59 protein-coding genes, 5 tRNA genes and 1 pseudogene are annotated in these 53102 nt (G+C 34.1%); 40 read left to right on the top strand and 25 right to left on the bottom strand.

Going from position 1 to position 53102, the window contains the following annotated elements:
* Positions 1–153: 153 nt before the first annotated feature.
* The 5 genes from OEM44_09835 (at position 154) to OEM44_09815 (ending at position 5269) form a co-directional block, all read left to right on the top strand.
* A complete protein-coding gene (locus OEM44_09835) occupies positions 154–681 on the top strand; it encodes a hypothetical protein (protein ID MDH3517091.1) in 528 nt (175 codons plus the stop codon).
* A 67-nt stretch (positions 682–748) separates the two neighbouring features.
* Positions 749–970: a hypothetical protein gene (locus OEM44_09830; protein MDH3517090.1), complete on the top strand. Its 222-nt coding sequence runs from the start codon at positions 749–751 to the stop codon at positions 968–970.
* A 57-nt stretch (positions 971–1027) separates the two neighbouring features.
* Complete coding sequence (locus OEM44_09825) at positions 1028–2437, top strand: rhodanese-like domain-containing protein (protein MDH3517089.1); 1410 nt, start codon at positions 1028–1030, stop codon at positions 2435–2437.
* 10 nt (positions 2438–2447) lie between these two features.
* The gene (locus tag OEM44_09820) at positions 2448–3335 is read left to right on the top strand and encodes a sulfite exporter TauE/SafE family protein (GenBank protein MDH3517088.1); all 888 of its coding nucleotides are present in this window, start codon (positions 2448–2450) and stop codon (positions 3333–3335) included.
* Between the two features lie 515 nt (positions 3336–3850).
* Positions 3851–5269, top strand: a complete 1419-nt coding sequence (locus tag OEM44_09815) for a DASS family sodium-coupled anion symporter (protein MDH3517087.1) — start codon at positions 3851–3853, stop codon at positions 5267–5269.
* Positions 5270–5314: 45 nt separating this feature from the next.
* Here OEM44_09815 and OEM44_09810 read toward each other — a convergent pair whose 3' ends face one another.
* From OEM44_09810 to OEM44_09795, 4 genes are all read right to left on the bottom strand, one after another.
* Positions 5315–5683, bottom strand: coding sequence for a hypothetical protein (locus tag OEM44_09810; GenBank protein ID MDH3517086.1), 369 nt, complete (start codon positions 5681–5683; stop codon positions 5315–5317).
* A 1-nt stretch (position 5684) separates the two neighbouring features.
* Positions 5685–6275 (bottom strand): hypothetical protein, encoded by a 591-nt coding sequence (locus tag OEM44_09805; GenBank protein MDH3517085.1) that lies wholly within the window; start codon positions 6273–6275, stop codon positions 5685–5687.
* Between the two features lie 116 nt (positions 6276–6391).
* Entirely contained in the window at positions 6392–6730 is a 339-nt protein-coding gene (locus OEM44_09800; protein ID MDH3517084.1) for a hypothetical protein, read from the bottom strand.
* Between the two features lie 53 nt (positions 6731–6783).
* Positions 6784–7281 (bottom strand): pyridoxamine 5'-phosphate oxidase family protein, encoded by a 498-nt coding sequence (locus tag OEM44_09795; GenBank protein ID MDH3517083.1) that lies wholly within the window; start codon positions 7279–7281, stop codon positions 6784–6786.
* A gap of 193 nt (positions 7282–7474) precedes the next feature.
* Here OEM44_09795 and OEM44_09790 point away from each other — a divergent pair, with 193 nt between their 5' ends.
* Complete coding sequence (locus OEM44_09790) at positions 7475–7813, top strand: ArsR family transcriptional regulator (protein MDH3517082.1); 339 nt, start codon at positions 7475–7477, stop codon at positions 7811–7813.
* Here OEM44_09790 and OEM44_09785 read toward each other — a convergent pair.
* The 4 genes and pseudogenes from OEM44_09785 to OEM44_09770 all read right to left on the bottom strand — a co-directional run bounded on the left by OEM44_09785 (position 7796) and on the right by OEM44_09770 (position 10671).
* Entirely contained in the window at positions 7796–8413 is a 618-nt protein-coding gene (locus OEM44_09785; protein ID MDH3517081.1) for a hypothetical protein, read from the bottom strand. The genes OEM44_09790 and OEM44_09785 overlap by 18 nt on opposite strands.
* Positions 8414–8566: 153 nt before the next feature.
* Positions 8567–9028, bottom strand: a pseudogene (locus OEM44_09780) (methyltransferase domain-containing protein).
* Between the two features lie 21 nt (positions 9029–9049).
* Positions 9050–9580 carry an OsmC family protein gene (locus OEM44_09775; protein ID MDH3517080.1) on the bottom strand — a complete coding sequence of 177 codons (531 nt, stop codon included), beginning with the start codon at positions 9578–9580 and terminating at the stop codon, positions 9050–9052.
* A 140-nt stretch (positions 9581–9720) separates the two neighbouring features.
* A complete protein-coding gene (locus tag OEM44_09770; protein MDH3517079.1) occupies positions 9721–10671 on the bottom strand; it encodes a replication factor C small subunit in 951 nt (316 codons plus the stop codon).
* A 193-nt stretch (positions 10672–10864) separates the two neighbouring features.
* Between OEM44_09770 and OEM44_09765 the strand changes: the two genes are divergently transcribed.
* Genes OEM44_09765 through OEM44_09745 form a run of 5 tightly spaced genes read left to right on the top strand, consistent with a single transcriptional unit; the run spans position 10865 to position 16806 of the window.
* Positions 10865–11383: a DNA replication complex GINS family protein gene (locus OEM44_09765; protein ID MDH3517078.1), complete on the top strand. Its 519-nt coding sequence runs from the start codon at positions 10865–10867 to the stop codon at positions 11381–11383.
* On the top strand, positions 11376–13463 hold the full coding sequence (locus OEM44_09760; protein MDH3517077.1) for a minichromosome maintenance protein MCM: 2088 nt from the start codon (positions 11376–11378) through the stop codon (positions 13461–13463). Before OEM44_09765 ends, OEM44_09760 begins: the two co-directional genes overlap by 8 nt.
* The gene (locus OEM44_09755) at positions 13460–15586 is read left to right on the top strand and encodes a DEAD/DEAH box helicase (GenBank protein MDH3517076.1); all 2127 of its coding nucleotides are present in this window, start codon (positions 13460–13462) and stop codon (positions 15584–15586) included. The genes OEM44_09760 and OEM44_09755 overlap by 4 nt, the downstream gene beginning before the upstream one ends.
* Positions 15587–16579 carry a UDP-N-acetylglucosamine-1-phosphate transferase gene (locus tag OEM44_09750; GenBank protein ID MDH3517075.1) on the top strand — a complete coding sequence of 331 codons (993 nt, stop codon included), beginning with the start codon at positions 15587–15589 and terminating at the stop codon, positions 16577–16579.
* On the top strand, positions 16576–16806 hold the full coding sequence (locus tag OEM44_09745; protein MDH3517074.1) for a hypothetical protein: 231 nt from the start codon (positions 16576–16578) through the stop codon (positions 16804–16806). The genes OEM44_09750 and OEM44_09745 overlap by 4 nt, the downstream gene beginning before the upstream one ends.
* Here OEM44_09745 and OEM44_09740 read toward each other — a convergent pair.
* The 6 genes from OEM44_09740 to OEM44_09715 all read right to left on the bottom strand — a co-directional run bounded on the left by OEM44_09740 (position 16803) and on the right by OEM44_09715 (position 20998).
* Positions 16803–17279, bottom strand: a complete 477-nt coding sequence (locus OEM44_09740; GenBank protein ID MDH3517073.1) for an N-acetyltransferase — start codon at positions 17277–17279, stop codon at positions 16803–16805. The two genes, OEM44_09745 and OEM44_09740, sit on opposite strands and share 4 nt — an antisense overlap.
* A gap of 4 nt (positions 17280–17283) precedes the next feature.
* On the bottom strand, positions 17284–17553 hold the full coding sequence (locus tag OEM44_09735) for a Trm112 family protein (GenBank protein ID MDH3517072.1): 270 nt from the start codon (positions 17551–17553) through the stop codon (positions 17284–17286).
* Positions 17550–18485, bottom strand: a complete 936-nt coding sequence (locus OEM44_09730; protein MDH3517071.1) for a Gfo/Idh/MocA family oxidoreductase — start codon at positions 18483–18485, stop codon at positions 17550–17552. Before OEM44_09730 ends, OEM44_09735 begins: the two co-directional genes overlap by 4 nt.
* Complete coding sequence (locus OEM44_09725; GenBank protein MDH3517070.1) at positions 18486–19403, bottom strand: branched-chain amino acid transaminase; 918 nt, start codon at positions 19401–19403, stop codon at positions 18486–18488.
* A gap of 38 nt (positions 19404–19441) precedes the next feature.
* Positions 19442–20083, bottom strand: a complete 642-nt coding sequence (locus OEM44_09720) for a hypothetical protein (GenBank protein MDH3517069.1) — start codon at positions 20081–20083, stop codon at positions 19442–19444.
* Between the two features lie 69 nt (positions 20084–20152).
* Positions 20153–20998: a ferredoxin--NADP reductase gene (locus OEM44_09715; protein MDH3517068.1), complete on the bottom strand. Its 846-nt coding sequence runs from the start codon at positions 20996–20998 to the stop codon at positions 20153–20155.
* Between the two features lie 125 nt (positions 20999–21123).
* On the opposite strand from OEM44_09715, the gene OEM44_09710 reads away from it, so the two are divergent.
* Positions 21124–21197 (top strand) — tRNA-Ala (locus OEM44_09710).
* Here OEM44_09710 and OEM44_09705 read toward each other — a convergent pair.
* A complete protein-coding gene (locus OEM44_09705) occupies positions 21179–21733 on the bottom strand; it encodes a HEAT repeat domain-containing protein (protein ID MDH3517067.1) in 555 nt (184 codons plus the stop codon). The genes OEM44_09710 and OEM44_09705 overlap by 19 nt on opposite strands.
* A gap of 115 nt (positions 21734–21848) precedes the next feature.
* Between OEM44_09705 and OEM44_09700 the strand changes: the two genes are divergently transcribed.
* Entirely contained in the window at positions 21849–22136 is a 288-nt protein-coding gene (locus OEM44_09700; protein ID MDH3517066.1) for a DNA-binding protein, read from the top strand.
* Between the two features lie 26 nt (positions 22137–22162).
* Here OEM44_09700 and OEM44_09695 read toward each other — a convergent pair whose 3' ends face one another.
* Positions 22163–23029: an isocitrate lyase/PEP mutase family protein gene (locus OEM44_09695; protein MDH3517065.1), complete on the bottom strand. Its 867-nt coding sequence runs from the start codon at positions 23027–23029 to the stop codon at positions 22163–22165.
* Positions 23030–24040: 1011 nt separating this feature from the next.
* Positions 24041–24550 (bottom strand): PadR family transcriptional regulator, encoded by a 510-nt coding sequence (locus OEM44_09690; protein MDH3517064.1) that lies wholly within the window; start codon positions 24548–24550, stop codon positions 24041–24043.
* A 94-nt stretch (positions 24551–24644) separates the two neighbouring features.
* Here OEM44_09690 and OEM44_09685 point away from each other — a divergent pair, with 94 nt between their 5' ends.
* From OEM44_09685 to OEM44_09670, 4 genes are read left to right on the top strand one after another with little or no spacing between them, the layout of a single operon-like run.
* A complete protein-coding gene (locus OEM44_09685) occupies positions 24645–26357 on the top strand; it encodes a succinate dehydrogenase/fumarate reductase flavoprotein subunit (GenBank protein ID MDH3517063.1) in 1713 nt (570 codons plus the stop codon).
* The gene (locus tag OEM44_09680) at positions 26358–26789 is read left to right on the top strand and encodes a succinate dehydrogenase (GenBank protein MDH3517062.1); all 432 of its coding nucleotides are present in this window, start codon (positions 26358–26360) and stop codon (positions 26787–26789) included.
* 1 nt (position 26790) lies between these two features.
* A complete protein-coding gene (locus OEM44_09675; GenBank protein MDH3517061.1) occupies positions 26791–27135 on the top strand; it encodes a succinate dehydrogenase in 345 nt (114 codons plus the stop codon).
* Position 27136: 1 nt separating this feature from the next.
* Positions 27137–27904, top strand: coding sequence for a succinate dehydrogenase/fumarate reductase iron-sulfur subunit (locus OEM44_09670; GenBank protein MDH3517060.1), 768 nt, complete (start codon positions 27137–27139; stop codon positions 27902–27904).
* Between the two features lies 1 nt (position 27905).
* Here OEM44_09670 and OEM44_09665 read toward each other — a convergent pair whose 3' ends face one another.
* The gene (locus tag OEM44_09665; protein ID MDH3517059.1) at positions 27906–28223 is read right to left on the bottom strand and encodes an iron-sulfur cluster assembly protein; all 318 of its coding nucleotides are present in this window, start codon (positions 28221–28223) and stop codon (positions 27906–27908) included.
* Positions 28224–28272: 49 nt separating this feature from the next.
* On the opposite strand from OEM44_09665, the gene argH reads away from it, so the two are divergent.
* Positions 28273–29733, top strand: a complete 1461-nt coding sequence (argH, locus tag OEM44_09660; protein MDH3517058.1) for an argininosuccinate lyase — start codon at positions 28273–28275, stop codon at positions 29731–29733.
* 7 nt (positions 29734–29740) lie between these two features.
* Here argH and OEM44_09655 read toward each other — a convergent pair.
* Positions 29741–29814 (bottom strand) — tRNA-Lys (locus tag OEM44_09655).
* 95 nt (positions 29815–29909) lie between these two features.
* Here OEM44_09655 and OEM44_09650 point away from each other — a divergent pair.
* From OEM44_09650 to OEM44_09640, 3 genes are all read left to right on the top strand, one after another.
* Positions 29910–29987: transfer RNA gene (locus OEM44_09650), tRNA-Asp, on the top strand.
* A gap of 124 nt (positions 29988–30111) precedes the next feature.
* Positions 30112–30843: a hypothetical protein gene (locus OEM44_09645; GenBank protein ID MDH3517057.1), complete on the top strand. Its 732-nt coding sequence runs from the start codon at positions 30112–30114 to the stop codon at positions 30841–30843.
* A 12-nt stretch (positions 30844–30855) separates the two neighbouring features.
* Positions 30856–31932 (top strand): glutamyl-tRNA reductase, encoded by a 1077-nt coding sequence (locus OEM44_09640; protein ID MDH3517056.1) that lies wholly within the window; start codon positions 30856–30858, stop codon positions 31930–31932.
* Positions 31933–31937: 5 nt separating this feature from the next.
* Here OEM44_09640 and OEM44_09635 read toward each other — a convergent pair whose 3' ends face one another.
* From OEM44_09635 to OEM44_09625, 3 genes are all read right to left on the bottom strand, one after another.
* Entirely contained in the window at positions 31938–32105 is a 168-nt protein-coding gene (locus OEM44_09635) for a DUF1059 domain-containing protein (protein ID MDH3517055.1), read from the bottom strand.
* 109 nt (positions 32106–32214) lie between these two features.
* Positions 32215–33057, bottom strand: a complete 843-nt coding sequence (locus OEM44_09630; protein MDH3517054.1) for an FAD-binding oxidoreductase — start codon at positions 33055–33057, stop codon at positions 32215–32217.
* A gap of 111 nt (positions 33058–33168) precedes the next feature.
* The gene (locus tag OEM44_09625; protein MDH3517053.1) at positions 33169–33990 is read right to left on the bottom strand and encodes a fructose 1,6-bisphosphatase; all 822 of its coding nucleotides are present in this window, start codon (positions 33988–33990) and stop codon (positions 33169–33171) included.
* 83 nt (positions 33991–34073) lie between these two features.
* Here OEM44_09625 and OEM44_09620 point away from each other — a divergent pair, with 83 nt between their 5' ends.
* The 6 genes from OEM44_09620 to OEM44_09595 all read left to right on the top strand — a co-directional run bounded on the left by OEM44_09620 (position 34074) and on the right by OEM44_09595 (position 40329).
* Positions 34074–35189 (top strand): hypothetical protein, encoded by a 1116-nt coding sequence (locus OEM44_09620; GenBank protein ID MDH3517052.1) that lies wholly within the window; start codon positions 34074–34076, stop codon positions 35187–35189.
* A gap of 8 nt (positions 35190–35197) precedes the next feature.
* Positions 35198–36355 (top strand): AAA family ATPase, encoded by a 1158-nt coding sequence (locus tag OEM44_09615; protein MDH3517051.1) that lies wholly within the window; start codon positions 35198–35200, stop codon positions 36353–36355.
* Positions 36352–36663: a hypothetical protein gene (locus OEM44_09610; GenBank protein MDH3517050.1), complete on the top strand. Its 312-nt coding sequence runs from the start codon at positions 36352–36354 to the stop codon at positions 36661–36663. The genes OEM44_09615 and OEM44_09610 overlap by 4 nt, the downstream gene beginning before the upstream one ends.
* Before the next feature lie 104 nt (positions 36664–36767).
* On the top strand, positions 36768–38315 hold the full coding sequence (locus OEM44_09605) for an acyl-CoA carboxylase subunit beta (protein ID MDH3517049.1): 1548 nt from the start codon (positions 36768–36770) through the stop codon (positions 38313–38315).
* Positions 38316–38321: 6 nt separating this feature from the next.
* Positions 38322–39809, top strand: a complete 1488-nt coding sequence (locus tag OEM44_09600) for an acetyl-CoA carboxylase biotin carboxylase subunit (protein MDH3517048.1) — start codon at positions 38322–38324, stop codon at positions 39807–39809.
* Positions 39769–40329: an acetyl-CoA carboxylase biotin carboxyl carrier protein subunit gene (locus OEM44_09595; GenBank protein ID MDH3517047.1), complete on the top strand. Its 561-nt coding sequence runs from the start codon at positions 39769–39771 to the stop codon at positions 40327–40329. Before OEM44_09600 ends, OEM44_09595 begins: the two co-directional genes overlap by 41 nt.
* Positions 40330–40342: 13 nt before the next feature.
* Here the strand turns inward: OEM44_09595 and OEM44_09590 are convergent, their stop codons facing one another.
* Positions 40343–40807, bottom strand: a complete 465-nt coding sequence (locus tag OEM44_09590) for a peroxiredoxin (protein ID MDH3517046.1) — start codon at positions 40805–40807, stop codon at positions 40343–40345.
* 112 nt (positions 40808–40919) lie between these two features.
* On the opposite strand from OEM44_09590, the gene OEM44_09585 reads away from it, so the two are divergent.
* From OEM44_09585 to OEM44_09535, 11 genes are read left to right on the top strand one after another with little or no spacing between them, the layout of a single operon-like run.
* Positions 40920–41294: an NADH-quinone oxidoreductase subunit A gene (locus tag OEM44_09585; GenBank protein MDH3517045.1), complete on the top strand. Its 375-nt coding sequence runs from the start codon at positions 40920–40922 to the stop codon at positions 41292–41294.
* A gap of 40 nt (positions 41295–41334) precedes the next feature.
* Positions 41335–41859 carry an NADH-quinone oxidoreductase subunit NuoB gene (gene nuoB, locus OEM44_09580; GenBank protein ID MDH3517044.1) on the top strand — a complete coding sequence of 175 codons (525 nt, stop codon included), beginning with the start codon at positions 41335–41337 and terminating at the stop codon, positions 41857–41859.
* Positions 41859–42440 (top strand): NADH-quinone oxidoreductase subunit C, encoded by a 582-nt coding sequence (locus tag OEM44_09575; GenBank protein MDH3517043.1) that lies wholly within the window; start codon positions 41859–41861, stop codon positions 42438–42440. The genes nuoB and OEM44_09575 overlap by 1 nt, the downstream gene beginning before the upstream one ends.
* Before the next feature lie 2 nt (positions 42441–42442).
* Positions 42443–43579 carry an NADH-quinone oxidoreductase subunit D gene (locus tag OEM44_09570; GenBank protein MDH3517042.1) on the top strand — a complete coding sequence of 379 codons (1137 nt, stop codon included), beginning with the start codon at positions 42443–42445 and terminating at the stop codon, positions 43577–43579.
* A complete protein-coding gene (gene nuoH, locus OEM44_09565; protein MDH3517041.1) occupies positions 43580–44878 on the top strand; it encodes an NADH-quinone oxidoreductase subunit NuoH in 1299 nt (432 codons plus the stop codon).
* Positions 44878–45375 (top strand): NADH-quinone oxidoreductase subunit I, encoded by a 498-nt coding sequence (locus OEM44_09560; GenBank protein MDH3517040.1) that lies wholly within the window; start codon positions 44878–44880, stop codon positions 45373–45375. Before nuoH ends, OEM44_09560 begins: the two co-directional genes overlap by 1 nt.
* Positions 45368–45880: an NADH-quinone oxidoreductase subunit J gene (locus tag OEM44_09555; GenBank protein MDH3517039.1), complete on the top strand. Its 513-nt coding sequence runs from the start codon at positions 45368–45370 to the stop codon at positions 45878–45880. Before OEM44_09560 ends, OEM44_09555 begins: the two co-directional genes overlap by 8 nt.
* Positions 45861–46166 (top strand): NADH-quinone oxidoreductase subunit NuoK, encoded by a 306-nt coding sequence (nuoK, locus tag OEM44_09550; GenBank protein MDH3517038.1) that lies wholly within the window; start codon positions 45861–45863, stop codon positions 46164–46166. The genes OEM44_09555 and nuoK overlap by 20 nt, the downstream gene beginning before the upstream one ends.
* Positions 46166–47719, top strand: a complete 1554-nt coding sequence (locus OEM44_09545) for an NADH-quinone oxidoreductase subunit M (protein ID MDH3517037.1) — start codon at positions 46166–46168, stop codon at positions 47717–47719. The genes nuoK and OEM44_09545 overlap by 1 nt, the downstream gene beginning before the upstream one ends.
* A 3-nt stretch (positions 47720–47722) precedes the next feature.
* Complete coding sequence (locus tag OEM44_09540) at positions 47723–49801, top strand: NADH-quinone oxidoreductase subunit L (protein MDH3517036.1); 2079 nt, start codon at positions 47723–47725, stop codon at positions 49799–49801.
* Positions 49802–49813: 12 nt separating this feature from the next.
* Positions 49814–51298, top strand: coding sequence for an NADH-quinone oxidoreductase subunit N (locus OEM44_09535; GenBank protein ID MDH3517035.1), 1485 nt, complete (start codon positions 49814–49816; stop codon positions 51296–51298).
* Here OEM44_09535 and OEM44_09530 read toward each other — a convergent pair.
* Together OEM44_09530 and OEM44_09525 are read right to left on the bottom strand one after the other, a co-directional pair.
* A complete protein-coding gene (locus tag OEM44_09530; GenBank protein MDH3517034.1) occupies positions 51288–52139 on the bottom strand; it encodes a polyprenyl synthetase family protein in 852 nt (283 codons plus the stop codon). The two genes, OEM44_09535 and OEM44_09530, sit on opposite strands and share 11 nt — an antisense overlap.
* A 41-nt stretch (positions 52140–52180) precedes the next feature.
* Positions 52181–52274, bottom strand: a tRNA-Glu gene (locus tag OEM44_09525).
* Positions 52275–52354: 80 nt separating this feature from the next.
* Between OEM44_09525 and OEM44_09520 the strand changes: the two genes are divergently transcribed.
* Positions 52355–52987: an iron-containing redox enzyme family protein gene (locus tag OEM44_09520; protein MDH3517033.1), complete on the top strand. Its 633-nt coding sequence runs from the start codon at positions 52355–52357 to the stop codon at positions 52985–52987.
* A gap of 41 nt (positions 52988–53028) precedes the next feature.
* Positions 53029–53102 (top strand) — tRNA-Ile (locus OEM44_09515).

Raw genomic sequence — 53102 nt, 5'->3', positions numbered from 1 at the left:
GATTGCAGCCATGATATTGGCAGTTGCAATAATATCTGTAATTGCAGTTTCTGCAAGGTCAAGACTTAGCATCATGCCAAGAATCTAGACAAATCATTTCTTTTTTTCTTTTTAATACTTAATTTAATACTCAATCTTACCAAAATTATACAAATGAACAAAAAGAAAACATCCACAATCACATTTAGGATAGATGAAGACAACAGTAAGAAATTAAGAAACATTGCTGAAGACAAAAATGTCAGCCTCAATACATTGGCAAACCAAATCCTGGGAAATTATGTCCAACTTGAACGATATATGGAAAAATTCGGGGTTTTGATGATGAGTCATGATGCCTTTTCATCCATTATCGATGTTCTTGACGAGAAGCAACTGATACAGTTGGCATCAGGTATAGGCTCAAAGGAACCCAAGGAATTCATTCTTTTCAAATGGAAGGACATGAATTCTGAGATTGTATCTGATTTTATCAAAATGTATTTTGAGCATTGCGGATATGGAACTTGTGATTTGGAAAAAACTGAAAGCAGCATAGCAATTAGCATTCACCATCAACTAGGAAAAAAAGGTACGATTTTTCTAAAGACATTTTTGGAGTCATTAATTCGATCCACATTGGAAAAATCCTGTAAAACAATAACTGCTGAAGATTCAGTTACCATCAGGTTTTCTCAATAAGTCAAGTGCTTGCAAATGGTTGCAAATAATACATATCGGTTAAATACAATTTTGAGAATATTGAATTATGAATAAGAATCAACACGCAAAACAAAATTCCATGAATATTGATACTTTAAAGCAAAAAATCGGTACAATTAAACACATTAAAGAAAACAACACAACCTACAAAGCCCATTGGTGGAGAGCCATGTCAATGAGTGTGGCATTGTTTATTCATGCTTGGATACCTTCTTTGTTTCCAACCTATGCTTCTGATAAGATGAATCATAATCAAGATTCTAGATGAACAATATGAAACAACATGTTAAAAATATACAAATAATTAATTGGGAGGAAATTAGTCATGGCCGAACTACATTCTAAGGAATTTGAAATAACTGCTGATGAATTGTATGATTCGCTACAAAATAAAGAACCATTACTTTTGTTTGATTTGAGGTTGCAAGATACTTACAAAGATGGACACATTAGTGGTTCTGTTCATGCCGTTTGTGATACTAGAACTAAAGAAACTTTGATGCCTAAAATTCCAAAGAATGTAAAGCTTGTTTTAATTGATGGTGATGGGGAGATGGCTGAAGAAACTACCATGATGATGCGTTCATTTGGATTAAATGCTAATTATTTGAAAGGTGGAATGAAAAACTGGACCAAGGAATTGATAAGGGGCAGTCCTCCCACAGCAATTAATCCAAACAATCTTTCAAAGAGATTACATGATTCTAATTTGTACATGTTGGATGTTAGAGATTCTGATGAATTTTCTGATTATAATATTCCAGGTAGTAAAAACATTCCACTATCAGACCTGTTCAAGCCTGAAAATATGTCAAAAATTCCACAAGACAAGGAAATCGTCACAATTTGCCCTCATGGCAACATGGCAACGATTGCAACTTTTGCTCTTGCAAGAAATGGGATTAAATCCCGGGTTCTAGAAGATGGTCTTGCTGGATGGAGTCAAGTTCTCAATTCAGTAAATGCAGAAAAAAATCCAACTGTAATTCAGGTGGAAAAAGTGGGTAAAGGATGTCTTTCTCATATTGTAATATCCCAAAAGTCTGCAATAGTAATTGATCCACTTTATCCTGCTGAAAAATATCTGGAAATAGTAAAACTAGAAGGGGCAAAAATCACTCACATAATTGATACACACCAACATGCCGATCATGTCTCTGCTGCCCAACAACTAGCAAATCTTACTGGTTCCCCAATGTATGAAAGTAAACTCGAGGTGTGGGATAGATCAGCTAATTTTCTTGATGATGGTCAAGAGATAATGTTTGGCAACTCTAAACTTCGTGTCATTCATACTCCTGGTCATACTCCTGGAAGTCTATCATATGTAGTAGATGAAAAATATGTGTTCACTGGAGACATATTATTCATTGAAAGTATTGGTAGACCTGATCTCAGAGATAAGGCAGAAGAGTTTGCAGCACAACTTTATGATTCACTACACAATAAACTATTGAAACTTCCTTTAGATACGATAGTATTCCCAACTCATCATGGATCATCTGTAACTTCAACAAATGGAGTATTTTCAACTACCATAGCAAAGACAAAAGAACATGACATTTTGAATCTGTCTGAAGCAGATTTCATAAAACAAGTAGTTGGTGTTACAGTGCCAAGACCCATGAATTATCAGAAAATTATTCAGATAAACAAAGGAAGCATTCCTTTGAATCCCTCCGATGTCCCTGATTTGGAATTGGGTCCAAACAGGTGCAGCATAGCGGGAGTATAGATTTCTTCTTTTGGTTTTTACACTTTTAGATACTGTAAGTTTGGTTTCAACAAGTGTATTGTCCAATCCTGATGAATTGGTATCAGATCCTACATTTGCAATAGGATTGATTTTGATTGGGTTGATGGTAGGTATTGCAATTGGTCTTTCAGGTCTAGGCGGAGCACCATTATTACTTCCATCACTTGTACTAATTGGTATACCGCCACAGATAGTTATTGGTGCTGATTTGGCTTTTATTTTTGGAACAAAACTTTTTGCTTCAATTTTACATGGAAAAGAACGAAACATCAACTGGAAAGCATTAGTTTTCTTACTCATTCCAGTTGTACCTGTAATGCTTTTTGCAAGTTGGGTTTGGACTGGAATAAAAGAAAATTATGGTTCTGATATTTTAGATACTGTAATTTTATTATTGTTGGGAACTATTCTCATAGGAATTAGTTTGTACATGATCAAAAATAATGTTTTAAAAAAGAACAATCTCAATGTCATCTCAGAACATCCCACCACCCGTAAATTCACAAGAGGTGAAAAAACAACCTTTCTTGGAGCTTCAAGTATAATCAGTTTCATCACGCAGATTACTGCAACGGGAGCAGGGGCTATGACTTTACCACTGCTTATAAAAAAATGCCATTGCCCTCCAAAGCATGTCGCTGGAACATCTGTTCTTTTTGGTGTTGCAATATCTGCAGTAGGTACAATATTGCACTATAACATGGGAAATGTTCCCTTTCTTTTGGTATTGTTTTTGTTAATTGGTTCTATTCCTGGCGTATTTTTAGGAGTAAAATTAACCTCAAAAATTTCCCCTAGAAAACTAATTGCCACATTTAGCATAATTATACTAATTGCAGCAATATTTTTACTAAATCGTGGCTTTGGAATAATTTAAGAGTTATTTTATTTTTTAGTTATTTTCTAAAAAGCATCCAAATTCTAGAACCGACAAAAATTCCAACTGCGGACACAATCAAAACAATCATTACTATTTGTCCTATATTTTCGTCCATTTCCATCTCCAAAATAGTATTGGAGTTCTTATTAGTTGAACCTGCAATCTTCGAACCAAAAAGCCAGCAATTAAAAAAGAAAAAGTCAATATTTTTCATGTTAAATTATGGTTTTAAGATATTTTGAATAATTCGGTTCCACGTGGGTCCAGTATCATCATCATTAACTATATCCCACACATGTTGTACTGGGGTTATAGTTTAGCGGTATAATAAAAGACCCACGTGGAACAAAATTCTTTTTGACTGAGACAAAAATTCAGTGTAGAAATATTTAGATTTGATATAATGCAATAATTTCTATTTTATCTAGTCAGAATTTTATAATTCTGGTTTTATGAATTAGTCTTGAATGGTTTTAGTAGAATTTAATTTAAGATTATGAAAAAATTAAATTATGTTCAAAGTCAAAAAAACTTTTTTAGGATTAGTATTAGGCCCTACTTTGTTTTTACTAGTCATTTTATCTCCTATTGAAGGCTTATCTGATGAGCCTAAATTTGTTCTTGGAATTGCCTTGTGGATGGCAAGCTGGTGGATACTAGGAACAATTCCTCTTTATGCTACATCCCTAATTCCACTTGTTTTGTTTCCAGCATTAGGAATCATAGATATTGCAAAAATACCATTATACTATGTTGATAAAATTGTGTTATTATTTCTAGGTGGATTCTTGCTTGCAAAAGCTATTGAAACATCGGCACTTCACAAACGATTTGCTCTAAACATGCTCAAAACTTTTGGCACCAAGCCTCGATATATCATAGGTGCTTTTATCATAATTACTGCATCCCTTAGTGCATGGATGACAAATACTGCATCTACACTATTGATTCTTCCGATAGCTATTGCAGTAATTTCTCAAATAAAAAATTCTCAGGAAAGATCAAGATTTGGCACATGCCTTATGCTTTGTGTTGCATATTCTGCAAGCATTGGTGGTGTGGCAACATTAATCGGAACTCCACCAAATGCTTTGTTTGCATCATTATCACAACCGCTTGCAGGAATTGATATCAATTTTGGACAGTGGATGATGATCGGTGTTCCAGTTAGTGCAATCTCTCTTGTTATTTTATGGCTCTATATGGTAAATATGTCAAAATTAGGTAATACTCCTATTGCAGGTACAAGACAGATGGTGCAATTAGAACTTGAAAAGATTGGAAAAATGATCAAGGATGAAAAAATAGTGATGATTGTTTTTGCTGGAACAGCTATCGGATGGATTTCTAGAGGTTTAATTTGGAAGGATTATTTTCCTTTCATAGAAGATTATACTATAGTACTTGTTGCAGTGATAATTTTACTTGCTATTCCGTCTGCAAAGACCAATAAACGACTTTTAGATCTGAATTCAGCTAGAAAAATTCCTTGGGGGGTTTTAGTATTGATTGGAGGTGGATTGGCATTGGCCGGTGGATTCACAGTAACAGGATTAGATTCATGGATTGCAGATCAATTGATATTTGTATCCGGAATGGAGTTATTTGTAGTACTTTTAGTCATTGTGACTATAACCATTTTTTCAGGTGAATTAATGAGTAATACTGCAGGTGCTGCATTGCTATTGCCTGTAATGGCATCACTTGCCACTATATTAGATATGAATCCAATCTGGTTAATGGCACCAGTTGCCATTGCTACAAGCTATGGATTTATCATGCCAATAGCAACACCACCAAATGCAATTGTTTTTGGCAGCGGATATGTTACTGCTAGCAAAATGGCAAGATTTGGGCTTCCATTAAATATAATCAGCATTTTAGTGGTTACAATTATGATGACCATTTTAATTCCTTTGATATGGGGATGACTTAATTTTAAAATTCATTTATTGGCAATCTAAAATAATCAAAAATTAGGTTTGATTTGTAATCAGATGAACAAATGGCGTCCAGACTAACAAGATTGCAATACCCACCCCAATCATAAAAACAATTGTATAGTATGAAAGTTTGACATCTCTGTTCCTTAAAACATAATGTAGGATAATCCAACTAACTCCCCATCCTATCAGCATGATTGTTTCTTTTCCACTGTATGGGCCGATTGCTTCTGCTCCTGGAATCCACGCCTTTCCAATTTCATGAATCATCATTTTTGATTCCTGGGAGAGTACACTTAGTGTATGAGATATGGATAATGATAACACTCCTATCATTGATGAGATCATAGCAGCAGCAGCAATGCCATTTTTCATTTTGGATTTTTTATTTTCTTGAGTCATATCATACCGCCATAAGTTTTGTTATTGCCGCTCCAAGAACAAATGTTATCATCAGGACGGTCCAGGCCGTAGCTATCATCACCCCTAATGCGTTTCGTAATCTTTCATCAAAAGGTATTGCATCCTTGTACTTCCAAAGGATAAAGGTAGCAGCTATAGCGATAGGAAGTGGAAAAAGTGAAATGTGTTCTTTGAATTCAAAAAAAACTTCATGAATTTCCGGAAATGTAGACATGAAAAACTCTCGCGGTCCCCCAGGGCCTCGATAAGCTGTATAGATCCAATTACCTGTAACTATGGCAAGTACTGCTAAAACAGATGAAATTGTAGATAAGATCCTGAGATCTCTATAAGCTCTCAAATGCCCTAACAATAAACGCCATCCTAGATATCCTGCAGCAGAACCAAATATTACTCCCAAAGTTGCAAAAATTCCATGAATTGTGGCAAGGGATGAAAATGGACTGTCTCCCATCAGTTCTTGCCAAGGAGCTGAAAACCCCAAAACAAACCCCAAAAAGACAGTTAAGATAACCCATGCAGCTATAACGCTATTTTTTAAAAGATTTTTTTTATGAGTAGGTATTGACACAAAATAAATGCCAGTGGAAGGAAATTAAATCTACTTATTTTTTTCACATTTGATTTTCAAAATTCTATTTCTTATAAAATTGAAAAAGATTTACATCATTTTTGAAGTGAATCCCTTCAAACTATGTGAATATTGTCATTCTTTGACAAATCAATCTCTTCGAGTACCTTGAAAAGATGAGATTTACAATCTTCTGGCACTATGATGTAAAAAGGTACATCCACACCGTGAGATTTTCCTCCTGTCATGATTCTATTTGAAAATTCCAAGAATTGATCTTTGGTGTGCTGGCTGTCAAGATTGTCACACGTTTTTGCCTCTCCAATGTAATGCAAACCAGTATTATTGTCAAATGCCCGGATATCAGGCTCAAAACTCTTTGTCTTTTCACAATTTACATATCCTGAACACGCGCATGTGACTATCAGACCCATATCATCTTCAAAATGTTCCATCAGTTTTCTTACAAGCCTTTGATGTTCATCTTTTGCCAGACTGAGGGACATATTCAGTAGTCTAGCATTGAAAACTCTTCAAGTTTCTGTAGCTTGTCTAGATCCACATCTGATTCCAGCAAGCCAGGTGCTTTTTCAAAGTCTGCAGGATTCAACGAGTATAACACAAGTGGTTTGAATTGGATTATCTTGGTATCGTTATTCAGGATTAATTTCCTAACTTTTTCTTCATGGTTTTTTGGGAGATTCTCTGAGAGCCTGGTGTCAGCATGAAAATATTCTTTCTTGTCAGTGACTATCTTTGTATGTCCTTTTAACTGATATCCTGAAAATTCATTATAATCAACTACTGACACACTCACCCAATTGTTTTTTGTAAAGTTTTGATAGGATTTGTGCATGAAAATTTCATACCAGTAAATTACATCATTGTCAACATAAAATGAACTTCTTGGTGAAACGTTAGGAATTTTTTGATCATTGACAGTGCCAATTAGAATTACATGTTGTGAGTTCATCATTCTTTTTACATCTGGTGTTATGGCTACCATGATTGTGTAACTGGAGGATTTTCTTATAAAATCAGTTTAAATTCTCATCAATGGTAATTGTTCATCAATGCACCCTCATCATCTTGGATTTTCATATTTCCCTCAATTGATAAAAATAACACTAATTTCACTTGCACTCCATGTAAGACAGTGTATACTCAGTGGTTATATCAAAAATAGTCATAATTACAATATGCAAACATTACAACAACAATCACAAGCCTTCAAAATTGAAGAAACAGAAAGAAAAGACTACCTGCTAGAAATTTTATCAGACAAGTACTGCCGATCTATCCTTGAATCCATCATGTACAAGCCAAAATCCGTAATTGAAATAACTTCTGACACCAACATCCCAATGAGTACGGTGTACAGGAGAGTTCAGAACCTTCATGACAATAAACTTCTGCACATATCTGGAACAATCACTGATGAAGGAAAAAGACTGTTTATGTACAAAAGCAAAATCAAGGGAATGAAAAGTACATTTGATAATGGTCAGATAGAAGTTGAGTTAATTCTCAACAATTGATTTCTTTTTTTCCTGATAATCATGCTCATCAAAGTCTGAACCCAACGCTATGGTAATAATCACCGTGGAATCGGTGGTCTGGCATTTGATATTCTTTTCTGGCAAAAACTCGTGAAATATCTCCTTTAGCAGTTGTTCTGTAAACAAGGACCAGTTCTTTCCCAATCCATGCTGTACGATAAAGTGGTGCAGCGATCCTTCTATTCTGTGGTCTGAATTCATCCCTGTTGCCTGCATGTAATCCTCAAGTGTCTCTATGCATCTTTTCAGATCGTATTTACCTTTCATGAACATGACGCTGTCTTTGATGATTGGCTTTACTGATTCGACTATCAGGTCAATGTCTGTTGCGGTCATGTCGTGTCCCATCATCTGCAGAATATTTTTAGGGATTGGAATCATTGCAATTCCCTCAGAAAATCTATCCCATTGTAAGTATTTCTGGATGATTTGCTTTACTAGTACGTTTTGTGATGTGTTTTGCTGCATGGCCTGAGTTTCCAGTTCGTCAATCATTTTAGCAGGAAGTCGATATGTGATCGTCTTTGTCTTTTCTTTTGTAGTAGAATGCTGCTTTCTTTTTACAACGGAAAGATACAAAAATCCTCCCCATCCTTCTAAGTAAGATGTGTCATCAAAATATTTTTCAATCGATTTCCATCCATGGCGTTCCAAGTATTCTTTTTTAGCTTCAAAAGGGCTAGTGAAAAAAATCAATATTGGTGCAAAGATTCTTGCAGGACCTTGTGACATTTTAAAATCCAATAATACAAATTTTTTACCAGGTTTTAATGCATCATAACCTCGCTTGATTATTTTATCATACTCTGGAGAATATTGAAGTGCGCCACCTGCAAAAATTCCATCTACTTCTTTTGGAAACCCATAATCGGTAAAATCACTTTGTATCAATTCAACATTATTCCATCCATTTTCTTTGACTCTTTTCCTAGCTTGATCAAGCATTTTGTCAACTAGATCAACACCAATTAATTTTCCCTCAGGACCAATTTTTTCTAAAACTAGAGAAAAATTCAAACCAGTTCCACAGCCAAGCTCTACAACTGTATCTCCTTTTGAAAGCTTAAGTGCGTCTATTGTCATTTTTCTATATTTTCCAATTTTGATTCCTAACAGAGGATAAAGTTTTACAGCAAAATCATATTTGTCTGCATATTTTCTATATGCATTGATTATTTGAGATGTAGTAACCATCTGAATCCATTTAGTTTCAAATTATACTATCTTTGCATCGACATTGATATTGTGAGACATACTGTACATGGCAGGACATCGCTCTTTGGCCATGCCTAATAGTTCTTGAAGTTTTGCTTTGTCTGCATTTTCACTTTCAGCCTCTACATGGAAATTAATTCCCTCAGTAATTGGTTCATCAGCCAAATCAAATGTTTTTGCGAAATTTACTTGGCATTCTGTATTCACCTTTAATTTAGTTAATTTTATTTCCTGTTGAGCTGCAATTCCTACAAAGGTTCCAATAAAACATGATGTGATTCCTGCAACACAATAAGCCATAGGACCCAATCTATTTCCTTGACCTCCAAGAAACGATGGAGAATCAACTTCGATGACTTGCTTTCCCTTCTCAAAACCCAATTCTGTTCTGAATTGATATCCTTGATTTGAATCTAAAACCCATTCTCCTTCGAGTTTAACTGGTTTTTTAAGAGATGATTTTTCTTCTTTTCCTTTTTCCAATGTTTGAGAAACCTTCTCTAAATCTACATTGTTAAAAATATTTACCATATTTTTCTACACATAACTTTACATAAAGATGTTGTCCGTATTGAAAAAATGAAAATAGACCGGATGGAGTCCATTAGATATCATTTCTCCGTTTTCATTCATTGTGGGTTACCAAAAACCTTATAGGCACTCTCTGCGTTTCAACTTTCTATTTTTGCAAGTTCTGCAAGCAATGCTGAAAGCTGAATCTCAGAATTTGCCCCAACTAATATTCTATAATCATACTTTGCAATCACTTCTAAAATATCTGCCAATTTATCATGTTTTGATTTGAATACCGATGCGTTGATATATTTTAGAAAATCTGATTCAGACATTCCATAAACTTTGATTAATTCAATCATTTTCTCTCTGGCTTCTAGAACTTTTCCAGATAATGCAATTTTTAAAACCACATCAACATCGCTGATTTTTGTCAGCCCTGCGGATGCCTTTACATTCTCTTCGGTAATTCCACCTAGACTCGCAGTTGCTTGTAATAGATTAATGGCATGCCTTAAATCTCCTTCAGTATAATCATAAATTGTCTTTAGACCCTTTTTGTCAGCCTTTACCTTTTCTTTTTTTGCAATCTCTTCCAATCTATTGATTATATCTTCTTCAGGTATTGATGTGAATTTGAAGGTAGCACATCTGCTCTGAATAGGATCAATAATTTTTGAAATATTATTTGCAATGAAAATAAATCGACATATTTTTGCAGTATCTTCTATTATTCTTCTGAGTGCTGTCTGGGCATCTGCAGTCATTTCATCTGATTCATCTAAAATAATGATCTTAAATGGAACTTCTACCATTCCTGCAAATCTTGAAAACTTTTTTACCTTTTCTCTGACCATGCCAATTCCTCTTTCGTCAGATGCGTTTAGCTCAAGTGTATAGTCTTTAGCATTTTCCCCTAAAATTTGTCTTGCAATACATAATGCTGCAGTGGTCTTTCCAACTCCGGCAGATCCTGAAAACATTAAGTGAGGCATATCTGTTGGATCTTTGATTAGAGCCTCCAAACTGTTAATAATTTCTGTCTGGTTTACGATTTCAGAAAGTTTTGTTGGTCGATATTTTTCTACCCACATACCTGTTGTAGACATGAGTATCAAAGGATTAATCCCCATTAATAAATCCGAATTGGTTATTGTGTAATACTACACCTTAAAATCAAAATATGCTCTATTCTATAAGCGATCAGCCTGAGATTAATTAGGATCAATTGATCTAACTAAATTGTTAAGAGAATTGATCGATCCGATACTTGAGGATCTTAATGACCATAAGTGATCTTATATGGAAATAGATAAAATAGAAAAAGTGCATTCGATTGGATACCGCCTAAAGGATGCTAAGTTTACCGTTAATCAGGATTTCAAATTTAATGTGGCAGGAGTAAAGATTGAGGGAACACAAGGTGACACTAATAACATGCCTCAATGGGTAGGAAAGATTCTATCTGATAATAATTTAGGTATAATGCATTCACCTGACATGATTACTGAACTAAAACAAGCTCTGTCAAAAGAAAAAATGGTTGGAGAATATCAACTATCTACCTTGGATCCTCACTTTTACATAAAATTAAAGGAATCTATGAAAGTACTAAATCGCGATGATTTTGATAAAGTTGAAAGTATGAAGTTGGAATTATTTAGAATGAGAAGGGGAAAACTTGTAAAGATGGCAGACTCTATCAAACTAAATTCTGAGTTATACAATAAACTAACTGTTGAGGAAACCGTTTTCTACAAAACTATCTATGATAACAGCATAGAATTTGAACGACAAATAACAGGTGTTACAAATGAGTAACGTGCAATCTAGTACATTTACTCCTTCTGCATTGTCAGATAGAGTAAAAGAATTTCTAACTAGATTTAAAGACATACAAGGGAATTACAAGTATGTAAATGCAATCGATGAAATGATGCCCAAAAATGCAAAATTCATCATCGTTGATTACAATGATTTGGTAATAGAACCTGAAATTGAAGTTATCTTTTCTAAAAATCCTGATATGATATTTGATGCATTTTCTAGAGCTATCAAAGAAGCATTACAAACAAGATTTCCTGATTATGCTGAAAAAATTAAGGATGAAGTTCGTGTAAGATTAATTAATTTTCCACTTGAAAGAAGTCTAAGACAAATTAATGCAGAAACAATTGGACATATTACCAGTGTTTCGGGAATGGTTGTTAGAGCCTCAGAGGTGAAACCTCTTGCAAAAGAACTAATTTTTGTATGTCCTGATGAACACCAAACCAAAATAATTCAGCTCAAAGGAATGGATGTAAAACTTCCAGTAGTCTGTGATAACCCAAGTTGTAAACACAGAGATTTTGAACTTAAACCAGAAGCAAGTAAATTCATAGATTTTCAAATTTTGAGATTACAGGAACTTCCTGAGGATTTACCTCCCGGACAGCTTCCACACTATATTGACGTCACAATCAGACAGGATTTGGTAGATAATTCAAGACCAGGTGATAGAATTATTCTTACTGGAGTGGTGAGGGTAGAACAAGAATCAGTAGCAGGAGTTCAAAGAGGACATAGTGGCTTATACCGATTGAGAATTGAGGGAAATAATATTGAATTTTTGAGTGGCCGTGGTTCAAAAACTGACAGAAAAATAGGAAGAGAAGAGATCTCCCCTGAAGAAGAAAAAAGGATCATTGCACTTAGTCAGGGCTCTGATGTATATCAAAGACTAATTGATTCATTTGCTCCACATATTCAAGGTCAATCATTAATTAAAGAGGCTATTTTGTTGCTCCTTGTAGGATCTAATCAAAAATTACTTGGTGATGGAAGTAAAATTAGAGGAGACATTAACGTATTTCTGGTTGGAGATCCTGGTACTGCAAAATCTGAGATGCTAAAATTCTGTGCAAGAATTGCACCAAGAGGTCTATATACTTCAGGTAGAGGATCAACAGCTGCAGGACTTACAGCTGCTGTAGTTCGAGATAAAACTGGTATTATGATGTTAGAGGCTGGTGCTGTAGTACTTGGTGATCAAGGTATTGTAAGTATAGATGAATTTGATAAGATGAAACCTGAGGACCGAAGTGCATTACATGAAGTTATGGAACAGCAATCAGCCAGTATTGCAAAAGGTGGTATTGTAGCAACACTAAATGCCAGAACTTCAATTTTAGCTGCAGCAAACCCGATGTATGGAAAATATGATCCATTCAAAAATATCACAGAAAATGTAAATTTACCTATTCCATTACTTACTAGATTTGATTTGATCTTTGTTGTTAGAGATATTCCTACTAAGGAACGAGATGAAAAGATTGCAAGACACATTATTCAAAGAAACACCACACAGGGAACAGACAAAAAATCTGTCATTGAAGTTGACTTGCTGACAAAATATCTTTCCTATGCAAAACGTGGAGTTCCTGACATGACAAAAGAAGCAGAAGAAAAAATTTTAGCCTATTATCTTCAGATGAGAAATGTAGAATCTGAAGAAATGATTACTGTAACCCCTAGACAACTTGAGGGAATAATACGACTTTCAACTGCAAGAGCAAGATTGCTCATGAAAGACAAGGTTGAAGAGGAAGATGCAATACGTGCAATATTTCTGATTGAGAGTATGCTTCAAGATGCAGGAGTTGATGTCAATACTGGTAAGGTTGATCTTGGAGTATTGCAAGGAAAACCAAGAAGTGAAGTTTCAAAGATGCAATTATTCATGGATGTTCTCAAAAGTCTTGAAGGAGACAATAAAGTTCCAGTAGATGAAAAAACATTTGTCAAAGAGCTTGAAAAGAGTGAAAAGTTCACAGAAGAAGAAGCAAGAAACTATATACGAAGAATGCTTAGAGAAGCATCTATTTATGAATCAAAACCAGGTCACTATAACCGAGTATGAAAATAGAAAAATTAGAACTCCCTGATCCTGTAATTGATTTTTTGAAATCACAAGGTTTTGAAAAACTATATCCTCCACAAGCTGATAGTGTAAAATCTGGATTACTTGACGGAAAAAGTATCCTAGTTTCAGCTCCTACTGCAAGTGGAAAGACACTGATTGCTATGCTTGCAATACTTAATTATCTTTCAAAAAATACTGGTAAGGTCGTTTATCTTAGTCCATTGCGTGCTTTAGCTGCTGAAAAATTTTTAGAGTTTAAAAAATTAGAAAAAATTTCTCTAGGTAAAAAAATTAAAATTGGTATATCAACTGGTGACTTTGAAAATATTGAGAAGAATTTAGAGACTAGTAATGTCTTGATTTTAACAAATGAAAAAATGGATTCTATTATTCGACATGGTGTAGAATGGGTTGAAGAAATTGGCTTAGTTATTTCTGATGAAGTGCATCTAATTGGTGATGAAAGTAGAGGCCCAACACTTGAAATGATTCTTACTCAGATTAAATTATTGGATACAAAACCTCAGATTGTAGGTCTTAGTGCAACAATAACAAATTCTAATGAGATTGCCGATTGGCTTGGCTGTACGCTTGTAAAAAATAACTGGAGACCAGTTCCTCTTTCTGAAGGTGTATGTGATGGCGGTGAGGTTACCATGAATGATGGTAAAACCTTTGAAATTGAACGTAGTTTACGTGGAACTCCAATAGATCTAGGTGTACAATCAGTACAACAAGGAGGTCAATCACTTGTTTTTGCAGAAACTAGAACTCGCTCAAAATCACTTGCAACAAAGGCTGCAGATATAATTTCTCAAAATTTAAAAAAAAACGAACTAGCTGAATTAGAAAAAATATCTAAAAAAATTCTTTCTGAAAATGAACATACGGAATTAGTAAAAACATTAGCTTCACTTGTAAAAAAAGGAGTTGCATTTCATCATGCTGGATTGAATCAAAAATGTAGAGAAATCATAGAAACCGAATTTCGTAATGGAACTATCAAACTTATCTCATCTACTCCTACTTTAGCTGCTGGGGTTAATCTTCCTGCAAGAAGAGTTGTAATTTCAAATATTAATAGATATAATGCTAAAGTTGGAGCAAATAGGCCAATCAGTATTTTAGAATACAAACAACTTTGTGGAAGAGCTGGTAGACCTCAATATGATGATTATGGTGAATCAATAATTGTTGGAAATGGAAACGCTGAGGAATTAATTGAATATTACATTAATGGTGAACCTGAACCAATAATTTCGAAAATTACTGATGATAAATCTTTGAGAACCCATATTCTTAGTGTTATAGTAACTCATCCTGGAATTAAAAAAGAAGAGATCTTAGAATTCTTTTTGGAAACGTTAGGTGGACTACAATCAAGAAAATCCACATTAAAATTTGCAATTGATATTTCGCTCCGTTTTCTTTCTAGCCAATATTTGATTATTAAAAAAGGCGAAAGATATGCATCTACTGAATTTGGAAAAAAGACATCGATGTTATACATTGATCCTCTAACTGCAACATATTTTCGAGATGCTATTGAAAATATATCTCAAAAAAGAAAACACACATTTGGATTTTTACATTTAATTACAAATTGTGAAGAATTCTTTCCAAAATTTTCACTCCGACAAAAAGACTATGAATCAGCTAGTCTGATGATTGAAAATAATTCTTCAGAACTGTTGGAACCAATATCAGAATATGATTGCTCAAGAAGTCTTTTGGCCTTGCAGGCATGGATTACTGAATCTAGTGAATTATCTCTTTCTGATAGTCTTGGAATAGAGTCTGGAGATATGCACCGAATGACTGAAAATGCTGATTGGCTTGTATACTGCCTCAGAGAAATATCAAAACATGTTAAGAGGGCAGATTTACTTGAAGAATTAGGTGATCTAAGAAACCGAATAGCTTATGGAATAAGAGAGGAGCTACTTGATTTAGTTCAAATTAAAGGAATAGGAAGAGTTAGATCCAGAATTCTTTACAAACATGGAGTAAAGAATCTAGATGATTTGAGAAAAATCCCTGTAAGTAAATTAGCAAAAATTGATAAAATTGGTTTAACCCTTGCAGATAACATAAAAACAGAATTACGAAAGGTTAGATAATTGATTGAATTAATACTTCCTGCTATACTATCTTGCATTATTGCCTTCTTTGTAGTATTTGCAATGACTCCACCACTAATCAAATTACTTGAAAAAAGAAATCTTGCTGTGAAGGACATGAATAAAAAAGAAGATGTAATGGTACCTAGACCTGGTGGCCCTTCAATAATTATTGGAATAATTGCATCAGAAATTACACTTTATGCATTTTTACAGATGAATGAAATTCTTGTAATAATCATCACAACTGCAGCTGCTTTTGTAATAGGTTATGTTGATGACAGAAAAGTAATGGGAGGTTGGTTTAAACCTGTGGCACTTGCGCTTGCAGCAATTCCAATTATAATATTTGGTACCTATGATTCAGATCTTGCGTTTCCACTTTTTGGAACAGTGCAAATCCCTGTATTGTACATTGCATTGATAATTTTAATGATAACTATAACTGGAAACACAATCAACTCCATTGATGTTCTTAATGGTGCTGCTAGTGGTTTTATGATGATTGCAAGCTTTTCCTTATCAATCTGCTTGTTTATCGTGCAACATTATGAAATTGCAATAGTTAGTTTACCGCTTGGGTTTGTTTCATTAGCATTTTACAAGTATCATAAAATTCCAAGTAAAATTTTCCCTGGTGATTCAGGAGCGTTAACATTAGGTGCAATGTATGGTGCAATTGCCATTGTAGGTGATGTAGAAATTATTGCGGCAGTTGCACTATTACCTGCTATAATCAACTCATTTTTGTTCTTATCAAGCGTAAAGCGAATTGTAGAACATAGACAAATCAAAGGAAAGCCTGTAGAACATACTAATGATTTTAGACTAAAAGCTACTGATGATAAAACTGCTCCTGTAACTTTAGTAAGACTAATTCTTGCCGGAGGTCCATTATCTGAACTACAGGTAGTATATGCAATTTTCAGACTGGCTATTTTTTCAGGAATCTTGGCTATAATTACTGCATTTCTAATGGAGATATCATTTTGAAATATAGTTTATTTGGATTTTTGTTTACAATGTGGGTTTTGATTCTTGCCGGAGGTGGAATCGTTGTTACTCTTTTAGGACCGATATCTATTTCTGGATTTGGTGATCTTGATTGGTTTATTGCATCTGTTATAAAAGCAATAATTGCCATTGTTTTAGTTGTGGTTTGGATTTTAATTCTATCAAAATTAAAAAATATGATTTTCAGAAAAGAAATTAAATCCTAACTTTCTTTCCACTGCCTTTGTTTTTTGTCATACTCATCCCTGCTGTATCTTATAGTTGCAGGAGAACCAACAACAACTGAATTCTCAGGAACATCTCTTGTTACAACTGCACCCATTGCAACAACACTATTTCTTCCCACAATTACACCTGCTTTGATAACTGCACGTGCACCAATTATCACATTATCTTCAATTGTAACACCTATCATTTTGTTACACATAGGGTAAGGATCATTTGTTAATACTGCTGCAGGACCGATGAATACATTTTTCCCAATTCTTGATAGTGGTGGAATGTATGCTTGACCTTCAATTTTTGTATCTGCACCAATTTTTACATTGTAATCAATATGCGCAAGAGAGCCAATTTTGACACCGTCCCCAATTTCTGTATCATCACCAACATATGAAAAATGCCAAATCTGCACATTTTTACCAATTTTGGCTTTTTCAGAAATAAAATTTGTAACCATTTTCTCACAAATGCCATGGATTTGCCTTTGTAATAATTTTTTCAGGCAGCATGTTTTTATTGTTTTTTAAAAATTCCATCTCTTGTTTTTTGTCTCGTAATTCATCAGGTAGCATGATTGGAATTTCTTCTATTATTGGATAAAATCTGGAACATTTTGTACAGAATAATGCTCCTTCTGATACAACATTCCCTTTTTCATTAATTTCAAATAATTCTAAAGGATAATTTTTGTCAATTGGACATGCTAAAATATTCATCATTGTTTTGTTCATTTTAGATCCAGATAGATTGGTATCCCTTTTTGGCTAGATAAAAGTGCAGCTTCAGCTATTTTTGTAACGTTTACTGCTTCTTGTGACTTAACAACCTGCTCGTTTTTCCCTTCGATAGCCCCTAAGAAACTTTGAATTTCTAACAATAGTGGTTCTTGTTTTTTATTTTGAACTGTTTGAGTTTCATCGTCTTTTTCTACGATAATTTCTTGGGTGATAAAATCTGAAGAAATTATTGCATCTGTACAAACTGCATTAAATTTTCTAAGTTTTTTTGGTGTGACCCAGTTAGATGAAATAATTGCAACTTTGTCATCTTTATATCCCAACATTATACTTGCAAAATCCTCATGTTCATGTTTTATTTTTCCTGCTCTTGCAAATACTACATGAGGCATATCATCGAACAACCAATTTGCAGTATCAATATCATGAACAGATGTATCATAAATAATCCCAACATCTTTGATATGTAGGGGCATTCTATTTTCACGATGAAATTCTAACATTACCAGATCTCCAAATTTCTTTTCTTTAACCATTTTTTTTACAACATCTACTGCTGGGTTGAATCGTTCGATATACCCACATGTAAGAATCACCTTGTTTTTTTTTGCAAGCCTTGTAAGTTTTTCACCTTCTTGTGATGTGTATGTCATTGGTTTTTCAACAAATACATGTTTTTTTGCCTCTAGCAATTTTTCTGTAATCTCTGTATGTGTTGATGTAGGTGTAACAACAAAGGCACCCTCAAAATCCTCAGAATTTAGTAATTCATCTAATGTCTCATAATGGTTTACAGAATATTTTTCTCCGTACTCTTTACTTTTTTCAGAATTTGCATCGCATATTCCAACTAAAACTCCTAGTTGAGATAAAATCCTAATGTGGTTTTTACCCCATCCGCCAGTTCCAATTTGAACAATTTTCACCTAATACACCTTAGTTAACCAATAAGAATAGTTATCATTTTTGTTCATTATTATGTCTGTATATTCTTGCATCATCTTTATTGTGATATCGCCAGGCTTTCTATTTCCAATCGTTTTTGAATCAATTTCTACTACTGGAGTAATTTCAGCTGCAGTTCCTGTCAGGAAAACCTCATCTGATATAATTAACTCACTTCTTGTAATGTTTCTTTCTATGACATCAATATCCAAATCTTTTGCAATTTTGATAATTGCATCTCGTGTAATCCCTTCAAGTGCTGATGAAGCAAGTGATGGTGTTAATAATTGACCTTCTCTTACAATGAAGATATTTTCACCTGGTGCTTCACTAACATTTCCATTATGATCTAGCAAAATTGCTTCATCAACACCATTTCTTTTTGCTTCTTGTGTTGCAATTATGGAATTTAGATAATTCCCTCCCATTTTTGCTTGTGGTGGTGTAGATATATCTGAGAATTTTCTCCATGATACAACTCCTGCAGTTATCCCATTCTTGTTAAACAAATCCCCAAAAGGAAATGTAAATATCGCAACATTTGTTGGAGCCTTTTCAGTTACATGTAGATTAATTCCGTAATCTCCTACAAAATAAAATGGTCTTATGTAGCATGATTTTTTTATTTTATTTTTCTTACAAACTCCTATTATTGCATCCGTAATTTCGTTATCTGAGAAATTTAATGAAATATTGTAAAATTGACCTGATCTTCTAAATCGTTTAACATGTTCATCTAATCTAAACACATACAGATTTTTTCCATTCCAATATGCTCTAATCCCTTCAAAGATTGATGTCCCGTAATGAATTGCATGAGTTGTTATTGGCACAGTGGCTTTTTCCGTTAAAACATACTTTCCATCAAACCATACATATTTTGAAAGCGGAAGTTTCATAGGAAACTTTTACACGGTGTGTATTAATCTATTTTCAATTATATCTTAGGTTTACTTCCAGGATGGATATTGAGTGTTTTTTGACTATACCCTTCTTTAGGAAATTTCATCCCTGCTACTCTTCTAGTCATATCTTCTGAATTAGCAAATTTCTGTACTGTTTTCCATTCTTCTTCAATTATTTTTGCTATGCTTTCTGGAACATCTTTTTTCCATGATGATTCTTTTCCTAGTGCTGCATCAAACAATTTTTCTTTAACTAATGAGGCTGAAAGTCTCTTTCTTGCTCTTATTCTTGGTTTTAGTCCATAAAATTTTAACATGTAACCTTCAACCTTATCTCCTGTATATGAAAAAAATCCTCCTTTAACCCCACGAAGAACTTGCTTTCGCAATTGCCATGATTTAGGAGTCAATAATGGAGGCAAGTATTTTTTGAATGGAGCAAAAAATGCATAATCATCACTAATCTGAATTGAGTCCCCAAAAATAGACATTAGCATTTTTTTTCTGGTTTCAAAATTAAATGGAAAACTCTTACTATTGATCTCTCTTTCACCATCTTTGAAAACTACAGGCATAACTTTTACAATGTCTGCTTCTTTTTTTAGCTCTGAAATTATCTCCACATGAGCATTAGTTACTGGATTTAAGTGAGCAAGATATAATGCAGTAATCAATTTCTATATCCTGATCAAGTCTCATATTTCAATGATTGATTTGTAAACCAATCATCTTTTTTAAAATTTTTATCCGTATGATTCGTATTTGACTTCAAAGCTACCATCTTCTCGTTTGTCATGTTCTGTGGCAAAACCTTTTGGTTTTAAGAAATCCATAACACCATCAATTGTTCCTTGCCAACCACAAACATAGAACATTGTATTTTCTTTAGTAATTTTATCTCCAACTAATTCTTCAAGTGGAGATATTCCGTTCTCTTTAGGTCTTAGGAAAGTCTCAACTCGTCCAACTTGACCCGACCATGATCTATTAAACCATTCCTGTGGTCTACTTATTGCAGCTCTATATTTAAAGTTCCATTCACTCTTACCCTTTTTTTCACTTTCATATTCTAAATTAGTTAGAAGATCTTTGTAACTTAATTCATCGACATAACTTGCACCATGCAAAACAATTATCTCTCTTTTATCTCCAGAATCATGAAGGTGTTGAGCAAAGCTTACAAATGGAGCAAGACCTGTACCTCCACCAATACAAACAATTCTTCTATTATCTTTTTCACCACTTGATAGTTCTTCATTAATCAATAAAGCTCTACCTGTAGGCTTTAGCCAAAGAATTTCATCTCCTTCTTTTGCATTAAATATTTGTGTAGTTAATCTACCTGGAAGAGGTTTTCTTACCCATCTTATTACTAACTCAATGTATTCCTTATTTTCAGGATGAGATGCAATTGAATAAGCACGTCTAACAATTTTACCTCCCTCTGAAGGATTTGGTAACCCTAATGTGATGAATTGACCTGCTTTATAATCTGGAACAGGACCCTCTTTTGGAACTATTCTGAGAATTACAAGATCTTCTTTTAATAATTGAACATAAGTGATAGTTGCTTTGTTATCTACTACCATAACGATTGAATCAACATTCACACGGTTAAATATATTGTGTTATCTTGATATCTTGATTTTATTTTATACCGCTAAACGTTAATAACCAATTTGAAAAACGTATTTCGATCAGAATTCTGATATTTGGGCCGGTCGTCTAGTCTGGTAGGATAGGTGCATGGCATGCATCGGATCAAGGGTTCAAATCCCTTCCGGTCCACTTTTTCTTAATTTAGAAATCATTTTCTCAATTTCATGATCTTTTTCTTTAAGAATTTGCTTGATTTGTTCTTCTGAAATTAAAATATTTAACTCAATAATTGCTTGAAGTGCACTTTTTCTTACTTCTATATTTGAATCAAAAAGTGAATTCAGAAAAATCTTTTTCGCTTCCTGAGATTTAAGATGTCCTAGTGCACCAAGTGCACATGATCTGACTATAGGATGTTCATCTTTTACAAGTTTCATTATTTCGGGAATTGATGATGTCTCATTTCTATTTGCTAGCACTAATGACGTATAACCTCTAATGTTTTCACTTGCAGAATTCAAATTTTTAATTAAAAACTTCAAAATATTGTTTTTATTTAATAGGAGTGCACTAAATGCCTCTCCTCTAACTTGAATACTCTCATCATTTAACTTTGAGATTATTTTTTCTAAAATTGTTGGATTGTCTGTTTGTTCTAAGGTTTCCAGAATTTTGATTTTTTCTATATTTTTGCCTGACTCTAAAATTTTTAAAATATTTTCCAAGTTATGAAGAAACTCATTTTTTCAGGTTAATATTAGTTCAAATCTTTCAAATTCTTTTTATTAAATTCATTAAAACCCTCCTAGCTTTAAATTATCGTTAAATAGGAAATACGACATGTCAAATGAAACCCGAGACACCGTATTCATTGGTAAGAAACCATTGATGGCATATGTAACATCAGCGCTAATTCAATTGGCAAACTTACCTTCCGTCAGTATAAAAGCTAGAGGACTAAGCATAGGTCGTGCTGTGGATGTAGCTCAAATCATTGCAAGAAAAACAGAAAATGCAGGCTACTCTATAGGAGAAATTAAAATTGGCTCAGAATCATTAGAGTCTCAAGACGGTAGAACTAGAAATGTTTCAACAATAGAAATTGAAGTAAAGAGAGTTACATCTTAACCGTACTTTGCTTGAAATTTTTTATTTTATTCACGTTTTGAAAACCCATACCGTTTTTCCATTTCTTTAAACTTTGGTAATTCTACCAAATCATTAAACTGATCAAAATTAACAATTTTCTGTTTGAATTTTGCAGTAGTTCCAGTCTTCTTTAATTCTTTTAGAATGCTCATCGTAGCAAATGTGTTTGCAAATAACACTGAAAGTGGATATAGTATTATATTAAATCCAATTTTGTTTAATATTTCAGAAGAATTCAATGGTGTGGCTCCACCTTCTATCATATTTGCAACAAGAGGTGCTTTGATTGATTTTCCAATTGTTTTCATTTCATCTATTGATCTTGGTGCCTCGATGAATATGGCATCTGCACCTGTTTTTTTATTTTTGATTCCTCGTTCAATTGCAGCATCCAATCCTTCTGTAGCTCTTGCGTCGGTTCTAGCAACAATAATAAAATTTTTATTTTCTCGTGCATCAATTGCTGCCCCTAGTTTTTCTGTGTACTCTTCTTGTGAAATTACTTCTTTTCCTTGCATATGTCCGCATCTTTTAGGCCATTTCTGATCTTCTAGAAAAATACCAGAAGCTCCTGCAGACTCGATCTCTTTTACTAATTTCCAAACACTTAGAGCATTCCCATAACCTGTATCTGAATCAACAATAACTGGCACTGAAACTGCTCTGCATATTCTTCTTGCATTATCTACTGTTTCAGTTGCACCGATGAATCCATAATCTGGCATTCCAAATAAAGTTGCAGAAGTTCCATAACCTGTTTGAAACATTGTATCAAAACCAACTTTTTCTGCAATTTTTGCACCAATGGCGTCATATACTCCAGGAATAACAAGAGGTTTACCTGACTTTAACATACTACGTAAATTTTTCATGAATCTATTTTTTCTATGAATTATTTATGATTTTAAAAAAATATCATAATTTAATCTACGTAAAACTTGTTTCTGGATTGATCCTCGAATCAATTAACATGATCACTAGACTCATATTATGTTCATTCTAAGTTAAACTGAAATTAATTCTATGTCTTTGATGGTATTGTCACTGCACTTTGAGGTATACATGCACCAAAAATTAATCAGTCATTATACATAAAACCATTTGTAATGTTTCCAAATTCCGTCAAAAACCTTTCAGACAAAATGCACGGATTGGTCCAAAATCTGTAGTTTCAAGAATAATCATAATTACCGTTTATACTATAATCTCATATATCGATTTGGCAATAGTATAACCGATAGACTGTTGGAACTGTAAATATCACTATTGAAAAAATGCGATTGTTTTCTTTTTTCTAATTTTTTTTGACTATGATAGCCTGTAAAGAATTGATAAAACAAAGATGTTCACATAATCATTAATGCTAAAACTTTAGATTTCTTAATTTTCACATAATTTTGTAAAAATATTGTATAAAATTCAATTAATGTATAATATGTATACATGAACCTGTCAAAAAAATCAAAAAGAAAAAGAATCATTTCTTCCACCTTTTCTTGAAAGAAGTTTTTTTAATGGTGATTTTTCAGTTTTCTTTTGTTTTACAAGCCATACTTGTGATTCATTCTAAATCTGAGAAATAATACAACAAGTCCAGAAATTATTCCTATAAAGAACATTATTCATCACCAAAATTTTCAAAAATAAACTATCAAATGGTTGTATAATTAATGCAATGATATAAGCTGCAAATGTAACTAAAAGTGAAAACGTAGATTCTCTACACAAAAAATATCTTGCTAATTAATCGGATGACTAATAACAAAACTAGATCATAACCATCAAGTTATCCATCAAACCATGATCCAAAAACTATGGATTTTTATTATTTGGTAGTGATCCGTGATAATTCTAAATTAGATTAATTTCTACTTTTCAAAAAATTATTCTATTTTAATCTCTTTTCCTTTTTTCTTTGAATTATTTTCATCTATTTTCTTTAGTTCATCTTGAAGAAATTTTCTATATTTTTCAGTTTCCTCATCTGTCATGTTTGATATATTTGAGCTTAGTATAGCTCCAATGCTCGAGATTTTATCTAATAAATCCAATGCAACAAATCTACCCACATTCCCTAATCTGAAAAGAACATCTAATTGTTTTTTTACAATATCATTAACTTTGTCAACATCTTGTGCAGTTTCAATTCCTTTTTTTGTCAATTGATATCTACCATCTTTTGTTTCTTCAATCAATCCCCCATCAAGTAATCTTCCAAGTAACGGATAGATCAACCCTGGAGAAGGTTTCCATATTCCATTACTCTGCTCTGATGCATAATTGATAATTTCTGTACCTGTGTGAGGTTTCTTTTGTAGTAGCTCTAAAATGAAATATCGTGAAAAACCTCTTGGAACTGAACTTCCTACTCTTTGAAACCATTCTGAAATCATCACTAGTGATATTACTAGTGATATATTTCAATTTTTCGGTTTTTCACTAACCATTACTACATATTTAACTCACTTGCAGCAAAATCTGACTATCATGGTAGAATCATTGGAATTTGATTTGATAATTTGTGGATCTGGTCTTGCTGGATTGAGAGCAGCAATAGCGGCTGCAAAAAAAGGACCTCATCTCAAAATTGGTGTAGTCTCAAAAGTGCAAGTAATGCGATCTCATTCTGTTTCAGCAGAGGGAGGAACAGCAGCAGTACTTTTTGAGGAGGAAGGTGATACAATCGAATCTCATGTTTATGATACTGTAAAAGGAAGTGATTTTCTTGCTGACCAAGATGTTGCTGAAAGACTCTGTGTTGAAATGCCTCAAGAAATTCATCAGTTAGATCATTGGGGTATGCCATGGTCTAGAAGACCAAACGGAAGAATAGATCAACGAAATTTCGGAGGTTATAGTTTTCCTAGAGCAACATATGCATCAGACAAAGTAGGTTTCTTTGAAATGCAAACTTTGTATGATACATGTCAAAAATTTGAAAACATTGAATATCTTAACGAATGGTTTGTAACATCAATTATTCATGATGGGAAAAAATTCATGGGTGTTACTGCAATAGAACTATCATCTGGTACGTTTTACTCTATCAAAGGAAAATCCCTCATCATTGCAACTGGCGGTGCAGGACGACTGTACAGCTTTTCAACTTATGCCCTTTCATCAACTCCTGATGGTTTGGATATGGGATTACGTGCTGGTATGGCGTTAAAGGATATGGAATTTGTACAATTTCATCCAACAGGAATTTTACCATCTGGAATTTTGATTACAGAAGGTGCAAGAGGAGAAGGTGGTTATCTTCTTAATAATAAAGACGAACGATTTATGAAAACATATGCTGCTGGGAAAATGGAGTTAGCTCCTCGTGACATAGTATCCAGATCAATTATGACTGAAATTCAAGAAGGCCGTGGATTCAAACATGAGACCGGTGTTGATTGTATGAAGCTTGATCTGAGACATCTTGGAGATGAAAAAATCAAGGAAAAATTGGGTGGTATTAGAGAAATATCTATAAAATTTTCTGGTATTGATCCTGCTGAGGATTTACTTGACATTAGACCTGTTTGTCATTATATGATGGGTGGACTTCATACAGATATTGATGGTGCAACTGAAATTCAAGGAGTTTGGGCTGCAGGTGAGGCTGCATGTAATAGTGTTCATGGATCAAACCGTCTAGGTGCAAATTCCACCTCTGAATGTATTGTTTGGGGTAAAATCACAGGTGAGTTGGCAGCAGAATATGCTATCAATAATACTTCTTCAAATCCTTGGCCCCATCACTTGGTTGCAGCAGAAGAAAAGAGAATCTATGATGGAATATTTCGAGGTAATGGCGATGTCAATCCATATGAAATTAGGCAGGAACTAACTGATACTATGAATGAGAAGGCATATGTCTATAGAAATGAAACTAATCTTATTGAAGGTCTTAAGAAAATTCGTGAATTAAAAAAACAGACTTGGAAACACGTTGATGATAAATCAAAAGAGTACAATACCAACTTTTCAAATGTAATGGAACTTGATTCTATGTTCAGAGTAGCAGAAATTGTATTGATGGGCGCAATTAATAGAAAGGAATCCCGTGGAGCACACGCAAGAACTGATTACACTAAACGTGATGACGCAAACTTTTTACATCACACACTAGCTTACTATGATCCAAACGAGCCAATAATGAAAACATATCCAGTAACCATTACGAAATATCAACCAGTGGAGAGGAAATACTAGATGACTCAAGACGAACACAAAGAAGGAATTAAAGGCATGGCAAATCCTCGCCGATATGGAATCGAACGTGTTGCATATTGGTTAATGCGATTAACTGGATTGGGATTGTTAGCATATTTCATTGGTCATATTTATGAAACAAGCAATATTTTAAGAGGACAAGTAGGATGGGATGAATTTCTTGAATTAACTCAAACTACTGAGGGACATGCAATTTTGGCAATTGTGATTGCAATGTGTGTATTTCATACTGTTAATGGTATTAGAGTGATGTTGGGACATGGAGGAATTGGTGTAGGAAAACCTGCAAGACCTGATTATCCATATGATCCTGCATCACAAAATTACAGACATAAAATAGGAATTTACTCAGCGATAGTTCTTGCAGGAATTGCAATGTTGTATGGTCTAGCGGTAATGTTTGGTGAATAATATGAGAGAAAGTACAATTATGAAAATTCATTATGGTACTGCCTTAGCTGCAGTAGCATTAGTAGCAGTTCATATTTTGATGCGTCTCACACAAGGATTTGCAGAATCCTTAGAATATGAAAATGTCCTTGCCAACTATAAATTCATTCCATATGCTGGGATGCTCGAACTTATTCTCATTTTGCTTTCAGTTCATGGATTTAATGGACTTCGAGTTATTTTATTAGAATTAAAACAAGGAAGAATTTATGAAAAAGCTGTTTCTTATGGGTCCCTTACTGCAATGATTGTATTAATAGCCTATGGTTCAAGAACAATTATTATGACCAATATGGGGATGGTATAGAATGGCTCAAGTTTCTGGAATTGCAGATGAAAAAACATCAACACCATTATCTTCTTCCAATACAATTATTCTGAGGATTTCAAGATTTAATCCTACACATGATGATTCCAGTCAATTTATGGAGTTTACAGTTCCTTATGAGAGATGGACTACCGTTTTAGAGGCAATCCTTGATGTGAAAAAACATTTTGATCATTCTGTAGCAGTTCGTTATTCTTGTAGACAAGCTACGTGTGGTTCATGTGGTATGATGATTAATGGAAAACCAAAGCTGGCATGTTTTACAAAAATTAGTGAATTAAACTCCAATGTTGTTACAGTTGAGCCTATGAATAATTTTCCGATTATTCGTGACTTGGCAGTAAAATTTGAAAGATTATTTGACACTCATCAAAAAATTAAACCATATCTAATACGAGATGATTCGGAGCTAGAATCTGACGAAAGAGAATTTCTACAGTCTCCTGAAGAAGTAGAACAATACATCCAATTTGCTAATTGTATTAAATGTGGTTTATGTAATTCTGCATGTCCTACGATGGCAACTGACTCTTCTTTTGTTGGACCTCAAGCATTGGCACAAGCATATCGATACGTTGCAGATAGTAGAGATAAAGGAAAAGATTCTAGACTAAAAATAATTGATGACTCTCACGGAATCTGGAGATGTCACTTTGCTGGTTCTTGTAGTCAAGTATGTCCAAAAGGAGTTGATCCTGCAATGGGAATTCAACTACTTCGTGGATACCTACTTGGTTTTAGAAGTTAATCTAATTTTTTGGTTTTGGGCTATTATTTACTTGATTGTTAATTTGTTCAGCCATAAAGTGGTTTGAAACATTAACTTTAACGTCATTTACACCATCAACCTTCAAAAGGTTATCGTGGATGTCTTGACAAATCTTAAAACCAAACACTGCTGGACAGAATGGACTGGTAAGATGCAAATCAACTTTAACATTGTTGTCGTTGATATCCACCTCATCAATTAATTCTAGTTCAACAATTGATGTATTGATTTCAGGATCTACAATCTTTGATAGTTCATCAAATAATTTCACTCGAAGCTGTTTGATATCTTGGCTCATGTCGGCAAAAGCGTCGATGCTATATATAACCATTTTAGAATCTTAGATAATGTATCGTTCACGACTTGGTACGGATTTGAGTGATCTTACTTTAGATTACGTTTCATCCATTAATGATGATTTTGATATTGTGTTTTATGATATTATTGGAAGTCAAGCTCACACTTTGATGTTATTTCAAAATGATATCATCACAAAAAATGATACAAAAAAAATACTATCAGCCTTGGAGACTCTGAAAAGTGAAAAACTTGACTCAGCATCTGGAGCAGAAGATATTCATGAATTAATTGAATCTCTGGTTATCGAAAAGGCTGGGATGGAAAGTGGAGGAAAAATGCATACTGCAAGATCTCGCAATGACCAAGTTGCTTTGGATATTCGCATGAAGATTAGAGATGATATCAACATTATCTGTAATTGTCTTTTAGATACTATTGAATCTCTAGTCTCTGTGGCTAAAAATCATCAAAAAACAATCATGCCACTTTACACTCATCTTCAGCAAGCTCAAGCTGGTCTTTTCTCTCATTATCTTTTGGCACATGCAGATGTTTTGTTTAGGGATTTTCAAAGATTATTTGGAACGTTTGAACGAGTAAATCAAAGTCCACTTGGCGCAGGGCCTGTTGGTGGAACAAGTATTCCAATTGATAGACATTTCACTGCAAAGATGTTGGGTTTTGATGATCTTGTCGAAAATTCTATTGATGCAACAAGCACACGAGACTTTGTAGCAGAATATGTTGCAATGGTTTCAATTTTAATGACTAATCTAAGTAAAATTTCTGAAGATCTTATAATTTGGTCCTCATCGGAATTTTCTTTTATTGAGTTATCTGACGAGTTTACATCGCCTTCAAGTGTTATGCCTCAAAAAAAGAATCCTGATCTTTTAGAATTAACAAGAGGGAAAACTGCTGAAGTTATAGGAAATCTTACTGCAGTTCTAACTACCGTTAAAGGTCTAGCATCCGGATACGGCCGTGACTTGCAACAAATTAAATCTTCTATTTGGTCTACATCAAAAATATCTATCAGCGCATTGGTAATTTTAAAATCAGTATTTCTTACAATGAAAGTAAATCAAAAACAAATGAAAAAAGTTACTGAATCAAGTAATCTAATTGCATTAGATATTGCTGAAAAATTAGTTTTGGAAGGGATACCATTTCGTGTAACCCATAAAATTGCAGGAGTTTTGGTTCAATTATCTTACCAATCAAAAAAACCTATTTCAAAATTAACTTTAGATCAAATAAAAAAATCTGTACTTGATACTAAAGTTGATCCAAAAATTGTTTTACAAATTATCTCTACTACAACTGTTGTTTCTTCTCTTAAGGACAGAAAATCATTTGGCTCCTCAGGATATGAAGAACAAAAAAGAATGATTGCTGATAGAATAAGCAAGATTAATCAATATAGGATCACTGTTGCTAAAAGAGAAAATAAAATTAATTCTTCTATTGAAATATTATCAAAACAAATAGATGAACTTATAAAATAAAAAATAGCGGGTCTAAAGGGATTCGGACCCTTGACAACCGGATTAAAAGTCCGGTGCGCTACCTGGCTGCGCCATAGACCCTGACAAAAATGTTTATCGTGTATAATTTAGTCTTTTACAAAAAATTTTATTCTGACAGAAACTTTTAATCTGGCAATTTGACTCATTCAACTTGTGCCCTTGTAGTATAGCCCGGTCTAGAATTCGGCCCTGTCACGGCTGAGACGCGTGTTCAAATCCCGCCGAGGGCGCCATTATTTCTTAATTATAAAAATCTGCTCCTATCAATTAGACTTTTCATGATTGTTATTAAAAAAATATGTTATATTATAATCGCCTACAAGAATATTAAAATTCAGGCAATTTTAGTAAAATGTGATGTCTGAAGAGAAAAAAGAATCTAAAGTAGATCAAAAATCTACTGAAGATTCATCTTCTGAAAAGACATCAGTTGAAGAATCTCCTAAAATTGATACTAAAGCAGCTGATGAAGCAAAAGCAGCTGATGAAGCAAAAGCAGCTGATGAAGCAATCGCGAAATCAGATGCAGCTGAAAAAGCAGCAGAAGCCGCAGAAGCTGCTGCAAAAGTAGCTTTAGCAAAAGCTCAAGCTGCTAAAGCTGCAGCAGAAGCAGCAGCTGAAGAAGAATATAAGGCAATAGCAGCTGAAGTTAAAGCTGATGCTGCCAAGAAACCCGATTTCACCTTTAAGCGACAAGGTGAAGAAATATTTAGACGGGAGATGGGTGAACCTGAATTTTTCTTAGATAAAAAAGATAGATTCCCAAGGCCAATACTTTCACAAGAACAACAAGAATCATTAACAAGACATGCAGAAACCCCCAAAGATCAAACTCCTGCTTATATCCCTCAGCATGTACTTAGTCCAGAATTTGGTGGTGTTTCAAATTATGAGCGAGGTGTTGATTCATTTTTAGAAGAGACAAAATTAAAACTTGAAAAATTAAAAAATGATCCAGAGGCATCGAAAAAAGAAATACAAGATATTGAAAATGAAATTATTTATTTAGAATCTTTACATGAAAATTTCTATATTGGAATGAATGTTTTTAGAACAGCTAAGGGTGGAAGGGACAAGATTAAGGCGTAATAGGTGAATGATTTGAGTCAAATATCTTTTGATGTAGTTAACGCGAGAGTAACTTTCAAAAATGTCCCTATACATACATTATCAAAATTTACTTTCAAAGACGTCAATGCAGCTTGTGCAGAATTTAAAAAAATTCCTGGTGTTGCAGAATGTGTAATAATTCAATCTGGAACTAGAGTTGAAATATTTACAGTTAGTAATGTTGAAACTAGTGATTCTCCAGATGCAAGAAGAGCAGAAGGTAAAACACTTGTGTTGAATCAAATCAAAGATACTTGGATGTCTTTATCATCATTAGAGCAAATTGATATTGATCATTTTGATCAAACTCTAGAAGTTTACAAGGGTGATGATGTGTATCTTAATCTTTTAAGATTAGCTTCTGGATTAGATTCTTTAGTTGTTGGATGGCAAAATGTTTTTGATGATGTTGTTCAATCTATTACAACTGCAAAAAGTGCAGGAACATCTGGTCCAATTCTAAATAAATTATTTGAAAGTGTAATTAGATTATCTGCTAGAATGAGAAATACAACTGGAATCTCAAAAGATGTTGTTTCACTTGGTGATGTTGCTGTAAAACTCGTGGATGAAAAAGCAGGATTAGATTCTAAGAAAAAGGTATTGATAATTGGAACTGGTGAGTCTGCTGCAACACTTGTAAAAGCTTTGGATAAAAAGAATATCCCATTTAATGTCACAAGTAGAACTCTTGAACGTGCTACTGGTTTTACCACTATTCTTGGTGGAACTCCTGTGGATTTTAACGATGTCTTAATAGGGTTTGATAAATATGATATTATTTTCGTTGCCACCACATCTGATTATTTCTTAATTACCTATGATAGAATTAGATTAGTAATGGAAGAAAAGACTAAGGGTACATTAATTTTGGATTTGTCTGATCCTAGAGCTGTTGATGAAGGAATAACTGTTCTTCCTGGAATCAAATTATTATTCAGAGATCAAATAGCAGAAATTTATGAAGAAAGTGTGAGAACTCGAATCGGTATTGTTCCTGCAGTTGAAAAAATTATTGAAAGTGAACTTCCTGTTTTATCTGCTAGAATGAAAAGACTAGATACTTAATTTTGTTATAATCCTTCTTTTCTTAAGAGAAATTGCATGATGGCTTCTTTAGAATAATCTATTCCATGCTCTTCATCAGTATGGTTTCTAAACTTATCAATCACACTTTCCATTTCCCCTTCTGCCACAAAATCACATTCAAACCCATAATCATTACACTTGAGTTTTGCCATACTTTGTAGAAAAATAATCAGTATAAAAATCCACAGGTATGAATTAACTAATACTAAATTCCTTTTTATTCCCAAAAATGGGAATCTATCATTGTTGTAATAAAAATTGCTATCCGTATGACTCGTATTTAATACCAAAACTTCCATCTGGTTTTTTCTCATGTTCTGTAACAAATCCTTTTGGACCTAGATACTCAATCACACCGTCAATTGTTCCCTGATATCCACAAATGTAGACGATTGTATTTTCTGGAGTTAGTTTTTCTCCCACCATTTCCTCTACTGGTGATAAACCCGTTTTTTTATTAGTTGCAAAAAATGATTCTACTCTACCAACATGACCATTCCATGATCTATTGAAATATTCTTTTGGTCTACTTATAGCAGCTCTATATCTAAAATCCCATTTGTCTCTTCCTACTCTCTCGCTTTCTAATTCTAAATCTGTCAAAAGACGTTTGTAGCTTAATTCGTCCACATAACTTGCACCATGAAGTACAACCACTTCACGTTTATCCTTAGTATCATGGAAATGTTTTGCAAATGCAATAAATGGTGCTAATCCTGTACCTCCACCTACACAAATTACTCGTCTGGTATCTTTTTGTCCGTTAGGTAATTTGTCACTAATTTGTAATGCAGCTCCTGTAGGATCACCGAGATATACTTCATCCCCAACACTTAGATAAAATAATTCAGTTGTAACTCTACCAGGAAGTGGTTTTCTTACCCATCTAATTACAAATTCAAAATAATCTCTATTCTCTGCATGTGATGCAATAGAATATGCTCTTCTAACTATCTTTTTTTCTGATGGTATTGGAAGACCTATTGTCAAAAATTGGCCTGTCTTATATTGTGGCATCCCTTTTTCTGGAACTAATCTAATAATTACAAGATCTTCTTTTAGCAACTCACTATAAATGACCTTTGCTTTCATTTCAGTTACCATACAAGAAGTTTTTTTGTGACTTTGGATAAATATATTTCTGTTATGTTTTGATTCAAAAATTAAATAATTGTTCTAAAATGCCAAATTAAATGCAAAATTAATCACAATAACTTAATTGGTGTTGTTGATGAACTTCTGATCGATTGATGACATTATTTCATCAAGAATTTTCTGATTTGAAGCAGCAATAAAGGAAATTCGTGTTTCATAACTTAGGTCTTCATCTAATGGATTCAAATCTGCATCCAATAGTAATCCTCCTGCTTCTTTGATAATTATATATCCTGCAGCAATATCATGAATCCGAATTTTCCCCCTTAAATCAATAAAAATATCCATTATTCCTCTAGCAAAAAATCCCATTTCTAGAGCATTTGCTCCAAAGTGTCTGATGTGCTGATGCTCCTCATATATTGGAGATAATCGTCTCATCAACTCTGATGATGCACCAGATGTATTAATTCCAATTATTTTGTATATTGGATCTTTATGATGTACTTTGATTTGCTTTCCATTAAAAAATGACCCCTTATTTTTTGAAGCCCAATACATCTCACCATTTGATAAATCTGTAATTACACCATCTGTAACAGAACTAAGTTTATTTTCAGTTGCAAATGCCAATGAACTGCAAAAAAATGGTACTCCTCTAACTGCATTTGCAGAACCGTCAATTGCATCCATTATAATATATCCTTTAGAATTATTTGATAATTCAACTCGCCCACATTCTTCACCTAAAACAATGCATTGAAAATTGATTTCCTTCAAATAATCTAAAACAGTTTTTTCAGCAATTATGTCTATGTTTCTTGAAATGTCTCCTCCTGCACCTATGCCAAAATCACCTGCTGCATGTTCAGTACCTGCAAGTTCTTTTACATTTTCATAAATTTTTTTTGAAGCCTCACGAAGAATTTCTATTATTTCCATATTTAGAATTCACTCATTCGTAATTTAAGTGAAGAAAACATTTGTTTTGAAAGCATAAATAACAATAAAAAAATTAAACGGTTGTGAGTGGCAAAGATCAATCTGTCATAAGCAAAGAAGCTTTGATGAGCACAAAACCTGGAAAACAAATAATCAAACAAGCTTTATTCAAATCAAAAGGCTACAAATTATTTACCAAGTACAAAGAAGAAACAGAAGCTGAATTTCCAAACTTTGCTGAAAGATTTGCACAAAGCTTACTTTATGAAATAAAGTCTGATTCTGATCCAAATTCTACACAACAAGGATTTGGTAATGAAGTTGGTTCTACAGAAATAATACTCAATTCTTCTGAAATTGAGCCTATAAAATCAAAATTAGAAAGTTACGACGTGTTAAAAGATAGAGTAAATCGAATTTTAAATTCTAATTTTGTAAAAATGACTTTTCCTGTTTTTAATGGGTTATTTGATGGTGCAGCAGATTATTCTGAAAGAAATAATTCTCAATTAAAACAAGATATAGTTGAAGGTCATATACTTGCAATTGATCTAAGTGAACCTATGGATCGAATTGTAGACAAAGATGAAGATTTAGATTTTCTAGATGATTACAAACTAATGAATCCATATATTCTAAAATTAGCTAGAGATAAAATTTCCAAAGGAGGCAATCAAGTTCTAAAAGAATTTGAAGAGGGATTCAAAGATGCAAGAATTGGGCAATACCTAGATGAAAAATTAAAATCAAAACCAACAGAAATAACTGAAGAAGAAATAACATTGTCTTACAAAAAATACCGCTCGGTTATGGGAACTGCTGGTAGAAATATGGCTTTAGCAGAACGACCATTAGGAGAGATTTTCTATTTGGGAATGGCAAGAGCTGCCGAAGGTGTTGGATGTGGAAATGAAATTGAAGACTCTGTTAAAAATGGATTTGTAAAAATTCCTTCATGGCCACTTTATTATTCATTATTAGCAAATGATGTGAAAAAAGGATTTGAGATTACTATGGAAAAAAGTAATCTCTATTTGCAAGATGCTCGACTTGCACTTGAATTACTACCTGAAGGATTTTCCCACAAAGAATTTTTAGAATTTTTATTCTTGACTGTGGAGCATTATAATCAATATTGGTACAATAAACTACTAAAGGCCAATAAATGGTCAGAGTTTGAATCTAAACTTCCAAAGTGATAGAATTGATGTGGTCTGAAAAATATCGACCTCGTATTATTTCTGATATGGTAGGTAATGAAGAATCACGTGCATCAATAATGGAGTGGTTTATAAAGTGGAAAAAAGGTACAAAACCCATTCTTCTTGTTGGACCTCCTGGCATTGGAAAAACTACAATTGCATATCTTGTAGCCAAACAATTTGGATATGACATGATTGGTCTTAATGCAAGTGACGTTCGAAGTAAATCCAGAATTAATGAAATTCTTACACCTGCATTAGCCAATGTCAGTGTAATGGGAACTCCCATGATCTTTATAGATGAGGTAGATGGAATTCATGGTCGCAGTGATTTTGGAGGTGTTTCAGCACTTATTGGTATTCTTAAAGAACCTACAGTTCCAATTGTTCTTGCTGCAAACAGTGACACATCTGATAAAATGAAGAGTATTAAAAAAGCTGTAAAAACAATTTATTTTAAAAAAATTCCTCCTCGTCTGTTGCAAGTTTACCTTGAGAATATTTTAAAAAAAGAAAATGCAAAACTAAGTCCAGGTTCTTTAATAAAAGTAATTGATAAATCACAAGGAGACATTCGTTCTATGATTAATCTTACACAATCATTTGTAACAGGGTTTAACCCTCAAATAGAAACAAAGTTTGAAAATATTAATATTGAAGATGGAGTAAATGCTTTCTTTAAAGCAAATTCAATTGAAGAAGCTAGAATTATTTTGTATTCTATGCAAATTGATCCAAGAGAAAAAATTAACGCATTTTATTCTAGTATCATTACAAGTAGTATAGATAATTCTACTCTTGCAAAATATTTAGAAATAATATCTAACGCTGATATGCTTTTTGGAAAAATTATGAAAACTCAAAATTGGAGATTACTAAGATATCTAAATGATATTTTAATAAAATTATATCAAAATGATGATAGAATTAGATATTCACAATACAATATTTCATGGCCGTTACTCAATAGAATTCGTTGGGATGGTGCGAAAATAAAATCCCTATCATCCATTATGGCAAAAAAATTACACTTGTCATCAAGTGCTTTTGTAACAATTTGTCTCCCTTTTGTTTTATTTTGTATTAAAAATAAAACACTTGAATTAGAATTAGAAGAAACTTATGCTGATATTATTGAAAAGGAGATTGGACTAATTCAATGAGTTGGAGAAAAATTCCTATGAAATTTCCAGGAAAATGCATTATATGTAATAAAAAAATTGAGATCAACGAAATTGGATTATGGGCAAAAGGATTAGGCGTAAAACATGAAAAATGTGCCCAAATTGATCAATTACAGTGTATTGTATGTGGAGCACCTGCAGGATGCCCTCAATGTAAATTTATCGAAATTTGTGATATCCCAAATGTATCCCAATTCTGTATTTGTACGAAATGTAGTGATGAAAAAGATGCTTTTAGTTTCTATCAAAAATCTACAAACAAAAAATTCCCAATTATTAACTCCTAAACTTCCAAAATTCTTGATATTCTTGAATTTTTGTAAAAATTTCACACTGTTGAAATCTTCAAAATAAATTAATATATGAAAGTGTTTTTCTTTAGATTACTGTTATGCATTCTGAAAAGATTGAAGGGTATGCCAAAAAGAATAACGTAGCATTACAGGGTGGTGGCCAAGATAGAATTAAGGCTCAACATGATAAGGGCAAGTTAACTGCTCGTGAACGAATAGATCTTTTACTTGATGAGGGGACTTTTACAGAAATTGATCCATTAACCACACATCATTACCATGAATATGATATGCAGAAAAAGAAATTCTTTACAGATGGCGTAGTAGGCGGGTATGGAAATGTAAGTGGTAGACAAATCTTTGTTTTTGCATATGATTTTACTGTACTTGGTGGAACTCTTAGTCAGATGGGAGCTAAAAAAATTACTAAATTAATGGATCATGCAGTAAAAATCGGATGTCCAATAATTGGAATAATGGATTCTGGTGGAGCAAGAATTCAAGAAGGAATAATGAGTCTTGATGGATTTGCAGATATTTTTTATCATAATCAACTAGCTTCAGGAGTAATTCCACAAATTACTGCAAGTATTGGTCCTTCAGCAGGAGGTTCTGTATATTCTCCTGCAATGACTGACTTTGTAATTATGGTAGAAAAGGTGGGAACAATGTTTGTTACCGGACCTGATGTAGTGAAAACTGTACTTGGCGAAGAAATATCATTTGATGATCTTGGAGGAGCAATGACACATGGTTCAAAAAGTGGTGTTGCACATTTTGTTGCACAAAATGAATATGAGTGCATGGATTATATTAAAAAATTAATTTCATATATACCTCAAAATAATACTGAAGAGCCACCAAAAATCACCACTGATGATGATCCAAATAGATTAGATCATAATCTGATCAACATAATTCCAGAAAATCCTTTGCAACCTTATGATATGAAAGAAATTATTAATTCAATTGTTGATAATCACGAATTCTTTGAAGTGCATGAATTATTTGCTCCAAACATTATAGTAGGTTATGGAAGATTTAATGGTAAAGTTGCAGGAATTATAGCTAATCAACCTATACATCTTGCAGGTGCACTTGATATTGATTCTTCAAACAAGGCAGCACGTTTCATAAGATTTTGTGACGCATTTAACATTCCTCTTATCACTTTAGTAGATACCCCTGGATACATGCCAGGTTCTAATCAAGAACATAACGGAATTATTAGACATGGTAGCAAACTGCTTTATGCATATTGTGAAGCTACAGTTCCAAGAATAACATTAGTTATTGGAAAAGCATATGGTGGTGCTTATATTGCAATGGGAAGTAAAAATCTCAGAACTGATATTAATTACGCATGGCCGACTGCACGATGTGCTGTTTTAGGTGGAGAAGCAGCTGTAAAAATAATGTATAGAAAAGACCTTGATGAGGCAAAAGATCCTGAAGCGCTTAAAAAGCAATTAATTGGTGAATTTACAGAAAAATTTGAAAATCCATATGTTGCCGCGTCTCATGGAACTATTGATAATGTAATTGATCCTGCTGAGACTAGACCTATGTTGATTAAAGCTTTAGAAATGCTTACAAACAAAAGAGAAAAACAACTTCCTAGGAAACATGGAAATATCAATTTGTGATTGGATATGATTGAAAAAGTACTTATCGCAAATAGAGGAGAAATCGCTTTACGAGTAATTAGAACTTGTAAGAGACTGGGAATCAAAACAGTTGCTGTTTATTCTGATGAAGACTATGACTCTATGCACGTAAAACAAGCAACTGAGGCTTATCACATAGGAGAAGCTGCACCTGCAAAATCTTATCTTAATCAAGAAAAAATTCTTGAAGTTATTTTGTCTTCTGGTGCAGATGCTATCCATCCAGGCTATGGATTTCTTTCAGAAAATTCTGATTTTGCAAGTACCTGTGAAAAAAATAACATAAACTTTATCGGACCATCTGCAAAATCTATGGATCTTTGTGGTGATAAAATGCAATGCAAAGCTGCTATGCTTAAAGCTAAAGTACCAACAGTTCCTGGCAGTCCCGGACTTGTAAAAGATGTTGAAGAAGCATTAAAAATTGCAAATGACATTGACTATCCTGTTATGTTAAAATCAGTTTATGGTGGTGGTGGTCGTGGAATTAGAATTGTTACAAATGACAAAGAATTACGTGAAGGTTTTCAAACAGTAACAAGTGAATCCATTTCTGCAGTTGGAAAGTCTGCAATTATAGTTGAAAAATTCCTTGAAAAAACTAGACACATTGAATATCAAATGTGTAGGGATAAACATGGTAATGCTGTTCATCTTTTTGAAAGAGAATGCTCCATTCAGAGAAGAAATCAAAAACTTATTGAACAGACACCTTCTCCAGTAGTTGATCAAGAAACACGAGATAGAGTAGGTGAATTAGTTGTCAAAGCATCTGAAGCAGTTGATTATACTAATTTGGGAACTGCCGAATTTTTAAGAGCAGATAATGGTGAATTTTATTTTATTGAAATTAATGCAAGATTACAAGTGGAACATCCAATTTCTGAAATGGTTTCTGGATTGGACTTTGTCAAACTTCAATTAGATATTGCAAATGGTGAACCTTTACCATTTAAGCAAAAAGATCTTAAAATGAAAGGATATGCAATAGAGTGTAGAATTAATGCCGAAGATACATTCTTAGACTTTGCACCTTCTACCGGACCTGTTCCAGATGTAACAATCCCCTCTGGACCTAGTGTTAGATGTGATACTTACTTATATCCTGGATGTACAGTATCTCCATTTTATGACTCTTTGATGGCTAAATTATGTACATGGGGACAAACATTTGAAGAATCCAGAACTCGTATGCTTACCGCACTTAATGATTTTTACATTCAAGGTGTAGAAACATCAATTCCACTTTACAAAACAATTCTAAATACCGAAGAGTACAAAAAAGGTGAACTTTCTACCGATTTCTTAAAACGATATGGAATAATTGACAAATTAACTAAAGACCTAAAGAATGAGAAACTAGAGAAGAGCGAAGCCGCAATTGCTGCTGCAATAATTCATTCTGAATACTTTAAGAGCCGTGTACAAAATAATGCAAACTCATATTCTAATTGGAAGAATAAACTGGATTGATGAAATAATGGATTACAAAATAGCTGACATTGAAAAATCATTTGATGGTAAGATTATAAAAAATCTTGGAAACAATGATTATGTAATTAAAATCAATGATAATGAACATGAATTAAAAATTATTAATATGAATTCTACTGGGATTGAATTTATTTTAGATAAAAAATATCACAAAGCAAAATATCTTGATCAATCAACTAACGAAATGAACATTGTAATTGATAATGTTCCAATCATAATTAATCGTCATACCCACTTTGATGAAGTCGTCTTCAAACATTCTGGTGGTGCAGGTGCTGGAAATGTGCAATTATTATTGAAGAGTCAAATTCCTGGCAAAGTTGTATCTATTTCTGTTGCTGAAGGTGATTCTGTAAAGAAAGGAGATGTAATTTGTACTTTGGAATCAATGAAGATGCAAGTATCAGTGAAAGCACACAAGGATGGCGTTGTCAAATCCATAAAAATTAAAGAAACTGTAACTGTTGCTAAAGGCGACCCAATAGCCGAGATAGAATAAAAAAATATTTTCCTTATTTCAGGAAATTTTTAATCTCTTCATAGTTTGGTTCTTTTAATGGATCCTCTGAAACCCATTTGTATCCAATTTTTCCATCCTCATTAATAACAAAAACAGATCGTTTTGCTGCATTGTATCCTTTAATATGGAGTAAATCTGGCATTAATACTCCATAATCACGAATTGTTTTGCTACTATAATCCCCCAATAATGGAAAATTGAAGTGATTTTTTTCGGCAAATGCCTTATTTGCAAATGGGCCATCATTACTGATCGCAACGACTTTTGCGCCTAAATCGGAAATTTCCTTCCATGAATCTCTAAAATTACACAGTTCTGTTTCACAAACTGGGGAACTTGCAGCAACTATGAACGATAAAACGATTTTTCCACCTTTATAGTCGTCCAAAGTTCGCATTTTCAATTCTGTGTCTGGAAGCTCGAAGTTAGGAGCAGTATCTCCAATATTCAATGACATGATCGCTATTTGACAATGTTCTATAAAGTACTTTACAACAATAATTTTTTCAGAAGTTGATCGAAAAAAGGAAGCATACCTTTTTATACAAAAATTAGGGTCAAAAGCTAAATTGGTCGGGGAATTAGCGGGCAATTATAGTACCGTTGTATTGATGTTTGGTTTTGCTATAGTAGCAATGGCTCCTGCATTAATTATCTCCAGGATGATTTCTCCTAGAAAACGAAGTAATCCTGTTAAATTTTTACCAATGGAATGTGGACAAGTTCCATCTGGAGAAGGAAGAACTCATTTCATGATGCAGTACTATCCTTACATTTTGATGTTTGTTGTTTTTGATGTAATGGCAATTTTCTTATATGCTTGGGGCAGCTCACTTTTGGAAATTCCAAAGATTGCAACTTTGCCAATGATGGGCTTTTTAGGAATAATGTTTGGAGCAATGGCATTTGCTTTGTATCAATCTGGGAGACGAAGAATATGGTAGTTTTTTATATAAATTGTATTTACAAGGGTAGGGGATAATATTGCTTAAAGACTTAGTAACACCAGAAAATGCAAATGTCTTTGTAGGAAAGTTAGGAGATATTTTAGAACGAGCAATTGATAAACCATTGGGGTATGCCATTAATTGGGGTAGGATTTGGTCCCTCTGGCCAGTACATATTGAAACTGCCTGTTGTAGTGTAGAATTTGGTGCAGCATCAAGTCCTAGATATGACGTTGAAAGATTTGGTATCATCGAAGCATTTGGATCACTTAGACAATGTGATCTTGTAGTTGTTCAAGGAACTATTACAAGAAAGATGGCACCACGTCTCAGGTTAGTCTATGATCAAATGCCAGAACCAAAATATGTTATTGCAATGGGAGCATGTGCAATTACTGGAGGTTTGTATTTTGATTCATACAATGTACTTCCAGGAATTGATGGAGTAATCCCAGTTGATGTTTATGTTCCAGGATGTCCTCCTAGACCTGAAACTTTAATTCAAGGATGTATGTTGTTACAAGAAAAAATCAAGAGAATGAAGGCTAGGAAGTTTGTATAATGAGTTCTGATTCTGAAAAACCTGTTGCAGATGAACCTCCTAAAGTAAAAGCACCACCACCTGCAGCAAAAAAACCAGAAGTAGAATTACCAGCATTTGAAAAAAACATTTCTGATAAAATTATTAAAAAGTTTGGTGACAAGGTTGAAGTCACATTTGTCAAAGAAGACAGAGTTGGAATTAAAACTGGTAGAGAAAATATTCATGATGTTGCTGAATTTATTCGTGATGCGCTAAATTATGATCATGTAGAATCTGTTTCAGGTGTTGATTATCCTCAAGACAAAGAAATTGAAGTTGTGTATCATATAGGATCTTACTCAGACTCTTCATTAGCAAGACAAATACTTGTTTTATCCACTAGGGCTCAAAGAGAAGAAAATCCAATTCCTGGAAATGATGCAACTAAACTTCCCACTCTTAGAGATATATTTTATAGTGTAGAATTTCATGAAAGAGAAGTTTTTGAAATGTTTGGTGTTTACTTTGAAGGTCATCCTGATAATAGACGATTGCTTTTGCCAGAAGACTGGGCAGACTTACCTCCGCTTAGAAAGGACTTTGCAATAAAGGGAAGATAGAGATGACTGAGCAATTACTACCTGGATTAGCACTCCAAAAAGTTGATGAGAGAATAATGACTCTCAATGTTGGTCCCCAACATCCTGGCTCTGGTCACATGAGAATTATTGTTCAAATCGATGGTGATTATATCGTTGCATGTGATCCTGATCCTGGATATGTTCATCGTGGAGAGGAGAAGATGGCTGAATATAGAAATTATATTACAAACATTCCTCACTTAGAAAGACCGGTAATTCATGATTCTTGTAATATATTGTATCCATATGTATTAGGAGTTGAGGAACTTGTTGGAATTGAAGTTCCTGAACGTGCAAAGTATGTTAGAGTTATTGCATCTGAATTAAACCGATGTATTTACACAATGTATTGGCTTGCAATTTATGGTATCTTTTTGGGACATTCTACAATGTTCATGTGGCCAGCAGGAGATCGTGAACTCTTAATTGATCTTATGGAAAAAATGACTGGTGCTAGAGTAACACATGCACATTTTATTCCAGGTGGAGTGAGAAATGATTTACCTCCAAATTTTGAAGATGTTTGTTTACGTCAAGTTAACTATTTTGAAAAACGTATCAAAGAATATTCTGCTGTCTTTTATGATAACCCTATTTTGATTGCTAGAACTAAAGACACTGGTATCCTTTCTCGCGAAGATGCGATACGACTTGGAACGACAGGTTCTGTACTTCGTGCAAGTGGAGTTGATTATGATCTTAGAAAGAAAGAACCATATGATGTTTATGAAGAATTAGATGTTCACACTAATGTGATGAAAGAAGGTGATTCTTATGCAAGATCAAAAGTTCCATGGCTTGACATGTTAGAAAGTTGTAATATCATTAGGCAAGCATTACAAAAAATGCCAAAGTCTGGTTCTGTTAGAACTAAGCTAAAACCTAATCCAAAAGGTAAGGGACTTGATTCAGTTTACAAACGCGTAGAATCTGGTAGAGGATCGCTAGGTTGCTATATTGTATCTGATGGTAAACCTGAGCCATACAGACTAAAGCTAAGTGTTGGGTCATTTAGAAACTTGATTGCGTTACCGTATCTTCTAAAGGGCGAAAAACTTGGTAATATGCCATCAGTATATTGGAGCCTTAATTATTGGCCAGTGGAGGCAGACCGATAAATGTCTGTTATTGCACCAAAATTCAAACTAAGTGAATTTATCAAATCGTTACTTGATAATGCATTTTGGGCTGTATTACTACTGTCTTTGATTGGCCTTCCAGCAATTATGATGGTTTTATTCTTTATTGAAATGCCTGTAATTAATGGTGAATTACTTACACCGTTTCTTGCATTAACTTGGATAGCAGATCCTTCACGTATTCTTCCAATTGTCAAAGCATTCATGGCAACTGATATTTTTAGAGTAATGGTTTTTCCAGGATTTGGATTTGCCGCATTACTAGCTGCTGGAACAATATTTGTTGAAAGAAAGATGCTTGCAAAATTACAATTAAGAGTTGGACCATTTTATTGTGGAAAGCTTGAAGGTATTTTACAATTAATGGGTGATGGACTAAAGTTAATTTCAAAAGAAATCATTATACCTGCAAAAGCTGATAAACCTATCTTCTGGGCAGCACCAGTACTATTTGTTGCAGCAGCAGCAGCATTTGTTGCCTTAATTCCAGTTGCTCCTGGTTGGGTAGTTGCAGATGTAGATTTGGGCTTACTTGGTGTATTTGCAGTAATTGGATTTTTCCCAATTATTACTATTCTTTCTGCATGGTCTGCAAATAGTAAATTCCCATTCATTGGTGGTATCAGAGCCTTATTCCAAATGGTCTCATTTGAAATTCCATTAATCTTATCTTTGTTAGGGGTTGTGATGTTGACAGGATCTCTTAATTTATCTGAAATTGCTGCAAGCCAATCTAACTTCCCATGGATTGTATTTTTACCCATTGGTGCTATTGTTTTCTTCATTACTATGCTTGCAGAACTAGAAAGAATACCATTTGATTTACCAGAAGCTGAAAGTGAAATTGTAGCAGGTTGGTTAACCGAATTATCTGGAATGATGTATGGACTTGTACAATTAGGAACATATCTGAAACTCTACGCATTTGCAGCATTGTTTGTTGTATTGTTCCTTGGTGGGTGGAATGGTCCAATGGTTGTTCCTCCATTCCCAACAGAAATTATTACTGAAGGAATTGTTTTGGGTCCTGTAACTGCAAACATTCCAGGATTACCTTTGTTTACACAAGAGATGCTTAATGGCACACTTTGGTTTGTTCTAAAGACTGTCGCTGTCATATTCTTCATATTGTTACCAAGAGGAGTTTTCCCAAGAATCAGGATTGATATGTTATTGAATCTTGGCTGGACTAAACTAATTGGTCTTGCCTTCATTAACATCTTTATTGCACTTGGATTGCTTTACGCTGGAGTGCTAGGACCAGGAGGATTACAATAATGGGAACTGCAACAGGTATTATTCGTGCATTAAATTCTGGAATTAAGCACATTGCAGTTAAACGATTTACACTTCGTTATCCTGAAGAAAAACTAAAGTTTGTTGGTGATGGTTATCAGTTTGATCCATCTACTGGGGTGGGAATTGCAGGACTAAAAGGACGTCATATGTTGTTCCATGATCACTGTACTGGTTGTCAACTGTGCTCTATTGCATGTGAAGGTGTTGCTGAAGCAATTGCAATGGTAAAGGTTCCTGATCAACAAAAACAAAACAAGAAATCCATTATGCCTCAAATTGATTATGGAAAATGTGTTTTTTGTGGTCTTTGTGTTGATGCATGTCCATTTTATGCTCTTTACATGACTAATGATTATGAATTATCTTCATTTTCCAAAGAAGGGCTAATCTATACTCCTGCTCAATTAGCAGTCAAACCATATGTTTCACAAGATAGCGAAATACAAATTACTAGCAGAGGTGCAACTCATGGCTGATGCTGCGTTTCTTGCACTAACTGTAATTACAATTGGATCTGCAATTGCAGCACTTGAATTAAGATCACTGATTTATGGTTCAATCGCATTGATGGGAACGCTTGGTGGTATTGCAGGGTTCTTTTTCTTGTTAGATGCACCATTTGTTGCATTATTCCAATTGGCAGTATATGTTGGCTCTATTGCTGTTTTGATTTTGTTTACTGTAATGTTGGTTAAAAGAGAATTAATCTTCAAAAACATTGAAGATAAGAGACGTAAATTTGCAGGTATTGGATTGATGCTTATAACGATGGTATCGTTAGGTGCAGTATTCTTTGATTCAGGAATAAAAACCATAACTACTGATGAGCCTACTACTAATTTTAGAGATATTGGTACGGATTTTGTAACATATTATTGGCCAGCACTTATCTTAATGGGATTGATTCTAGCAGGCTCTGTAACTGGGGCCTTAATTTTAGCTAAACGGGAGGATGTGGAGTATGACCAACGAGTTAATTGACTTTACACTTGTGTCTGTTGCTCTGCTGGCAATAGGTATTTACGGTCTTGCAGTAAAACGTAATTTCATTCGAATGCTTTTTGCAGTAGAAATTATAATCAATGCTGCAAATCTTAATCTGGTTGCATTTGGTAGATTTTTACCTCATAGCGGCGGTCAAACTTTAGCATTATTTTCAATAGCAATTGCAGCAGCAGAAGTTGCAGTTGGGTTATCTCTAATCATTGTAGCTTATCGTATGTACCAAAATGTGGATATTGCAGACTTTAGGAGTTTAAAGGGATAATGGAGTATGCGTTATTACAGGCAGTTTTCTTGCCCTTACTTTTATCTCCAATAGCATACATTATTGGAAGAAAAATGGGTCCAACCCCCGCAATGTGGTTTACCTTTGTAATTTTACTATATACAACAATACTTGTAATCAACGCTGCACTCTCTGGAACTGTTGAGGAACACTATCCTTGGACCCAACAATTTGGTGAGTTTGGTTTCTTGCTAGATGGTTTAGCATCACCATTTGCAATAATGATCTATGTATTATCTACAATCTTGGTACTTTATTCAAAGCCATACATGCTTCATAAATTCCATGAACAATTTGAAGAAGAACAAAAAATAACCATATCTAGAAACGGCCAAACCTCAATTATTGAGTCATCATCTCTTACAAATTATGTTAATGCCAAATCTGGACTTTACTTTGCACTATATCTCGTTTTTGCAATGGGTATGCTTGGAACAGTTCTTTCTACAAATCTGATCGAATTTTACATCTTCTTTGAGGTTATGTTAATTCCTGGTTTCTTCTTAGTTGCTCTTTGGGGTGATGGTCCAAGAAGAAAGATTGGTTTAATGTTTTTGTTTTGGACTCATGCTGGTGCAGTTGTTTTACTATTGGGCTTTTTGATGATTGGTTTGACCATTGGAAGTTTTGACTTTGTAGATATCAACGAATCAGAAATACCTACTGACATTCTCATGCTTTCAGCAGTTGCAATTTCTATAGGACTTGGTGTTAAACTGGCGGTATTTATGTTCCACATTTGGCTTCCATATGTTCACGGTTCAGCACCAACACCAATCAGTGCATTATTGTCCCCTGCCATGATCGGAATTGGTGCTTATGGTATTTTTAGATTAATTGTTGAATTTTTACCTTCAACATTTGCAGAACTCTCAATTTGGTTCCATATTTGGGGTCTTGTTACGATGATTTATGGCGGTGCAATGGCACTGATGCAAGATGATTTGAAACGTATGCTTGCATATTCTAGTATTAGTCAAATGGGTTACATCCTATTTGGTATTGGTTCAATTTCGGTACTAGGTCTTTCAGGTGCTGAGATGATGTATGTAACACACGCTATTGGAAAAGGCATTCTCTTCATGATGGCTGGAATTATTATTGTTAAAGTTGGAACTAGAAGTATCTCTAAACTTGGAGGATTAGCAGGTAAGATGCCAATAACAGCAGTATGTGCAGTTATTGGTGCACTGACAATAATGGGTGTTCCACCAACAAGTGGTTTTATGGGTGAATGGATCCTCTTTTTTGGTGCATTAGAGACTGCAATTGAAGAAGGTTCTACAATTAGAGCAATAACCTTTGGTCTTGGTCTTGTTGCAACAGCACTTACAATGTCTTACATGTTATGGATGTTAAAACGTGTCTTCTTTGGAAAAACTCCTGAACATCTTGAACATGTAAAGGAAGGAAGTTGGTACATGACTGCACCAATGATGGTATTGGCAGGATTCTCAATCGTAGTTGGTATTTATCCAGATATTTTCTTGAAAACAATAATCCCATACATGAATGGAGTGTTAGGAGTTTAGATTATGGCAACAGAATCTTTTGGGTTACCATTTGACGTTGGAGCTCTTAGTGCTTGGTTAGTTTGGATTCTACCATTTGCAGCAGCAATGATTATTCCAGGTATTGGAAAATTATCAAAACATGCAACTGGTTATGTTGCAGTTGCATTTGCTTTGATGAGTGCTTTATCTGCAGCAACTATGATTCCTGTTGCTTTAGAAGCACATGAAATACATCATCAAATTATGTGGATAGAGGCAATCGGTCTTAAAGGAGGAGTATTAGCAGATCCACTTTCAATAATAATGGCAAATGTGGTTGGTTGGATTTCATTCCTAATTATGATTTACAGTACAGGATACATGAAAGGCGATAAAGATATTACAAGATTTTGGTTCTGGATGATGTTCTTTATCGGTTCAATGCAGTTGATTGTTTTGTCTGATAACTTACTTCAAGTATTCTTTGGATGGGAAGGTGTAGGACTTGCTTCGTATGCATTGATCAGCTTTTGGTATCGTGACAAAAAGAAAGATCATGTTGGTGTCGAAGGTAGAACGGTTCTTGGTATGCTAGATTATTATGCACCAACACATGCAGGTATGAAGGCATTCATCATGACCAAAGTTGGTGATGTAATGATGATTGCAGGTATGCTTTTGATATTTTTGTTTGCAGGTACTTTTGGATTTAAAGAATTAATGGGAGACACTCAATGGGCAACTACAATGGCTGCACAGGGACTATTAGTTCCTGCATTTGTTTTACTATTTGGAGGTGCTATCGGAAAATCAGCTCAGTTCCCACTAAATGAATGGCTTTTAGAAGCAATGACTGGTCCTACTGCAGTATCTGCATTAATTCATGCAGCAACAATGGTCAAAGCAGGTGTATTCTTGGTAGCAAGAATTGGTCCACTTGTATTTGCATTAGGTGCTGCAGGCATTATGGCAGATCAATTCTTTGAGATTGTTGCTTGGGTTGGTGCAATTACTGCATTGTTACTTGCAACACAAGGCATGGTTAATAATGAAATTAAAAAAGTTCTTGCTTATTCCACTGGTTCACAAATAGGTTATATGATGATGGCATTAGGTGTTGCAGGACTGTCTCATCAGTATGTTGATGGCTATACTGCAGGATTCTTCCATTTGATTTCACATGCAATGTTTAAAGCTTCATTGTTTATGGCTGCAGGTTCTCTGTTACACATTGTTGGTTCTCGATTTATGAGTGATATGGGTGGTCTAAGAAAACATATGAAGAAAACATATGCATTCATGTGGGCAGCCGGGCTTGGATTGATGGGTGCTCCATTTATCACAACAGGATTCTGGAGTAAGGATGCAATATTTGCAGCAGTTTATGAATCTGGAAATGAATGGGCAATGCCATTATATGCAATTGCAGTACTTACTGCAGTTATCACAGCATTTTACACCACAAGAATGATTGGATTGGTCTTTTTCGGAAAGAAGAGCAAACACATCGTAAAGATGGAAGAAGAAGGTCATCAGATACATGAAGCATCATTATCTATGTGGGTTCCATATGGAATTCTTGCAGTGCTTACTATTGGAATTGGTCTTATTGGATTATCCGCTGAAGAAGGACTTCATCACTTATTTGTAGAATATCTTGAAGAATCATTTGGTATTCATACTGTACATGTCACAACTGAAGAATCAATTCTTCCAGAATTCTTGCAAGGTCTAAACCCTGTTGCATTAGGTTCTTCATTAGTTGCATTTGGAACTGGTATAGGACTTGGTTACATTTTCTATATTGGAAGATGGGTTGATCCTGTAAAATTCATTAATTCAAATATTTTCTTTTATGCAATACACAAAGTTATTTTAAATCGATGGTATCTTAATGCCCTTATCTATTGGTTTTTTGTAGTAGCACCCTTGTGGCTGGCAAGAGGCATTTTCAGATACTTTGAAAAGACGGCTATCGATTATGGTATGAATGATGGATTTGAGAAAGCAGTTGGATGGAGTGCTAAAGTTATCCAAGGAACTCAAACTGGTGTATCTCAGTCATATCTATTCGTATTTGGAGCAGGATTACTATTTGTAGTCCTGATATTGTTGATATAGGAGATTGATGAAATGTTAGAAATTACTTCAACCCCATTGGTCTTAATTGCAATATTGGGAACTGTTGGAATTCTTCTTCCAATTATTAGCATTTCAAGAAAAGAACAAGGCTCTAATTCATTTTATGCAATAATTGCATTTGCAGCATTAATTGTATCTATTGCTTATGTTGGATACCAATTCATAAATGATAATGTATCCGCATCAGCTCTTTTCTCTCAAGATGTGATAGTAGATGATGCATTTGGTGGCTTCTTTGCGATTGCAATGTTAATTGTTGCTCTCTTCACTACTGTTGGTTCTTTTAATTATATGCGAAAACATAACTCTCCTGCTGTATACTATTCACTAATTTTACTTGCAACAATTGGAATGGTACTAGTTGCATATTCTACTGACTTGGTAATGTTGTTTGTTGCATGGGAGCTCATGAGTATTCCAACATACGTTTTAGTAGGATTTATGAAAAAGAATCCAAGCTCAAATGAAGCTGCTCTAAAATATTTCTTGTTTGGTGCCTTATCATCTGCAATCATAGTTTACGGAATTTCAATTTCGTATGGATTAACTGGCTCTACAAATATTGGTGAAGTAATTCAAGGTTACTCAACACTTGATCCAACTCTTTTACCTCTTGCTTTACTCTCAGTTGGCATGTTTATTGCAGGATTTGGATTTAAGATGGGACTTGTACCTTTCCATCAATGGCTTCCTGATACATATGAAGGCGCACCTTCTCCAATAACTGCTCTTCTTGCAGCTGCAACAAAGAAAGCTGGATTTGCAGCAACAATACGAGTTGTGGTTCTTGGAATGGTTGTTCTTAATCTTGATTGGACTCTAGCTCTTGGTATTATCGCAGTGATGACTATGACAATTGGTAATGTTGCTGCAATCATGCAAAAGAATCTTTCAAGAATGCTTGCATATTCTAGTATTGCACATGCTGGATACATTTTGATTGGACTTGCCGTTGCTCCTTACAGTTCACTTGGCTTACAAGGTTCTTTGTATCAAATAATGAATCATGCTGTGATGAAAGGCGCTGCCTTTATTGCAATTGCAGGAATCGTAACTACCCTTGCAGTAACTAACATCGATAAATTAAAGGGACTTGGAAGACGAATGCCAATTACTGCTCTTGGTTTGATAATTGCTTTGTTTGCATTAGCAGGTATTCCACCACTTTCAGGATTTTGGAGTAAATTGATGTTGTTTGGCAGTGCATTAGATGCTGGTTCTGTTGTCTGGTGGGCACCTTGGCTTGCAATAGCAGGTGTACTTAACAGTGCATTATCTCTTGCTTACTATGGTTGGATTACAAGAAAAATGTACTTTGAAGGTGAAACAGAGAAGAGAATTGCTGAACCCAAATCTATTATTGCTGTAATGATCTTCTCAACAATCTTCTTGGTGGGCTTTGGTGTATATCCAGATCCATTGATTAAATTTGTAGAATTTGCAACTCCTATAGTTAGCTTAGGACCTATACCTTAAACAAAGTAAATTTAATTAAATTATCTAAATTATTTTTAGCATTATTATCTGGTATTTTTCTTAATTCATCTCTTGCTTTTTGTGAATATTTTTTTAACAATTCCTCCATTTTATTAAAAACATCTCTTGGATCTGAACTTTTTTTGATTAGTAAATTAAACAACTTGTCTTCGTTTTTCCAATCTAGTAAATCATCTCTTATTTGATATGCAATTCCAATATTTTTACCATATTCAGTTAATGCTTCAATCTGTTCTTCAGTTCCATTTGCAATAATTGCACCTGTTCTAGCTGCAACTTCAAATGCAGTTGCTGTCTTGTATTCAATAACTTTGAGATAGTCATCAAATGTCACATCCTCACTAGTCTCTAATCTACTTTCAATCATTTCTCCTTCACTCATTAGCATTGCAGTGGTAGCCAAATCTTTTGTAATTCTTGCATTATCTAATCTTGAAGATATGGCAAGAATTAATCCTAAAACAAAATCTCCTGTAAGAATACTGGTATTGTAACCATATTTGATATGAAATGGATCCTTTTGTCTTCTCATGGTTTCATTATCTATAATATCATCATGAATGATTGACTCCATATGTAAAAATTCAACAGCACATGATGCTGCAAATGTATTTTCATCTATTTCTCCTATGCTTTCAGCAGCCAAAGTCAAAATAATTGGTCTAATTCGTTTTCCGCCCTCTAGGGAATACTTTAACGGTTCAATGAATTCAGATTCTGAATATAATGCCAGCTCATCATCCAAAGCTTGATTTATTCTTTGAATGTACTTTCCATATGTTTCAAGTAAAGGATTTATTTCAATATTTTTCCTGTCCAAGATGACTTGATCAAAAACCTTTACAATAAGTAAATAAATCTTGGTGCTCCAGCCGGGACTTTCATCGATTGATTTTGAACCCGGGATCACTGCCTTGAAAGGGCAGTATGCTTGACCGGTCTACACCACTGGAACCCATGAAAATTCTGTATTTTGACCATAAAATCTTTTGTAAACCGCAAAGATTTTTTTATTGGCGGATTTGGAGGATAATCATGAGTATAATAAAAAAAATTGATGAAATGATTGAAGAAAGAAGTTTACTAAAACATGCATTTTACAAAATATGGTCTGATGGAAAATTATCAAAGGAATCTTTAGCTGGATATTCTAAAGAATACTTTCAGCTTGTAAAAACAGTTCCTTCTTTTATGACACCTATTATTGCAAACGCACCTGATTCAGTAAAGGGTGAATTAATTGAGAACCAACAAGAAGAATCTGATCACATAAAATCATGGATTGCTTTTGCTGGAGAACTTGGAATATCTGAAGATGAATTAACTTCTTATGCAGGAACAGAAAAGACCCGCAAAGCAGTATCTGATCTAAATGAATTAATGAATACTTTTGAGAGTGGTGCGTGTGCAATGTATGCATTTGAAAAAGAAATTCCTAAAATCAGTCAAACAAAACTTGATGGATTAGCAGAGTTCTATGGAATGACAAGCAATGCAGCTACAGAATACTTCAAACTACATACAGAAGCTGATATTAGACATACAGCCTCATGGAGAAATATATTGGAAAAATCTTTTGCTGATTCAAGTAACTTAATTGAGATTGCAGACAAATCTATTTCTGCACAAAATCTATTGCTTGATAGCTGTTATGAACAATACTGTTAATCTCATAACATTTTATACCTAAGAAAAAATTAATCTGCTTAGGGCCCGTAACTCAGCTTGGTAGAGTAACCGGCTCATAACCGGTGAGCCAAGGGATCGAAGCCCTTCGGGCCCA

Source organism: Nitrosopumilus sp. (genome assembly GCA_029862745.1).
Lineage (GTDB): Archaea > Thermoproteota > Nitrososphaeria > Nitrososphaerales > Nitrosopumilaceae > Nitrosopumilus.
This window is presented reverse-complemented; position numbering and strand designations above follow the sequence as displayed.

Coding starts and splice junctions, on each gene's coding strand:
- OEM44_09835 (MDH3517091.1), top strand. CDS start 154: ATGAACAAAAAGAAAACATCCACAATCACATTTAGGATAGATGAAGAC.
- OEM44_09830 (MDH3517090.1), top strand. CDS start 749: ATGAATAAGAATCAACACGCAAAACAAAATTCCATGAATATTGATACT.
- OEM44_09825 (MDH3517089.1), top strand. CDS start 1,028: ATGGCCGAACTACATTCTAAGGAATTTGAAATAACTGCTGATGAATTG.
- OEM44_09815 (MDH3517087.1), top strand. CDS start 3,851: ATGTTCAAAGTCAAAAAAACTTTTTTAGGATTAGTATTAGGCCCTACT.
- OEM44_09810 (MDH3517086.1), bottom strand. CDS start 5,683: ATGACTCAAGAAAATAAAAAATCCAAAATGAAAAATGGCATTGCTGCT.
- OEM44_09800 (MDH3517084.1), bottom strand. CDS start 6,730: ATGGAACATTTTGAAGATGATATGGGTCTGATAGTCACATGCGCGTGT.
- OEM44_09795 (MDH3517083.1), bottom strand. CDS start 7,281: ATGGTAGCCATAACACCAGATGTAAAAAGAATGATGAACTCACAACAT.
- OEM44_09790 (MDH3517082.1), top strand. CDS start 7,475: ATGCAAACATTACAACAACAATCACAAGCCTTCAAAATTGAAGAAACA.
- OEM44_09775 (MDH3517080.1), bottom strand. CDS start 9,580: ATGGTAAATATTTTTAACAATGTAGATTTAGAGAAGGTTTCTCAAACA.
- OEM44_09770 (MDH3517079.1), bottom strand. CDS start 10,671: ATGTCTACAACAGGTATGTGGGTAGAAAAATATCGACCAACAAAACTT.
- OEM44_09765 (MDH3517078.1), top strand. CDS start 10,865: ATGGAAATAGATAAAATAGAAAAAGTGCATTCGATTGGATACCGCCTA.
- OEM44_09760 (MDH3517077.1), top strand. CDS start 11,376: ATGAGTAACGTGCAATCTAGTACATTTACTCCTTCTGCATTGTCAGAT.
- OEM44_09755 (MDH3517076.1), top strand. CDS start 13,460: ATGAAAATAGAAAAATTAGAACTCCCTGATCCTGTAATTGATTTTTTG.
- OEM44_09740 (MDH3517073.1), bottom strand. CDS start 17,279: ATGGTTACAAATTTTATTTCTGAAAAAGCCAAAATTGGTAAAAATGTG.
- OEM44_09735 (MDH3517072.1), bottom strand. CDS start 17,553: ATGAACAAAACAATGATGAATATTTTAGCATGTCCAATTGACAAAAAT.
- OEM44_09725 (MDH3517070.1), bottom strand. CDS start 19,403: ATGAAACTTCCGCTTTCAAAATATGTATGGTTTGATGGAAAGTATGTT.
- OEM44_09715 (MDH3517068.1), bottom strand. CDS start 20,998: ATGGTAGTAGATAACAAAGCAACTATCACTTATGTTCAATTATTAAAA.
- OEM44_09700 (MDH3517066.1), top strand. CDS start 21,849: ATGTCAAATGAAACCCGAGACACCGTATTCATTGGTAAGAAACCATTG.
- OEM44_09695 (MDH3517065.1), bottom strand. CDS start 23,029: ATGAAAAATTTACGTAGTATGTTAAAGTCAGGTAAACCTCTTGTTATT.
- OEM44_09690 (MDH3517064.1), bottom strand. CDS start 24,550: ATGATTTCAGAATGGTTTCAAAGAGTAGGAAGTTCAGTTCCAAGAGGT.
- OEM44_09685 (MDH3517063.1), top strand. CDS start 24,645: ATGGTAGAATCATTGGAATTTGATTTGATAATTTGTGGATCTGGTCTT.
- OEM44_09680 (MDH3517062.1), top strand. CDS start 26,358: ATGACTCAAGACGAACACAAAGAAGGAATTAAAGGCATGGCAAATCCT.
- OEM44_09675 (MDH3517061.1), top strand. CDS start 26,791: ATGAGAGAAAGTACAATTATGAAAATTCATTATGGTACTGCCTTAGCT.
- OEM44_09670 (MDH3517060.1), top strand. CDS start 27,137: ATGGCTCAAGTTTCTGGAATTGCAGATGAAAAAACATCAACACCATTA.
- OEM44_09665 (MDH3517059.1), bottom strand. CDS start 28,223: ATGAGCCAAGATATCAAACAGCTTCGAGTGAAATTATTTGATGAACTA.
- argH (MDH3517058.1), top strand. CDS start 28,273: ATGTATCGTTCACGACTTGGTACGGATTTGAGTGATCTTACTTTAGAT.
- OEM44_09645 (MDH3517057.1), top strand. CDS start 30,112: ATGTCTGAAGAGAAAAAAGAATCTAAAGTAGATCAAAAATCTACTGAA.
- OEM44_09635 (MDH3517055.1), bottom strand. CDS start 32,105: ATGGCAAAACTCAAGTGTAATGATTATGGGTTTGAATGTGATTTTGTG.
- OEM44_09630 (MDH3517054.1), bottom strand. CDS start 33,057: ATGGTAACTGAAATGAAAGCAAAGGTCATTTATAGTGAGTTGCTAAAA.
- OEM44_09625 (MDH3517053.1), bottom strand. CDS start 33,990: ATGGAAATAATAGAAATTCTTCGTGAGGCTTCAAAAAAAATTTATGAA.
- OEM44_09615 (MDH3517051.1), top strand. CDS start 35,198: ATGTGGTCTGAAAAATATCGACCTCGTATTATTTCTGATATGGTAGGT.
- OEM44_09610 (MDH3517050.1), top strand. CDS start 36,352: ATGAGTTGGAGAAAAATTCCTATGAAATTTCCAGGAAAATGCATTATA.
- OEM44_09605 (MDH3517049.1), top strand. CDS start 36,768: ATGCATTCTGAAAAGATTGAAGGGTATGCCAAAAAGAATAACGTAGCA.
- OEM44_09600 (MDH3517048.1), top strand. CDS start 38,322: ATGATTGAAAAAGTACTTATCGCAAATAGAGGAGAAATCGCTTTACGA.
- OEM44_09595 (MDH3517047.1), top strand. CDS start 39,769: ATGCAAACTCATATTCTAATTGGAAGAATAAACTGGATTGATGAAATA.
- OEM44_09590 (MDH3517046.1), bottom strand. CDS start 40,807: ATGTCATTGAATATTGGAGATACTGCTCCTAACTTCGAGCTTCCAGAC.
- OEM44_09575 (MDH3517043.1), top strand. CDS start 41,859: ATGAGTTCTGATTCTGAAAAACCTGTTGCAGATGAACCTCCTAAAGTA.
- OEM44_09570 (MDH3517042.1), top strand. CDS start 42,443: ATGACTGAGCAATTACTACCTGGATTAGCACTCCAAAAAGTTGATGAG.
- nuoH (MDH3517041.1), top strand. CDS start 43,580: ATGTCTGTTATTGCACCAAAATTCAAACTAAGTGAATTTATCAAATCG.
- OEM44_09560 (MDH3517040.1), top strand. CDS start 44,878: ATGGGAACTGCAACAGGTATTATTCGTGCATTAAATTCTGGAATTAAG.
- OEM44_09555 (MDH3517039.1), top strand. CDS start 45,368: ATGGCTGATGCTGCGTTTCTTGCACTAACTGTAATTACAATTGGATCT.
- nuoK (MDH3517038.1), top strand. CDS start 45,861: ATGACCAACGAGTTAATTGACTTTACACTTGTGTCTGTTGCTCTGCTG.
- OEM44_09545 (MDH3517037.1), top strand. CDS start 46,166: ATGGAGTATGCGTTATTACAGGCAGTTTTCTTGCCCTTACTTTTATCT.
- OEM44_09540 (MDH3517036.1), top strand. CDS start 47,723: ATGGCAACAGAATCTTTTGGGTTACCATTTGACGTTGGAGCTCTTAGT.
- OEM44_09535 (MDH3517035.1), top strand. CDS start 49,814: ATGTTAGAAATTACTTCAACCCCATTGGTCTTAATTGCAATATTGGGA.
- OEM44_09520 (MDH3517033.1), top strand. CDS start 52,355: ATGAGTATAATAAAAAAAATTGATGAAATGATTGAAGAAAGAAGTTTA.